General features: G+C 51.5%; 52 protein-coding genes and 4 pseudogenes (2 of these 56 only partly in view). 37 read left to right on the top strand and 19 right to left on the bottom strand.

Annotated features, from left to right (window positions below):
* The 17 genes and pseudogenes from B5D52_RS04025 to B5D52_RS03930 form a co-directional block, all read right to left on the bottom strand.
* On the bottom strand, window positions 1-359 hold the beginning of the coding sequence (locus tag B5D52_RS04025; protein ID WP_016147242.1) for a relaxase/mobilization nuclease domain-containing protein. It extends 1,255 nt beyond the left edge of the window; 359 of the gene's 1,614 nt are visible here — the first part of the coding sequence; its start codon is at window positions 357-359; the stop codon falls past the left edge of the window.
* Complete coding sequence (locus B5D52_RS04020; RefSeq protein ID WP_016147243.1) at window positions 331-732, bottom strand: plasmid mobilization protein; 402 nt, start codon at window positions 730-732, stop codon at window positions 331-333. The genes B5D52_RS04025 and B5D52_RS04020 overlap by 29 nt, the downstream gene beginning before the upstream one ends.
* A gap of 593 nt (window positions 733-1,325) precedes the next feature.
* Window positions 1,326-1,538 (bottom strand): helix-turn-helix domain-containing protein, encoded by a 213-nt coding sequence (locus tag B5D52_RS04010; RefSeq protein WP_002586615.1) that lies wholly within the window; start codon window positions 1,536-1,538, stop codon window positions 1,326-1,328.
* The gene (locus B5D52_RS04005; RefSeq protein WP_002586616.1) at window positions 1,531-1,953 is read right to left on the bottom strand and encodes a sigma-70 RNA polymerase sigma factor region 4 domain-containing protein; all 423 of its coding nucleotides are present in this window, start codon (window positions 1,951-1,953) and stop codon (window positions 1,531-1,533) included. The genes B5D52_RS04010 and B5D52_RS04005 overlap by 8 nt, the downstream gene beginning before the upstream one ends.
* A gap of 171 nt (window positions 1,954-2,124) precedes the next feature.
* Window positions 2,125-2,892 carry a class I SAM-dependent methyltransferase gene (locus B5D52_RS03995; protein WP_002586626.1) on the bottom strand — a complete coding sequence of 256 codons (768 nt, stop codon included), beginning with the start codon at window positions 2,890-2,892 and terminating at the stop codon, window positions 2,125-2,127.
* Between the two features lie 50 nt (window positions 2,893-2,942).
* A complete protein-coding gene (gene tet(W) / locus B5D52_RS03990; RefSeq protein WP_002586627.1) occupies window positions 2,943-4,862 on the bottom strand; it encodes a tetracycline resistance ribosomal protection protein Tet(W) in 1,920 nt (639 codons plus the stop codon).
* Between the two features lie 652 nt (window positions 4,863-5,514).
* Window positions 5,515-5,643: pseudogene (locus tag B5D52_RS03980) on the bottom strand (Maff2 family mobile element protein); the annotation flags it as partial.
* A 217-nt stretch (window positions 5,644-5,860) separates the two neighbouring features.
* A pseudogene (locus tag B5D52_RS03970) lies at window positions 5,861-6,676 on the bottom strand (VirD4-like conjugal transfer protein, CD1115 family); the annotation flags it as partial.
* 41 nt (window positions 6,677-6,717) lie between these two features.
* On the bottom strand, window positions 6,718-6,876 hold the full coding sequence (locus tag B5D52_RS03965; protein ID WP_009243220.1) for a transposon-encoded TnpW family protein: 159 nt from the start codon (window positions 6,874-6,876) through the stop codon (window positions 6,718-6,720).
* Window positions 6,877-7,018: 142 nt separating this feature from the next.
* Window positions 7,019-8,890 (bottom strand): AAA family ATPase, encoded by a 1,872-nt coding sequence (locus tag B5D52_RS03960; protein WP_016147245.1) that lies wholly within the window; start codon window positions 8,888-8,890, stop codon window positions 7,019-7,021.
* On the bottom strand, window positions 8,887-10,383 hold the full coding sequence (mobQ, locus tag B5D52_RS03955) for a MobQ family relaxase (RefSeq protein WP_016147246.1): 1,497 nt from the start codon (window positions 10,381-10,383) through the stop codon (window positions 8,887-8,889). The genes B5D52_RS03960 and mobQ overlap by 4 nt, the downstream gene beginning before the upstream one ends.
* Complete coding sequence (locus tag B5D52_RS03950; RefSeq protein ID WP_016147247.1) at window positions 10,349-10,708, bottom strand: DUF3847 domain-containing protein; 360 nt, start codon at window positions 10,706-10,708, stop codon at window positions 10,349-10,351. The genes mobQ and B5D52_RS03950 overlap by 35 nt, the downstream gene beginning before the upstream one ends.
* Before the next feature lie 44 nt (window positions 10,709-10,752).
* Window positions 10,753-10,938 carry a hypothetical protein gene (locus tag B5D52_RS03945; RefSeq protein WP_040332513.1) on the bottom strand — a complete coding sequence of 62 codons (186 nt, stop codon included), beginning with the start codon at window positions 10,936-10,938 and terminating at the stop codon, window positions 10,753-10,755.
* A 127-nt stretch (window positions 10,939-11,065) separates the two neighbouring features.
* On the bottom strand, window positions 11,066-11,560 hold the full coding sequence (gene lnu(C), locus B5D52_RS03940) for a lincosamide nucleotidyltransferase Lnu(C) (protein WP_016147248.1): 495 nt from the start codon (window positions 11,558-11,560) through the stop codon (window positions 11,066-11,068).
* 65 nt (window positions 11,561-11,625) lie between these two features.
* Window positions 11,626-11,817, bottom strand: a complete 192-nt coding sequence (locus B5D52_RS15870; protein WP_016147249.1) for a hypothetical protein — start codon at window positions 11,815-11,817, stop codon at window positions 11,626-11,628.
* Between the two features lie 136 nt (window positions 11,818-11,953).
* Complete coding sequence (locus tag B5D52_RS03935; protein ID WP_016147250.1) at window positions 11,954-12,298, bottom strand: TnpV protein; 345 nt, start codon at window positions 12,296-12,298, stop codon at window positions 11,954-11,956.
* Window positions 12,295-13,779: pseudogene (locus tag B5D52_RS03930) on the bottom strand (DUF4368 domain-containing protein); the annotation flags it as partial. The pseudogene B5D52_RS03930 and the gene B5D52_RS03935, both read right to left, overlap by 4 nt.
* A gap of 191 nt (window positions 13,780-13,970) precedes the next feature.
* Between B5D52_RS03930 and B5D52_RS03925 the strand changes: the two are divergent.
* The 20 genes from B5D52_RS03925 to B5D52_RS03820 all read left to right on the top strand — a co-directional run bounded on the left by B5D52_RS03925 (window position 13,971) and on the right by B5D52_RS03820 (window position 33,656).
* Window positions 13,971-14,792, top strand: coding sequence for a ParA family protein (locus tag B5D52_RS03925; RefSeq protein WP_016147252.1), 822 nt, complete (start codon window positions 13,971-13,973; stop codon window positions 14,790-14,792).
* A complete protein-coding gene (locus tag B5D52_RS03920) occupies window positions 14,749-15,675 on the top strand; it encodes a ParB/RepB/Spo0J family partition protein (RefSeq protein WP_002586529.1) in 927 nt (308 codons plus the stop codon). The genes B5D52_RS03925 and B5D52_RS03920 overlap by 44 nt, the downstream gene beginning before the upstream one ends.
* Window positions 15,676-15,688: 13 nt before the next feature.
* Window positions 15,689-15,964, top strand: a complete 276-nt coding sequence (locus B5D52_RS03915) for a DUF5720 family protein (protein WP_016147253.1) — start codon at window positions 15,689-15,691, stop codon at window positions 15,962-15,964.
* 287 nt (window positions 15,965-16,251) lie between these two features.
* A complete protein-coding gene (locus B5D52_RS03905; RefSeq protein WP_002586531.1) occupies window positions 16,252-17,130 on the top strand; it encodes a DUF6017 domain-containing protein in 879 nt (292 codons plus the stop codon).
* 49 nt (window positions 17,131-17,179) lie between these two features.
* Complete coding sequence (locus B5D52_RS03900) at window positions 17,180-17,926, top strand: BRO family protein (RefSeq protein ID WP_002586532.1); 747 nt, start codon at window positions 17,180-17,182, stop codon at window positions 17,924-17,926.
* Between the two features lie 89 nt (window positions 17,927-18,015).
* The gene (locus B5D52_RS03895; protein WP_002586533.1) at window positions 18,016-18,516 is read left to right on the top strand and encodes a PcfB family protein; all 501 of its coding nucleotides are present in this window, start codon (window positions 18,016-18,018) and stop codon (window positions 18,514-18,516) included.
* Entirely contained in the window at window positions 18,513-20,390 is a 1,878-nt protein-coding gene (locus B5D52_RS03890) for a VirD4-like conjugal transfer protein, CD1115 family (protein ID WP_002586534.1), read from the top strand. The genes B5D52_RS03895 and B5D52_RS03890 overlap by 4 nt, the downstream gene beginning before the upstream one ends.
* Before the next feature lie 212 nt (window positions 20,391-20,602).
* Window positions 20,603-20,821, top strand: coding sequence for a Maff2 family mobile element protein (locus tag B5D52_RS03880; protein ID WP_002578868.1), 219 nt, complete (start codon window positions 20,603-20,605; stop codon window positions 20,819-20,821).
* 66 nt (window positions 20,822-20,887) lie between these two features.
* Window positions 20,888-21,757, top strand: a complete 870-nt coding sequence (locus B5D52_RS03875) for a VirB6/TrbL-like conjugal transfer protein, CD1112 family (protein ID WP_016147254.1) — start codon at window positions 20,888-20,890, stop codon at window positions 21,755-21,757.
* Window positions 21,758-21,773: 16 nt separating this feature from the next.
* Window positions 21,774-22,241 (top strand): PrgI family protein, encoded by a 468-nt coding sequence (locus B5D52_RS03870; protein ID WP_016147255.1) that lies wholly within the window; start codon window positions 21,774-21,776, stop codon window positions 22,239-22,241.
* Entirely contained in the window at window positions 22,186-24,606 is a 2,421-nt protein-coding gene (locus B5D52_RS03865) for a VirB4-like conjugal transfer ATPase, CD1110 family (protein ID WP_016147256.1), read from the top strand. Before B5D52_RS03870 ends, B5D52_RS03865 begins: the two co-directional genes overlap by 56 nt.
* Window positions 24,587-24,955 carry a hypothetical protein gene (locus tag B5D52_RS03860; protein ID WP_002578873.1) on the top strand — a complete coding sequence of 123 codons (369 nt, stop codon included), beginning with the start codon at window positions 24,587-24,589 and terminating at the stop codon, window positions 24,953-24,955. The genes B5D52_RS03865 and B5D52_RS03860 overlap by 20 nt, the downstream gene beginning before the upstream one ends.
* Complete coding sequence (locus B5D52_RS03855) at window positions 24,948-26,681, top strand: C40 family peptidase (RefSeq protein WP_016147257.1); 1,734 nt, start codon at window positions 24,948-24,950, stop codon at window positions 26,679-26,681. The genes B5D52_RS03860 and B5D52_RS03855 overlap by 8 nt, the downstream gene beginning before the upstream one ends.
* 27 nt (window positions 26,682-26,708) lie before the next feature.
* The gene (locus tag B5D52_RS03850; protein WP_002586542.1) at window positions 26,709-26,951 is read left to right on the top strand and encodes a DUF4315 family protein; all 243 of its coding nucleotides are present in this window, start codon (window positions 26,709-26,711) and stop codon (window positions 26,949-26,951) included.
* A complete protein-coding gene (locus B5D52_RS03845; protein WP_016147258.1) occupies window positions 26,941-27,708 on the top strand; it encodes a DUF4366 domain-containing protein in 768 nt (255 codons plus the stop codon). The genes B5D52_RS03850 and B5D52_RS03845 overlap by 11 nt, the downstream gene beginning before the upstream one ends.
* Window positions 27,705-27,917, top strand: coding sequence for a hypothetical protein (locus B5D52_RS16480; protein ID WP_002586544.1), 213 nt, complete (start codon window positions 27,705-27,707; stop codon window positions 27,915-27,917). The genes B5D52_RS03845 and B5D52_RS16480 overlap by 4 nt, the downstream gene beginning before the upstream one ends.
* Window positions 27,898-30,015 carry a type IA DNA topoisomerase gene (locus tag B5D52_RS03835; protein ID WP_016147259.1) on the top strand — a complete coding sequence of 706 codons (2,118 nt, stop codon included), beginning with the start codon at window positions 27,898-27,900 and terminating at the stop codon, window positions 30,013-30,015. The genes B5D52_RS16480 and B5D52_RS03835 overlap by 20 nt, the downstream gene beginning before the upstream one ends.
* Window positions 30,012-30,293, top strand: a complete 282-nt coding sequence (locus B5D52_RS03830; RefSeq protein WP_002586546.1) for a hypothetical protein — start codon at window positions 30,012-30,014, stop codon at window positions 30,291-30,293. Before B5D52_RS03835 ends, B5D52_RS03830 begins: the two co-directional genes overlap by 4 nt.
* Before the next feature lie 2 nt (window positions 30,294-30,295).
* Entirely contained in the window at window positions 30,296-33,439 is a 3,144-nt protein-coding gene (locus tag B5D52_RS03825; RefSeq protein ID WP_072847968.1) for a YodL domain-containing protein, read from the top strand.
* Window position 33,440: 1 nt separating this feature from the next.
* Complete coding sequence (locus B5D52_RS03820) at window positions 33,441-33,656, top strand: transposon-transfer assisting family protein (RefSeq protein ID WP_002586548.1); 216 nt, start codon at window positions 33,441-33,443, stop codon at window positions 33,654-33,656.
* 577 nt (window positions 33,657-34,233) lie between these two features.
* Here the strand turns inward: B5D52_RS03820 and B5D52_RS16475 are convergent.
* The gene (locus tag B5D52_RS16475; RefSeq protein ID WP_173877572.1) at window positions 34,234-34,518 is read right to left on the bottom strand and encodes a hypothetical protein; all 285 of its coding nucleotides are present in this window, start codon (window positions 34,516-34,518) and stop codon (window positions 34,234-34,236) included.
* Here B5D52_RS16475 and B5D52_RS16470 point away from each other — a divergent pair.
* From B5D52_RS16470 to B5D52_RS03775, 10 genes and pseudogenes are all read left to right on the top strand, one after another.
* The gene (locus B5D52_RS16470; protein ID WP_330366610.1) at window positions 34,517-34,861 is read left to right on the top strand and encodes a TnpV protein; all 345 of its coding nucleotides are present in this window, start codon (window positions 34,517-34,519) and stop codon (window positions 34,859-34,861) included. The two genes, B5D52_RS16475 and B5D52_RS16470, sit on opposite strands and share 2 nt — an antisense overlap.
* A gap of 713 nt (window positions 34,862-35,574) precedes the next feature.
* Window positions 35,575-36,207: pseudogene (locus tag B5D52_RS16830) on the top strand (MutS N-terminal domain-containing protein); the annotation flags it as partial.
* A gap of 414 nt (window positions 36,208-36,621) precedes the next feature.
* Window positions 36,622-42,360, top strand: coding sequence for an SNF2-related protein (locus B5D52_RS03815; RefSeq protein WP_413813320.1), 5,739 nt, complete (start codon window positions 36,622-36,624; stop codon window positions 42,358-42,360).
* Between the two features lies 1 nt (window position 42,361).
* On the top strand, window positions 42,362-43,168 hold the full coding sequence (locus B5D52_RS03810) for a DUF3848 domain-containing protein (protein ID WP_016147262.1): 807 nt from the start codon (window positions 42,362-42,364) through the stop codon (window positions 43,166-43,168).
* Complete coding sequence (locus B5D52_RS03805) at window positions 43,165-43,509, top strand: plasmid mobilization protein (RefSeq protein WP_016147263.1); 345 nt, start codon at window positions 43,165-43,167, stop codon at window positions 43,507-43,509. Before B5D52_RS03810 ends, B5D52_RS03805 begins: the two co-directional genes overlap by 4 nt.
* A gap of 152 nt (window positions 43,510-43,661) precedes the next feature.
* A complete protein-coding gene (locus tag B5D52_RS03795; RefSeq protein ID WP_016147264.1) occupies window positions 43,662-43,967 on the top strand; it encodes a hypothetical protein in 306 nt (101 codons plus the stop codon).
* Window positions 43,964-44,275, top strand: coding sequence for a CD1845 family protein (locus tag B5D52_RS03790; protein WP_016147265.1), 312 nt, complete (start codon window positions 43,964-43,966; stop codon window positions 44,273-44,275). The genes B5D52_RS03795 and B5D52_RS03790 overlap by 4 nt, the downstream gene beginning before the upstream one ends.
* Before the next feature lie 105 nt (window positions 44,276-44,380).
* Window positions 44,381-45,421, top strand: coding sequence for a PDDEXK nuclease domain-containing protein (locus B5D52_RS03785; RefSeq protein ID WP_016147266.1), 1,041 nt, complete (start codon window positions 44,381-44,383; stop codon window positions 45,419-45,421).
* Entirely contained in the window at window positions 45,414-45,833 is a 420-nt protein-coding gene (locus B5D52_RS03780; protein ID WP_002586590.1) for a hypothetical protein, read from the top strand. The genes B5D52_RS03785 and B5D52_RS03780 overlap by 8 nt, the downstream gene beginning before the upstream one ends.
* Window positions 45,834-45,891: 58 nt before the next feature.
* Window positions 45,892-47,307 (top strand): relaxase/mobilization nuclease domain-containing protein, encoded by a 1,416-nt coding sequence (locus B5D52_RS03775; RefSeq protein ID WP_016147267.1) that lies wholly within the window; start codon window positions 45,892-45,894, stop codon window positions 47,305-47,307.
* A gap of 223 nt (window positions 47,308-47,530) precedes the next feature.
* On the opposite strand, the gene B5D52_RS03765 is transcribed toward B5D52_RS03775, so the two are convergent.
* Window positions 47,531-47,887, bottom strand: a complete 357-nt coding sequence (locus tag B5D52_RS03765; RefSeq protein ID WP_016147268.1) for a helix-turn-helix domain-containing protein — start codon at window positions 47,885-47,887, stop codon at window positions 47,531-47,533.
* A 264-nt stretch (window positions 47,888-48,151) separates the two neighbouring features.
* On the opposite strand from B5D52_RS03765, the gene B5D52_RS03760 reads away from it, so the two are divergent.
* From B5D52_RS03760 to B5D52_RS03730, 7 genes are all read left to right on the top strand, one after another.
* A complete protein-coding gene (locus B5D52_RS03760; RefSeq protein ID WP_016147269.1) occupies window positions 48,152-48,841 on the top strand; it encodes a response regulator transcription factor in 690 nt (229 codons plus the stop codon).
* Complete coding sequence (locus B5D52_RS03755) at window positions 48,838-49,869, top strand: sensor histidine kinase (RefSeq protein ID WP_016147270.1); 1,032 nt, start codon at window positions 48,838-48,840, stop codon at window positions 49,867-49,869. Before B5D52_RS03760 ends, B5D52_RS03755 begins: the two co-directional genes overlap by 4 nt.
* A 123-nt stretch (window positions 49,870-49,992) precedes the next feature.
* Window positions 49,993-50,253, top strand: coding sequence for a hypothetical protein (locus tag B5D52_RS03750; protein WP_016147271.1), 261 nt, complete (start codon window positions 49,993-49,995; stop codon window positions 50,251-50,253).
* A 101-nt stretch (window positions 50,254-50,354) separates the two neighbouring features.
* Window positions 50,355-53,012 (top strand): ABC transporter permease, encoded by a 2,658-nt coding sequence (locus B5D52_RS03745; RefSeq protein ID WP_016147272.1) that lies wholly within the window; start codon window positions 50,355-50,357, stop codon window positions 53,010-53,012.
* Window positions 53,013-53,140: 128 nt separating this feature from the next.
* Window positions 53,141-53,806 (top strand): ABC transporter ATP-binding protein, encoded by a 666-nt coding sequence (locus B5D52_RS03740; protein WP_016147273.1) that lies wholly within the window; start codon window positions 53,141-53,143, stop codon window positions 53,804-53,806.
* A gap of 13 nt (window positions 53,807-53,819) precedes the next feature.
* Window positions 53,820-56,237, top strand: a complete 2,418-nt coding sequence (locus B5D52_RS03735; RefSeq protein ID WP_016147274.1) for an ABC transporter permease — start codon at window positions 53,820-53,822, stop codon at window positions 56,235-56,237.
* Between the two features lie 442 nt (window positions 56,238-56,679).
* Window positions 56,680-57,671 carry the 5' portion of an MATE family efflux transporter gene (locus B5D52_RS03730; protein ID WP_016147275.1) on the top strand. 370 nt of this gene lie beyond the right edge of the window, so 992 of the gene's 1,362 nt are visible here — the first part of the coding sequence; it begins with the start codon at window positions 56,680-56,682; the stop codon falls past the right edge of the window.

Raw genomic sequence — 57,671 nt, 5'->3', positions numbered from 1 at the left:
AGGGCTTGGTGTCCGGGAAAATGCTCTTTGCAGTAGGCCAGCCCCAACGCCTGCGCCTGGTCTACGGTCAGGACATTGTCGGCTGCGTCCCGTGGGTCAAAGCTGATGATATAGTGGTGGCTCTTGATGTCCTCCCGTTTGCTGTTCTTGCCGTACCGCAGATTTGCCCGGATACATGACAGGGCAAAATCTTCGTCCCCGCAGTTCAATGTGTCCAGCCGGTAGTCCTGCCGGGGAATGAGCCGCCCGGCTTCGTCAAGGGTGGGCTTCATGGTAAACTCGTCATGCTCAAAGGTCAGATAGGCTTCGGCGGCTGCGTAGTCGGCATTTTTAGAGCTGATATGCTTGATCGTTGCCATAGGCTTCACCTATCACTTTCAGCACCTCGAATTTGAGGGCGGCAAGGTCGGAAACGGCGGTTCTCACTTCGCCGGACAGGGCATTGTAAGGTGCGCCGTATTCGTTCAGATACCGGGCGATCTGGTTTAGGTTGCTTCCGATTTTCCCGTACTGCGCCACAAGGGAAGATACGGCGGTGAGCATTTCCTCGCTGTGAGCAGTCACCCGGATAACAGGGGAAATCCGGCTGTAAAAAACGGCTTGCCGGATATACTCGGACTGGCTCATGGAGAGGGCGGCGCATTTGTCCTCAAAGGCTCTACGCTCGTCCTCGGTAAGCCGGGTTTTGACAACACATTTCCGCTTGGGGGTGTTGTAGGTCTTGCGTGTCATGGTGGCTCATCTCCTTTCGTTTGCTGCGGTTTGTCCTCTCACTGATAGGAGAAAAACAGGGTGTAAATCGGAACTGTTTTTGAAAAATCCAAAAAATATTTGCGGGGGATTTTTCGGCGGCGTAAGCCGCAAAAGGCGGGTTTGGGGTGGCAACCCCAACAAGTATCTGACCGGGGGACAAATGAGCGAAAAGCGAAATTTGGTACACTGGTCGATACTTGCTCTCCGTGACTGCAAACTTTCTCTCACTTCCGTCCGCCACTTTTTTGGAAAACTGCAACCACAAAAGTTTGTTTCTCTTTTTCTGCTACTACTAATCCTGTAAAGGGCATTCCTGCCCGCTTTCGCTAAAATGACACCGGACGCAGTGGTTTCTACCCGGTGTTGGAGAAATCCTTTCTCTTTGCCCTCTACTACGGGTAAATGCTCCAAATGCCAAACACCAGGGCAGAAAAATTCCCTCCTCGCTTACTACTACAACCGGCAGGGGGCAAAATGGCCGGGAGCGGAGCCGGACAACAAAAAAAGCAGTAAATCTTTTTCAAGACTTACTGCTTTCGCTGGCCGCGTCGGTGGCGGCTGGTATTCAGTTTTTATGACTTGTCCGGTGGTTCGTCAAGCCGGAACTTGAATTGACAGTCAATTAACCGCTGCTTTACATAGTCCTCCACCTCGGCGTTGACCTGCCCGTTCACTTTTGAGAAATAGCGGATATATCCGGCGTAGTGGAGCAGGACAGCGTTCACGGCTTCTGGGTCGCCCTCACGGGCTTTGAGGATTGTTTCATAGGGGAGAAGTCTACTCATACCGGCTCACCCCCATTTCTTCGCGTAGCCGCTGCAAGGCAAGCTGGATATGCCGCCCCGCTGTGCTGCGTGACCGGCCAATACACGCGCCGATCACGCGCTGCGGCTGGCGCAGAAAGTAATAGCGCAGGATTTCTTCCCGCGTCTGCTCCGGCAAAACAGAGATCGCGTCGGCAAGGGCGGCGTTGCAGAGCAGGACGGTCTGACCGCAGACGGTAAATGGGTATTCCTCGTCCGGCTCCGACGCGGCAAACTGGACAAACTTCTCGTTCATCAGATAGTCAAGGGAAACTTGCCGTTCCCATTGCCGTTTAAGCTTCAAAATCTTGTCCAAGGCGGCACAGCGGATAACAGTCTTGCAAAAGGCGTTGTACCTGCGCTGGATATATTCTTGATAGGCTATCTGGTCGGTCATGGAAATTCCCCTTTCTGAATAATAGTGCGGGGCGGTGGCACTTCTTGCTGTCGCCCCTTGATTGCCTACCAGCAAAGGCGGGCGGGGCTGTCAACGGCTGCGCATATGCGCCGTTCATCTTGACCGTTGACTGGCTCGGCTGGGTTTGCTATTTACCCGACAAACTTGAATTTATTTTAAGCTATCACGTTTTACCTTCTTAAGCCTTACTATCATTACCATAGGAATTTCTTTGTTGGTTTTAAAACATTCTTCATAAAATCCATCAATGACAAATCCAGCTCTAAAACAAAGGTTAAAAATATCTTGTATGGAACGATGATAATAAATCTGCTCTTTCGGTTGCCCTTCAATCGCTATATCATAGTAACTGTGCGGTGTCATATATTTTTCAGTCAACGTGACAAAACAAGGGTGTTGCGTTGCAAAGACAAAAATTCCGCTTTCCTGCAACAGTTCATAAACAGCCATAAGAAGTGGTTCAATATCCGTAATATCCATAATTGCCATATTAGAAACTGCTTTCGTAAAGGCTCGATTTCTTTTTAATTCTAATATACTTTTTCTATCGGTCGCATCCGCCACACAAAATTCAATTTGTTTTGCATATTGTGATTGCCGTCTTTTAGCCAATTCTATCATTTTTTTGCTGTAATCAAAAGCGACAACCGAAGCGCCTCTTTGTGCAAGATACGAAGAATAATTTCCATTGCCACACGCAATATCCAAAATGTAATCCGCAGGATTAGGAGATAGAAGTTCCGTTACTTTGGGACGCACTACCTCTCTGTGAAATTCATTAGATTCGTCACCCATTGCATTATCCCAAAATTGTGCGTTCTCCTCCCAGATTTTTTTACTTTCCTCTGTTCCCATGTTCTCTCCCACTCCCCAAATTTGCTTTTTTGCTTCCATTAAATCTTCCTTACTATATTCCATTGTTACCCTCCATAACTTCTGATTGTTGCCGTCTTGACGATTATGTATCTTTACATTACCTTCTGAAACATATGGCGCACCTTGTCCAGGCGGCTGTTTGGACGGCGGGGCTGGATGACCGGCTGACCGACAGCGGCCTGATATCCTTTCAGCTCTGTAAGGCATACGCTCCGCCCGTTGGTGTAAAAGGCCAGATCAGTACGGTATGCCTGTATACAGCGGGCGGGAATCTCGCCAGTAAAGACAACTTCATCCTTTTTTACCTGGGCCGTTTCGATGGTGGCACAGTATTTCGGTGCATCATGATAAGCCCTGGAAAGGTATTCCTGGGGCGCATAGAGGATGAAGGAGAGATAAGGTTCCAGCAGCTGCGTCCCCGATTCCTTCAATGCCTGTTCCAATACAATCGGGGCCAATGAGCGGAAGTCCGCCGGCGTGCTGACCGGACTGTAATAAAGCCCGTATTCAAAGCAAATCTTACAGTCCGTTACGTTCCAGCCGAACAAGCCCTGCTCCAGCCCGTAACGGATACCATCCCTGACAGCGTTTTGAAAACTCTGGTTCAAGTATCCCAGCGAAACCCGGCTCTCGTATTGTACACCGGAGCCAAGCGAGAGTGGTGTAACAGACAGTCCTATGGATGCCCAAAACGGGTTGGGCGGCACCTCGATATGGATGGTGTGGCTGGCTGCTTTGAGCGGCCGCTCCATATAAATGACGGAGGGTTCCTTTACCACTGTTTCAAGCTTGTATTTTTCCGACAGCAAAGCGGAAACAACCTCCAACTGCACCCGGCCCAAAAAAGAAAGAATGATCTCATGGGTGATGGAATCCACTTCGCAACGCAAAAGCGGGTCAGTATCCGCAAGTTGCGTAAGAGCGTCCAGCAGCCGTTCTCTTTGCGCTGCCGTTTTCGGCGCAATCGTCGTCCGCAGCATGGGGAGGGGGTCCTCGCGCCACCTTTTACGAGGGAGCCGGGTTTGGTCCCCTAATACATCGTTTAACCTCACGCTGTCGCTGGGAAGGATAACAATTTCACCCTGATAAGCGGTGTCTGTCCGAACAATTTCCCCTTTGGATGGAATACGCATCTCTGTGATTTTCAGCTTTTCTCTCCCGGCCAGGGCCACCGTATCCCGCAGGCGCAGCGTTCCGCTGTATAACCGTAGATAGACACGCCGCTGGCCGCAATCGGTGTACTCAACCTTGAAAACGCTGCCGCATAGGGCGGCGCCCCCCTGTTCCCCAATCGGTTGGAACAGCCCTGTCACCGCATCCATCAACGGTTGAATGCCAAGGCCATTTTTGGCGCTGCCATGATAGACTGGGAACAGGGAGGCGTCTTGAACCCGCTGCTGTTCCTCCCGCGCAAGTTTTTCCCGGCTGATTGGTTCTCCTGCGATATACTTTTCCAATAATTCATCGTTATTTTCGATGACCGCATCCCATGCTTCTATGTCGGTATTTTCCTCCAGGACTATTTCCGGGGACAGCGACACCGTCTGCTTGATGATAATATCGGCGGAGAGCTTATCCCGAACAGACTGAACCACGCTCTGCAAATCAACGCCAGCCTGGTCGATCTTGTTGATAAAGATAACGGTGGGAATGTTCATTTTCCGCAGGGCATGGAACAGAATACGGGTCTGGGCCTGCACGCCATCTTTAGCGGAGATCACCAAGATGGCCCCATCTAAAACAGCCAAAGAGCGGTACACCTCCGCCAAAAAATCCATGTGGCCGGGCGTATCCACAATGTTAACTTTACATCTGTGCCACTGGAAGGAAGTGACTGCCGCTTGAATGGTAATCCCACGCTGCCGCTCCAAAAACATGGTGTCCGTCCTCGTTGTCCCTTTTTCGACGCTCCCCGGTTCTGAAATGGCTCCGCTGGCATATAGCAGGCTCTCCGTCAAGGTCGTCTTTCCAGCGTCTACATGGGCAAGAATTCCAATATTGATTATTTTCATGTGATTGTCCTCCCTTTACAGCCCCAAAGGGCATAAAAATCCCCAGCAGTAAAATACTTTTACCACTGGGGATTATAAGTTGCGGACATACACATATACAGCATACACCTGTTTGTGATTGCTGTTTTTGGGGATATGTCAAAATTGATAAGGCAAAAGTATTCTTAAATTGGGTACAAAAAACTAAGCCCCTACAAAAGGAGCTATCATAATCCTTTGTTCCCACTATTTGATTATAGTTTTATTTAAGAATACCTTGCCGCATATTTTTTACTCCTTTTCTGGATTAAATCATTGTATCACATCAGTTTTAGGAAAGCAAGTACCTAAAAGAAATTTTTCTTCCCCTTATATGTAACAATCATACCGGCTTCCTAGCGTTCAGAATGTTTTCTGCTGTCTGCTGTGGTGTTTGGTTGGAATTGTCCAACCAAAAGCCGATCCGTGGTGTTGTCTGCATTTTACTAAATACAAATTCAATGTATACAGAAAGATATAAGGAGTGGGAGGGATTCCGCCGTAGTTGGCATTGTAGGAAAATCCAAAAGTTTAGATTTTCCCACAATGCTTATCTTTTGGTCTTTGGTTCGGAATAGTGTAGTGCTGGCGGTCTATCTCTTGTTTTCGGTTGCTTGCTTCCTTACCGTACATGAGCATTCGCGCCGGGGTTGTCATTGCCGTAACCTTCCAGCAGGTTGATGACACCCCAGATGCCGAGACCAGCGCCCAGAGCGATAACGAGAGTTTTCAGAACAGTGATAGCCTGAGTAAAAAATTCCATAAATTATAGTTAGCCGGAATCATTTGAAAAAGGTTGATTTAGTCATTCATAGGCATACAAAAGCCGGAGCAATCTGCCGCCCGGTTTCCGGGGGCCGATTCCGGCTGTCCTCCTTTTTTCATTATTTTTTGGTGATTGTCCGCTTTGTACGCCAATGGCCCCATCCGGGGCAGTTGCGGCGAATAGATACGATCACTCCTTTCACAGCGGAACAGATTTAAGCGCCCTCTGCGTCTACTTCGTACACATCGTAGACCTCATTGGGCTTGAGTTTCAGCCGGGTGGACAGGAACGCTTCAATGTCAAAAGCGTTCTTTTCGTCTGCGTCGGCTGTGTATTTGAAATTGGGGTGCTTGGTGATGTCGTACTTATCCGAAAGGAAAGGCCGCACACCGCGCAGCTGGAGGATGCACTTGCCGCCGTCCATAACAGCCAGCTCGTCCTGACTCATCAGCTCTTTCCCCAATTTTTGATAGTTGAGCGAGTGGGAAGTTTCCCGCCCACGGCTCTCACCGGTGTTGTAGGTGTCGATGGTCTCCTTGCCCAGTACGGCGGCCAACTCCTTGAGGGTGGTCGGCTCCTTGCCGCCCAGGAAGATAGAGGTATCCATGTTGCCGATGATGGTATCGGCGTTGTCCTTGTAGATGGCTTTCAGCTGGGACTGTGCCTGCAAGACCAAACAGGCGGAGATCTCACGGCTTCGGATGGTGGCAACCAGCTTTTCCAACCGGGGTATCTGACCGATGTTGGCACACTCGTCAATAAGGCAGCGCACATGGACCGGCAGCCGACCGCCATACACATCGTCAGCCTTTTCGCAGAGCAAATTGAAAAGCTGGGTGTAGCACATGGAGATTAGGAAGTTAAAGCTATCATCCGTATCGCTCATAATGAGGAACAATGCAGTCCGGCGATCTCCCAGGGTATCCAGTTCCAACTCATCGTAGGAAGTGACCTCCCGCAGCTCCGCAATGTCGAATACGGCAAGGCGCGCACCACAGGAAATCAGGATGGATTTTGCCGTTTTGCCAGAGACGAAAAGTCAAGGACTTTTTCATCAAATTCAAAAAGAAGTTACATTTTGCGGACTTCCTCACGAAGCAGACGCTTGATTTTGTCCTCCATCGTCTCTTTTGCGGTCTGGCTGAAATGCACACGGACGATATAGGTTGTCTTTCCGATCTGCTTTCTGACAGTCGGGCAAGGGGCGGTGTTGGTTGCGGTATTGTTCATTCAAAATCCTCCTGTAAATGAAAAATGCCCGGTGACTGTTCATCATCGAGCGGTGTCAGTATGAGGGAACAAGGCAAGGCGGCAACATTAAGGTATCTATAAAACCCTTGCCGTCTTTGCCACGCTTGCCGTGTTCCTGTTGTCAGTCTCGGAGATAGCAGACCCATGCTGTGCCATCTTTCTCGGTCACAAGTCTGTCCCCGATACGGCTCTTCGCCGTTCTCATGGTGCGTGAAGAAATCCCACGCTCATTGACTGCCTTTTCCAACTCTGCGCTCGGCATACGCTTTCCGTCCGCAAGCAGTTCCAGAATGAGCATTTGCGCCTGTGCGGTCTTGCTCTCGGTCTTGGCGGTGTCTGTCCCGGCAAGAAGCTCGTCAGCGGTAATGTCATAAGCCCCTATCCACTCAAAACCTTTCTCATCTCCCAGAGAAAAGGCAAGGGACTGTCCGGGCGGCGCAAGGGAGCTTTTCTCATGGATCAGCACCCTCGTTGTGGGGCTGTCCTTCAGCTTGCCGATAAAGAGCAGACTGCGGACTGCCGCCGTAATGTCGATAGACCCTAATCCCCGGTAGGTGATTTGCGTTCCTGCGGCTTTGTTGAGGTGTCCGATCAGCACGATAGCGCACCCGGTAGCCTGTGCAATGTCTCCCAGACTGCGGAATATCGGGCGCACCTCGTTTGCTCTGTTCATGTCCACATCTGCGCCCAGAAACGCCTGTACCGGGTCAATGATAACAAGCCTTGCGTTGTTCTCACGGATTGCCCTTGCTATGCGCTCATCGGCAAGGGTCAGAGGTGCGTCCCTGTCATCAATGACAAGCACTCGTTCAAGGTCTGCGTTCGCTTCCATCAGTCTGGGCTTGACGGTATCGCCCAGACCGTCCTCGGCGGTTTGATAGATGATGTTGAACGGCTCAAGGGTTTCCATACCGGGCAAGGGCTTTCGGTTGGTGCAAGCCGCCGCAAGACGCATGGCAAAGTAGGTCTTGCCCTCGCCGGGATTGCCCTGTATGATCGTCAGCTTTCCAAAGGGGATATACGGAAACCATAGCCAATCCACGCTCGTCAGCTCCACATCTGCCATACGGAGCATGGGGACAGGCTGGGCGGTGGGCAGCTCTCGCAGCGTGATTGTCTCGGCTATGAATTTGCGGCTGGGAATGTCCCCTTGCTGACGGAGAACATCGTTCCAGTCTTTTCTTGCCGGGACAAGGCGAATGACGGCGATCTCGCCGGGAATGTCCTGTGCCAGCCGGGTGCAGGCTTCACTTCCTGCGGTGTCGCTGTCAAGGCAGAGGAACACTTTTCGGGTGTCCTTGCGTTCAGAAAGAAAACGGTCAAGGGCTTTGCCCGAAACGCCGCCCAGGGCAAGATAATTTCTTGTCTGCCAATCCTGCGGATAAAGGCAGATAAAGGACAAAAGGTCAATCGGCGCTTCAAAAACAAAAAGCTGGTTGCCGTTTCCCTCATAGCGGAACGGATAGGACTTGTCAGACCCGGTAATATCCTGTCTGAATGTGTCTGCCGTTCCTCGCACATGGGCGTATCTCGGTGTGCCGTTTCGGTCTCTGCCGACAAACACAACATTGTGCCGCTTTGCGTCCTCGTAAATATCCCCGGAAAGAAGAAAAGCCTCAACAAGCGTTTTGTTGAGACCTCGGCTTTCGCAAAGATATTGAATTGCTCTGTCGGCTGTTCGGTTGTGCAAGGGCAAGTGGAACGCTGTGTGCGGTGCTGTGGTGGCTTCGGTCTGTCCCTCGCCGTTTTCGCCTGTCAACATCTGGACGGCTTCGGGAAAGGACTTGCCGTAAAACTCCATGACAAAATCAATGGGATAGCCGCCCTTGCTCTGGCTATGGCGAAACCACTTGTTTCCCCGGACGGTCAGGCTGTCATGTTCTTTCCAGCGGTATTCCCGTCCGCTTTTGATAAGCGTCTCTCCCTGTGTGCGGAGAAATTCTTCCAAACTGACGGTGTTTGCCCGGTCAATCTGCGCTTGGGTGTAATTCATCGTGATAGTTCCTCCTTTTTGTGTCGTGTTTGGGGTCGATTTTGGAGCTTTTGTTCCTCTGTGCGCTCGTTAAATCGGGCGGCAGTATCTACACATGACTTGACCTTCCAAAGGCGGTGTAAATCGTCTCTGACAGCCTTAAACTCGCCATAGGTGGTTTCGTGCGCCTGTTCCAGCTCGTCATACTCGTCGGACAGTTTTTTCATATCCACCTTGCCGTCCGGGAACTCCCCGATCAGCTTTCGTCTGGCGGCGTAGAACTGTTTCAGTTCCGTTTCATGCTCTGCCTTGTACTTGGCTCTGGGCTTCTCAAACTTGATTTTCTGCAAGCCGTCATAGACAGGCTTCAAGCTCTGGAAAGCAGCAGAGCTGTCATAGAGCCGCTTAATCGCTTTCATTCGAGCGGTCTGTTCGTCCAGCGTTTTCTTCAAGCTCTCTGTGGCAGCACTGTGTTCGCTGACACGGCGTTCCAAATCCTCAAGAGAGTAAATGCCGTTTGCCCGGAGATAATTGAAAGTCTCGTTCATCTCCTTTAGGTTGCTGACCTTGCCTTTCTGCGAATATGCCCCGGCTCTGCGGCTGGTGTAATAGGCGTTCAGCAGAGAAACAAGGTCGGGTGCCTGCGGCTTGGCAAGCTCCGCTTTTGCTTCGGCAATCCAATCAAACAGGAGAGTGATTTTCTTCTTGATGTCACGGATAACGGCATTGGTTGCTCTGATCCAGCGGTTGAACTCGCCCTTCTCGGTGCGTATGCCTTTCTTCTCCATTGCCCGGACGGTTGCGCCCTCATGAACGGTGGGAAGAAGCTCCACGCCCTGACGCTCATAGCTTCGGTGGTCGATACGAACGTCAAGCTCCTTTTCCGCAAACTTGGCATTGCATAGCTCCGCCCATGTCTGCCGCCAGTATTCCAGCGTTTCGGGACTGCCCCAGTCGGTAGTGGGAACGGCGTTGAAAACAAACTCGCCGTTCTGGTCTCGGATACGGTTGCCGTCCTCGTCCAGCTCATACACCCGGCGTTGCTTTAGCCCCCATTTGCCGTCCTGCTCGATGGGGCGGATAGGGCAAAGCACATGAAAATGCGGGTTTGGTATGCCGCCGTCCTCACGGTCTGGCTGGTGTACGGCGAAGTCAACCACCATGCCACGGCTCACAAAGTTCTCCAACAAAAATTGCCTTGCAAGAGCGATGTTTTCCTCAAGGGAAAATTCATTCTGCAAGGCAATGTCAAAGCTGTATGCAAGCTGGGCGTTCTTTCCACGCTCGGCTTTTTCCACGGCGTTCCATAGCGTCTGGCGGTCTGCGTATTCGGGCGGTGCATGGGACGGCAGGAGAATGTCAGAGCAGATCACGCCGCCCTTTCGGGTGTAGTCGCTGTACTCTCCGTAATACTCGCTATACAATCGCTCCCCGGCACGGTAGGCGGCAGAAGCAATAGCGGACTGTCCTGCGCTTCGCTTAGTCTGTGTGACACTCAGATGAAATAGCGCCATTGGCTTTCAACTCCTTTTCTCTGTTTGCTTGCTTGATGTGGGTAATCGCCATGTGACGGACGGCTCGCTGGACTTCGGACAGAGAAAAGATGTACTCCATCAGCTCTGTCATTTCGGTGCGTGTGAGATCTTTGACCTCCGGGGCAAGGCTCTCAATCGTGCCGCCCAGATTGCAAAGACGATGGGTGCGTTTCTGCCTTTCGCCTTTCTCCAGATATTTCTTTCTGTTCTCAAGACGGTTGAGCTTGTGCTTCTCCTGTGCAAGCTGCGTCTCAGCTCGTTCCTTTTCGGCTCGGAGCTGTTCAAGGGTTTTCGGTTTTGTCATTGTGCTTGACCTCCTTTTTTGATTTTGGGGATAAAAAAAGACCGTCAACTTTTCGCATAGTGCGACCAGTCAACGGTCAGTTTTTCGGTATTCAGTTTTTCAAACTTGCTGGCGACGAACAGCATTTTATGCTGTTTGCGGACGGCAAGTCCACAAGGGATAGCCGCTTTAGCGGCGCAAGGGGGTGTAGCCACCTTGACGGAACGAAGTGACGCAACATTCTCGGTCAAGCAGTTTTCTTCTGCTGACGGAGAATGAAGCTCCGCAGGACGCACGATACTCCCGATAGGAGAGTATAGAAGTGCGCCCTTTAGTTCCTAAAGGGATTTTATCAGTGCGACAAACTGAAATTTGTAGTTATCTATACTCATTTGGAATTTCGATATGAAATGTCTCACACAATAACTTCACATCATGCACATCATTCTCATCAAATTCGTATCCCAGATGGAACATTACTTGACTATATGGTTCAATACAGGAAACCTCTATCTCCTCAATTTTTCCTTTGCCCGAAAAAGTTTCTATCGGAAAACAATCCCCCTCATAAAGAATTTCACCTTCGCCCGTATATTCAAAACAATGCAAATCAACAATTCTGTTTTTCGCATCTTCCCATACAGTATGGTTCAATGTTGTATATTCCATCTTAATCTCATAAAAGTCATTAGCTTTCATCATCTCTATAAAGTTCTGATAATCTTTCTTTTCTACAAAAATATCAATATCGTTATGGGCTCTTGACTGATATCCAAGAAGAGCATCTACACCCCAGCCGCCATCAAGAAAGACTTTAATCTCCGCATCTATTGCAAATTGAAGAATCTGTTTTACATCTGTTATATTGACCATCTTATCATCTCCGCAAAATTCCGATTTTTCGTTCTCTGCGACTTCCCAATAAACTTGAATTTCACTTACTTAGATAATGGCAATGTCAATTTTCCTGATAATAAAAAATACAGCAGAAGTAAACCAACTATAATTAGAATACCGCCAACCACTTTAATGCCAATTCGATTAACCTTGTTATTTTTTATAATTTTATTTGCAAAAACCAATAGTAGCGCACCAACTACTATAATAAAAACAGATATTAACGGATACATGAGTTTTCTCCTTTCAAATTCCGATTTGTTGCTCAATTTCGTATTCAAATTATACCATAAAACTTGTGAACAATTCTACCGCAACTTTGGACTATATGAGAAAAGTCCGAACAGTTTTCTGCCCGGACTTCCTCGCTCAATTATAAATCAACTCTGCTTTCACAACTTCCTCTGCCTGCGCCTTGCAAGCGTTCATCTGCCGCACCCATTCCATTTGGTTTTCAGCTTTCAGTTGCTCGGTCACGCCGTTTTGCTCTGCCAGTGACCGCACGATCAGCTCCATGCGGTTTCGTGCCGCTTCTTCAATCTCGGCGCAATGTTCAAAGAGCTTGTCGGATAGCACCAGTTCATTGAACAGTATCGGGCGGTGCATTTCTAAATACGCCTTGCGAAGTCTGCCGTAGTGTCCGATGGGCTTGGTCTTGCGGATAATGATGTTCGGGATAAGATAATCGCCGTTCTGCCTGTAAGTGATATTCATGCTATCTGCGCTCCTTTCTGCGGCTCTCTCTGCGGTAAACTGCTGACAGGGACGAACACGCCCTTTGCAATGTCCTCTGCACGAATGGCGGCTTTCTTGGCTTCGATTTCTGCTTTTTTTCTCCCCTTGATTTTGTCCTCGTATCGCTTCTGCGCTCCGCTGGCTTTCCGCTTCAAGTAGTTCTGATGAAGCCTGTCCTTGCGTTCCTCACGCTTGCGGATTTCCTCTAATTCTTCCGGGGTCAGCTCCACTTCTCCAAACGCCGGGGGAACGAATCGCCCAACAAAATTGAAGTAAATCTCGACCTCCTGTGTGGTCTGTATACTGCCTTTGCGGTCACGCTCATGCACAAGGATTTTCTCGATAAACTCGTTGAGCATGGCAATGGTCAGCTTGTCGAAGTTCTCGTACTTGTCAATCAGAGCGATAAAACGATCAGCGTCCTTTTCGTGCTTCTCATAGCTCTTGACAGCCTTTTCCAGAGCAGAGATTTCGGCGGTAAGCTCGGACTGTTCCTTTTCGTATTGAGCGTCCAGAGTGGCGTATCTGCTGTCGGACAGCTTTCCTAAAATGTTGTCCTCATAGATTTTACAGAGCAGGACTTCCAGCTCGGACACTCTCTGCTTTGCGGTGGCAAGGCGTATCCGCTGTTTCTTAACCTCTGCTGTCTGCTGGCTGGACTGCGCTTCCTGCACCACACGGACAAACTCGGCTCGGTCATGCTTCGCATACTCGGCAATGGCTTTGAGCATTTCAGAGACAAGGGACAGTACCACATCTTCATTGATACGGTGCTGTGTCGTGCAGAGCTTTCCAACTGGGACTTTGCTGTATTGGGAACAGGTATATTGAGAAATACGCTTGCCGTTGTTGGTACGGTGGACATACATCTTGCCGCCGCAATCGGCACAATAAAGCAAGCCTGTGAGGGGAGCTGCTTCGCCCCAGCCGTCCGGGTAGCGTCTGACATTCCCACGGATTTTCTGCACAAGGTCAAAGGTCTGCTGGTCAATGATAGGCTCATGGGTATTCTCGAAAATTGTCCATTCGTCCTCCGGGACATAATGGCTTTTCTTGTCCTTGAAGTGCTTTCGGGTCTTGAAATTGATGGTGTGTCCCAGATATTCACGCTTTTCAAGAATGTTGCAGATGGTGGAAGAACCCCAGCCGTACACATCTTTGAAAGTCTTGTTTTTGTTCACGCCCTCGCCGTGTTGGGCAAGGTAAGCAGACGGAATAAGCACCTTTTCCGATTTCAGTTTGCTGGCGATCTGATACGGACCGTAGCCCTCAATCGTCATGGCAAAGATGCGCTTGACCACCTCTGCGGCTTCGGGGTCAACCAACCATTGGTCTCTTGCTTCGTTCCAGAGATAGCCGTAAATAACCGTGCCTGTGAGGTGCTTGCCGGACTTGCCTTTGGACTGGAAAGTGGAACGGATTTTACGGCTGGTGTCTCTGGCGTAATACTCGTTGAACAGAGGTTATTCGGGAAAGGGAAAGACAAACAAGCAGAAATCCAGTATTCATGCGGGTTTGCGGCGGGATGGCTCCCCAAAAGCTGAACACAAATAAGACAAGCAGCAATACAATCGCATATCGTTTCTCAGGGAGAATGTTGATTTATGTCACATTCTCCCTTTTTTTATTCCAGAAACGAGGTGATTGCAAAGTGAACACACAAATTATCACCATCGCCAACCAGAAAGGCGGCGTTGGTAAGACAACGACCTGTGCCAACCTGGGGATTGGATTGGCACAGGCTGGAAAGAAAGTGCTGCTGATTGATGGGGACCCGCAAGGCAGCCTGACCATCAGCCTGGGTCATCCCCAACCGGACAAGCTGCCCTTTACCCTGTCTGACGCTATGGGCCGTATTCTGATGGATGAACCACTCAAACCCGGCGAGGGCATCCTGCACCACCCGGAAGGCGTTGACCTGATGCCTGCGGACATCCAGCTTTCCGGCATGGAGGTTTCCCTGGTAAATGCCATGAGCCGTGAGACCATCCTGCGGCAGTATCTGGACACCGTAAAGGGACAGTATTCCCATATCCTGATTGATTGCCAGCCCTCCCTGGGGATGCTTACGGTCAATGCCCTGGCAGCCGCCAACAGAGTCATAATCCCCGTCCAGGCGGAATATCTGCCCGCCAAGGGTTTGGAACAGCTGCTCCAAACAGTAAATAAGGTAAAGAGGCAGATTAACCCCAAGCTCCAGATTGACGGCATCCTGCTGACGATGGTGGACAACCGCACCAACTTCGCCAAGGAGATCGCCGCCTTACTGCGGGAGACCTACGGCAGCAAAATCAAGGTGTTCGCCACCGAGATTCCCCATTCGGTCCGGGCAAAGGAAATCAGCGCCGAGGGCAAGAGCATTTTTGCCCATGACCCCAATGGCAAGGTGGCCGAGGGGTACAAAAATCTGACGCAGGAGGTGACGAAACTTGAAAAGCAGCGCGAAAAAAGTAGAGCTGGCATCGGTAGATGACCTGTTTTCCACCGAGGAAAGCCGTGCCGACGCACAGCGGGAACGGGTGCTGGAAATCCCGCTGTCTGAGCTGCACCCTTTTAAGAACCATCCGTTCAAAGTCAAGGATGATGAATCCATGATGGAAACTGCGGACAGTATCCGACAGTATGGTGTGCTGGTTCCGGCGATTGCAAGACCTGACCCGGAGGGCGGCTATGAACTGGTAGCCGGACACAGGCGGCACAGAGCCAGTGAACTGGCTGAGAAAGAAACCATGCCGGTCATTGTCCGGGATTTGGACGATGACGCTGCCACCATCATCATGGTGGACAGCAACTTGCAGCGTGAAAGCCTGCTACCCAGCGAAAGAGCTTTTGCCTACAAGATGAAACTGGAGGCTGTAAAACACCAAGGAGCCAGAACAGATTTAACTTCGGCCCAAGTTGGGCCGAAGTTGACTGCGGCAGAAAAAATCGCAGAGAACAGCCCGGATAGCAAGTCGCAGATTAAGCGATATATCCGTCTAACGGAGCTGATTCCCAAACTGCTGGATATGGTAGATGAAAAGAAAATCGCCTTTAATCCGGCCTATGAGCTGTCGTTCCTGAAAAAAGAGGAACAGGTGCAGCTTTTGGACGCGATGGACAGCGAACAGGCCACACCTTCTCTCTCCCAGGCTCAGCGGCTCAAGAAATTCAGCCAAGAGGGGCATTTATCCATTGATGTGATGCGGGCCATTATGGGCGAGGAAAAGAAAAGCGATCTGGACAAGGTGACATTCACCTCAGACACCCTGCGGAAGTATTTTCCCAAGAGCTATACTCCGGCAAGGATGCAGGAAACCATTATCAAGCTGTTGGAACAGTGGCAGAAAAAACGCCAACAGCAACATGAACGCTGAGAAAGGAGCGCCTATGAGGGATATTTCAGCCCGTGAGTTGAAAGGACACAACATTCTTGCCGTGGAGCGTTTTCAGGACAACACCCGCCGAATGATCGAGTTTTCTGTCCTGCGTTCCTGTGCCTACGGCAGTCCCGGTGATGAAACGCGGCTGTTTCTTACGGAGGACGGCTATCAGGCTGCCCTCCTGAGCCAGCAGCATCGGGAAATCAAAATCAAGCGGTATGCCCGTGTGATTGAGGGACATATCCTCGATTTTAAGCCGGACAAGCGCCGCCGCCACTCATAAACAAATCATTACTGCGAAAGGAAAGGATTGAAATGTGTACTGTAAAGGAAATCCGGGAAGCAATCCGGGAGGATTGCCATTCCCAGCATGATATGGAATCTATGGAGATTGACCGTGTTCTGCAAACTCTGCCATTCTCTCAGGGAAATGACCTGTTGGATAAACCGCCCATTCCCAAACGCCCCTACCGGCGCAGAAAAAGTGAACAAAACAGCTGACTGCCACAATTCTTTTTACAGGATTGTGGCTTTTTTCATATCCTGAGAAATTTGGAAGGAGTGAGGTCAATGGCCGTATTTCGCATTGAACGAACCAGAGATTATACCGTAATGAGCAATCACCATTTACGCAACGGGAAACTGTCCCTGAAAGCCAAGGGGCTGCTTTCCATGATGCTGTCCTTACCGGAGGACTGGAACTATACCACCAGAGGGCTTGCCGCCATCTGCAAAGAGGGCGTGGACGCTATCGGCGGCGCGCTGCGGGAGCTGGAAACTGCCGGGTACATTGTCCGTCATCAGCTACGAGATAGGCAGGGTCGGATCAGTGATACCGAGTATGTCATCTACGAACAGCCACAGCCGAAGAACCCGGATACGCCACAGCCGGATACGGCTTCACCAGATACGGGAAAACCGGATATGGACAAACCGGATACGGAAAAGCCCGCAGAATTAAATATAGAGAAATCAAATACTCAAAAATCAATTACTCATGGATCAAGTACCGATTCCATTCCCTTCCGGGAGAAAACGGCGGCAAGACCGCCGGAACGGAAAGGAAGGGATGCGATGTCTGTCTCCGAGATAGAAAGTTATCGGGATTTGATTTTAGAGAACATCGAGTATGACTACCTGTGCAGGGAGTTTGCCACCTATCGGGAGGATTTGGACGAGATCGTGGAGCTGATGGTGGAAACCGTCTGTGCCAGACGCAAAACCACCCGGATTGCAGGCAGCGACTTCCCCCATGAGGTGGTGCGCTCCCGTTTTTTGAAGCTGGACAGCGAACATATCCGGTTTGTCATGGACAGCTTGCAGAAAAACACCACCGAGGTCCGCAACATGAAGCAGTACCTGCTGACGGTGCTGTTTAACGCACCCACCACCATCAGCAACCACTACACTTCACAGGTTAATCATGATATGAACGCAGGCGGCTGGTAAGGCCGTCTTTTTTCATCCCACAACAACGACTTTTACAGGAGGTTACGCTATGAACCAGATGGAAATTTTCAAAAACCCGGAGTTTGGTTCTGTTCGGGTCATCGAAGAAAATGGCAAATACCTGTTCTGCGGTTTGGATGTTACTGCCGCACTCGGTTACAAAGATTCGGCTAAAGCACTGAAAGCGCACTGTACTTCCGATGGGTGGGCGTTTTACCCACTCATCGACAACGTGGGCAGAACCCAGCAAACCCGGTTTATTTCGGAAGGAAATCTATACCGCTTGATCGTTCACAGCAAACTGCCCTCTGCGGAACGATTTGAACGCTGGGTGTTTGATGAGGTGCTGCCCTCTATCCGCAAGCACGGGGCCTACATCACCAGAGAAAAGCTGTGGGAGGTTGCCACTTCCCCGGAAGCCATGATGAAACTCTGTTCCGACCTGCTGGCAGAACGGGAGGAAAATGCGGCGCTGCGGGAGGAAAACGCCATGCTGGAGGGCAAGGCAGCCTTTTATGACCTGTTCATTGACCTCAAGCACAGCACCAATCTCCGTACCACCGCCAAGGAACTGGTTGTGCCGGAGCGCCGGTTTGTCCGCTTCCTGCTGGAACAGCGGTTTGTGTACCGCGCCCCGTCCGGGAATGTACTGCCTTATGCAAAGCCCGCCAATGATGGCCTGTTCACCGTCAAGGACTACTGCAACCACGGGCATACCGGCTCCTATACGCTGGTAACGCCCCAGGGCAAGCTGTATTTTGCCCAGCTGCGGGACAGCATCCTGCTGATGATATGATTACCCGGTATCTTTTGCGGCGGCTGGTGGTCCCGCCTTAGTAAAATGCACCACCCCTGCAAATTTTCACAGGAAGGAGGCGTTACCCCATGCAGGAAGAAGTGGAAAACAGGACTTTGACGCTGGTAGTCAACGGCACAAAGTTCACCGGGCGGCTGTTTAAGGCCGCCATTTGTAAATACCTTGCCCACTGCAAGGAAAAGAAGCTGCAAAAGCAGAGAAGCCGGGACGCGCCTGTGAAGCCCCAGGGTAAGCAGACGGTCAAGCAGCTCATTGGTCAGAACCAAGGCGTTTCCAATATCGAAATCACCGATCCTTCCATCAAGGAATTTGAAAAGATTGCCCGGAAATACGGTGTGGATTATGCGGTAAAAAAAGACCGCAGTACCTCCCCGCCCAAGTACCTGATCTTTTTCAAGGCACGGGATGCGGATGCGCTGACCGCCGCTTTTACCGAGTACACCGGCAAAAAAGTGAAAAAAGCAGAGAAAACAGAACGTCCGTCTGTGCTGGCAAAGCTGAATCAGTTCAAAGAGCTGGTCAAAAATGCCGTGGTGGACCGCACCAGGCGAAAGGAGCTGGAACGATGAAAAAGCAGCTTGACATCAAAAAGCTCCTGATTTTGAACCTGCCCTATATCCTGATGGGCTTGTTTGCCACCAACTTCGGGGAAGCATGGCGGATGGCGCAGGGCGCGGACGCTTCTCAAAAGGCGCTCTCCCTGATTTCTGTCTTGCCGGTGGCGCTGGCAAGCTGGTGGCCCAGCCTGCACCCGTTGGACCTGTTGGTGGGAATCTGCTGCGGTGGTGGTCTGCGGCTGGCGGTATATCTGAAAAGCAAAAATGCGAAGAAATACCGCCACGGCATGGAGTATGGTTCCGCCCGCTGGGGAACACACGAGGACATCGCCCCTTATGTGGACCCGGTTTTCCAGAACAATGTGATTCTGACGAAAACCGAGAGCCTGACCATGAACAGCCGCCCCAAGGACCCCAAGACGGCGCGAAATAAAAATGTGCTGGTGATCGGCGGCTCCGGTTCCGGTAAAACACGGTTTTGGCTGAAACCCAACCTGATGCAGATGCACAGCTCCTATGTGGTGACAGACCCCAAAGGTACGATTTTGGTGGAGTGCGGCAAGATGCTCCAGCGCGGTACGCCGAAAATGCGTCCCAAGCTGGGCAAGGACCATCAGCCAATAAGGGACCGGCATGGCAATCCGGTTTATGAGACCGTAAAGGACAAAAACGGCAAAGTGGTCTATGAGCCGTATCGAATTAAGGTTCTCAATACCATCAACTTCAAGAAGTCCATGCACTATAATCCTTTTGCCTATCTGCACAGCGAAAAAGATATTTTGAAGCTGGTCACGACTTTAATAGCGAACACCAAGGGAGAAGGCAAAGCCGGGGACGATTTCTGGGTCAAGGCAGAAACGCTTTTGTACTGCGCCCTCATCGGATATATCCACTACGAGGCCCCGGTGGAAGAACAAAACTTTGCCACTCTCATCGAGTTCATCAACGCGATGGAAGTCCGGGAGGACGACGAGGAGTTCAAGAATCCGGTGGACCTGATGTTTGACGCACTGGAAGCGGAAAAGCCCAATCATTTTGCCGTCCGCCAATATAAAAAATACAAGCTGGCGGCTGGCAAAACTGCAAAATCAATCCTGATTTCCTGCGGTGCGCGCCTTGCCGTGTTCGATATTGCCGAGCTTCGGGAGGTCACTTCCTACGATGAGCTGGAGCTGGACACTCTGGGAGATCGGAAAACTGCCCTGTTCCTCATTATGAGCGATACGGACGATTCCTTTAACTTTCTGATTTCTATGTGCTACACCCAGCTGTTCAATCTGCTCTGCGAAAAAGCCGACGATGTGTACGGCGGGCGGCTGCCGGTCCATGTGCGCTGCCTTATCGACGAGTGCGCCAACATCGGCCAGATTCCCAAACTGGAAAAGCTGGTGGCCACCATCCGAAGCCGTGAGATCTCCGCCTGTCTGGTCTTGCAGGCGCAAAGCCAGCTGAAAGCCATCTACAAGGACAACGCCGATACCATCATCGGCAATATGGATACCTCCATTTTCCTGGGCGGCAAGGAGCCGACTACCCTCAAGGAGTTGGCCGCCGTGCTGGGCAAGGAAACCATTGACACCTACAACACCGGAGAGAGCCGTGGGCGGGAAACTTCCCACTCGTTCAACTATCAAAAATTGGGGAAAGAGCTGATGAGCCAGGACGAACTTGCCGTTATGGACGGCGGCAAGTGCATCCTCCAGCTGCGCGGTGTGCGTCCTTTCCTTTCGGATAAGTACGACATCACCAAGCACCCCAATTTCAAATACACAGCCGACGCAAGCGACAAGAACACTTTTGACATTGAAGCGTTCCTGTCCACCCGGCTGAAACTCAAGCCCAATGAGGTCTGCGACGTGTACGAAGTAGATACTCAGGGCGCTTAAATCTGTTCCGCTATGAAAGGAGTGGTCTTATCTATTCGCCGCAACTGCCCTTTTGGGGCCATTGGCGTACAAGGCGGACAATCACCAAAAAACAATGAAAAAAGGAGGACAGCCGGAATCACCCCCCGGAAACCGGGCGGCGGATTGTCCGGCTTTTGTATGCCTATGAACGACTGAAACTTTATCAAAACGATTCCGGCTAACAATGATTTATGGAATTTTTCAATGAAGCGATCAATGTGTTGCAGACCCTCGTGATTGCCCTTGGTGCTGGTCTTGGCGTATGGGGCGTTATCAACCTGCTGGAAGGTTACGGAAACGACAACCCTGGTGCAAAGAGCCAGGGTATGAAGCAGCTCATGGCGGGCGCTGGTGTGGCTGTGGTCGGCCTGATCCTCGTACCTCTGCTTTCCGGCCTGTTTGCCGTCTAAACTGTCCCTGAAAAATCCTTGCCCCTCCCGTAATAATCGGGAGGGGCTGAAAGGAGGTCACACTGTATGGATTTTCTGCTGGACGCGCTTACTGAGTGGCTCAAGGAAATGCTTGTAGGCGGCATTATGGGCAACCTGTCCGGGATGTTCGATTCTGTAAACCAGCAGGTCGGAGATATATCCGTGCAGGTTGGGCAAACGCCGCAGGGCTGGAACGGCGGCATTTTCAGCATGATCCAGAGCCTCTCCAACTCCATCATGGTTCCCATCGCCGGTGTGATTCTGGCGATTGTAATGACGCTGGAACTGATCCAGATGATTACCGACAAAAACAACCTGCATGATGTGGACACCTGGATGATTTTCAAATGGGTGTTCAAGTCAGCCGCAGCCATACTCCTTGTCACGAATACATGGAATATCGTCATGGGCGTGTTTGATATGGCGCAGAGTGTGGTGGCACAGGCATCCGGGATCATTTCTTCGGATGCAGCCATTGATATTTCCTCTGTCCTTACGGACATGGAACCTCGGCTGATGGAAATGGATTTGGGTCCGTTGTTCGGGCTTTGGTTCCAGAGTATGTTTATCGGCGTTACCATGTGGGCGCTGTATATCTGCATCTTCATCGTGATTTATGGCCGTATGATTGAAATTTACCTTGTGACATCCGTTGCGCCCATCCCTATGGCTGCCATGATGGGCAAGGAATGGGGCGGCATGGGCCAGAACTATCTGCGCTCCCTGTTGGCGCTGGGATTCCAGGCATTTCTCATCATTGTCTGTGTGGCGATTTATGCTGTACTGGTACAGGACATCGCTACCGAGGAAGATGTGATTATGGCGATTTGGAGCTGTGTGGGCTATACGGTTTTACTGTGTTTTACCCTCTTTAAGACCGGAAGCCTTGCAAAAGCTGTATTCCAGGCTCATTAAGAAGGAGGGAGTTTCTATGGCCTATGTACCTGTACCCAAAGACCTGACGAAAGTCAAAACCAAGGTTGCTTTCAACTTAACCAAGCGGCAGTTAGTCTGCTTCGGCGGAGGGGCGCTTTTGGGCGTACCGCTGTTCTTTCTGCTCCGTGGCTCTGCCGGAAACAGTACGGCAGCCCTGTGCATGATGTTCGTGATGCTGCCCTTCTTCCTGCTGGCGATGTATGAAAAGCATGGTCAGCCGTTGGAAAAGATTGTGGGCAATATCATCCGCGTCACGGTGATCCGCCCCAGGCAGCGCCCCTACCGCACCAATAACTTCTATGCCGTGTTGCAGCGGCAGGCAAATCTCGACGAGGAGGTGTCACACATTGTTTACGGCAATCAAAAACTGGCTGCACCGGCTGTTCGGAAAAAACGAGGAAAAAGCTGTGCAGCCGGTCAAAACAAAGAAAAAGCTGTCCCGCGCCGACAGAAAGCAGATTGAAGCTGCGATTGCCCGTGCCAACCGCACGGACAAAAAGGAAAAATCGGCGCAGGACAGTATCCCTTATGAACGAATGTGGCCGGACGGTATCTGCCGGGTATCAGACGGTCACTACACAAAAACCATTCAATTTCAGGACATCAACTATCAGCTTTCACAGAACGAGGATAAAACCGCGATTTTCGAGGGCTGGTGCGATTTCCTCAACTACTTCGACAGCTCGATTCAGTTTGAGCTGTCTTTTTTGAACCTTGCAGCATCGGAGGAAACCTTTGCCCGCGCCATCAACATCCCTCTCCAGGGGGACGATTTTGACAGCATCCGTATCGAGTACATGACCATGCTGCAAAACCAGCTGGCAAAGGGCAACAACGGCCTGATTAAAACCAAGTATCTCACCTTTGGTATTGACGCAGACAGCATCAAGGCGGCCAAGCCCCGTCTGGAGCGCATTGAGACCGACATTCTCAACAACTTCAAGCGGCTGGGCGTGGTGGCGGAAACGCTGGACGGAAAGGCGCGGCTTGCCCAGCTGCATGGTATCTTCCACATGGACGAGCAGCTGCCGTTCCGGTTTGAGTGGGACTGGCTCCCCATCAGCGGCCTGTCCACCAAGGACTTTATCGCACCCAGCTCCTTTGAGTTCCGCACCGGCAAGCAGTTCCGCATGGGTAAAAAGTACGGGGCGGTTTCTTTCGTGCAGATTCTCGCCCCGGAACTGAATGACCGGATGCTGGCTGATTTTCTGGATATGGAATCCAACCTGATTGTCAGCCTGCATATCCAGTCGGTGGATCAGATCAAGGCCATCAAGACGGTCAAGCGAAAAATCACCGATCTGGACCGCAGCAAAATTGAGGAACAGAAAAAGGCTGTCCGTGCCGGATATGACATGGACATCATTCCTTCCGACCTTGCCACTTATGGTGTTGAGGCCAAAAAGCTCTTGCAGGATTTGCAGAGCCGCAACGAGCGAATGTTCCTTGTGACATTTCTGGTGCTGAACACGGCGGATAACCCCCGCCAGCTGGACAACAATGTGTTCCAGGCCAGTTCCATTGCACAGAAATACAACTGCCAGCTGACAAGGCTGGACTTCCAGCAGGAGGAAGGGCTGATGAGCTGCCTGCCCCTGGGCATCAACCAGATTGAGATTCAGCGCGGACTGACCACCAGTTCCACGGCAATCTTTGTGCCGTTTACCACCCAGGAATTATTCCAGAACGGCAAAGAAGCTCTGTACTATGGCATCAACGCCCTGTCCAACAACCTTATCATGGTGGACCGCAAGCTGCTGAAAAACCCTAATGGGCTGATTCTCGGCACACCGGGTTCCGGTAAATCTTTCAGCGCCAAGCGTGAGATCGCCAACTGCTTCCTGCTGACTTCCGACGAGGTGGAAATCCTGGACCCGGAAGCGGAATATGCCCCTCTGGTGGTGCGTCTGCATGGGCAGGTTATCAAAATTTCGCCCACCTCCACCAACTATCTTAACCCAATGGACTTGAACCTGGACTACTCGGACGATGAAAGCCCGCTGTCACTCAAATCTGACTTCATTCTCAGCTTGTGCGAGCTGATCGTGGGCGGCAAGGAGGGCTTGCAGCCGGTGCAGAAAACCATCATCGACCGTTGTGTGCGGCTGGTCTATCAGGACTATCTCAACGACCCGCGCCCAGAGAATATGCCCATTCTGGAGGATTTGTATAATCTCTTGCGGGCGCAGGAGGAAAAAGAGGCACAGTACATCGCCACGGCGCTGGAAATCTATGTGACCGGCTCCCTCAATGTGTTCAATCACCGGACCAATGTAGACATCAACAACCGCATTGTCTGTTATGACATTAAGGAACTGGGCAAGCAGCTGAAGAAAATCGGGATGCTGGTGGTGCAGGACCAGGTGTGGAACCGCGTCACCATCAACCGCGCCGCCCACAAGTCCACCCGTTACTACATCGACGAGATGCACCTGCTGCTGAAAGAGGAACAGACCGCCGCCTATACGGTGGAGATTTGGAAGCGATTCCGTAAATGGGGCGGCATCCCGACCGGTATCACGCAGAACGTCAAAGACCTTTTGAGCAGCCGCGAGGTTGAGAACATCTTTGAAAACTCCGACTTCGTGTATATGCTCAACCAGGCGGGCGGAGACCGGCAGATTCTCGCCAAGCAGCTGGGTATTTCTACACACCAGCTATCTTATGTGACCCACTCCGGTGAGGGCGAAGGGCTTTTGTTCTACGGTTCCACGATCCTGCCGTTTGTGGACCACTTCCCCAAGAATACGGAACTGTACCGTATCATGACCACCAAACCGTTGGACTTAAAAAAGGAGGATGAACAGCATGACAAAGAAAGAAATTGAAAAAGGCGCAGGTCTGCTTCTGGCCGCTGTCAGCGGCTGTGAGCAGATGGTGGAACTGCTTCGCGCCGCCGTCCATTACTGCTATGAGCAGGAAAAGACAGCAAAAAATCTCACGCCCAAGGGCTATGCCGGATTTACCCGGATTCACCATATCTGGACAGAGGGCATACCGGATGTTCCCAAGCTGTTTATTGGCAGCCCAATTCAGGATCGGGACATGGCAAGAGGAACCCTGATGGCGCTTTTCCTGTCCACAACGGTTTTTCCGGCAGAAACCATTCAGATTCCAGTATATGCGGAAACCTGTGTGCTGCTGGATGACCTGATGGCGGGTGGCTGGTATGCGTAAGGAACCGCGCCTGCACTTTACAGACGAGGAACGCGCTGACCCGGCGCTGGAAAAGCCCATCCGTAAAGCAGACCGGGCCGCCGCCAAAGCAGACAGAGCGCAGGCGAAAATCCCCAAAAAGCAGGTGCGGCAAAAAACGGTGGACCCTAAGACCGGCAAAGTGACCACCAAACTGGTGCTGGAGGATAAGAAAAAGCCGCCCTCCAAGCTGTCCCAGGCGGTCCGGGATGCTCCGGGAGATGCGGCGCTGGGGAAACTTCACAAGGAAATCCGTAAAACGGAACAGGACAATGTGGGCGTGGAGAGCGCCCACAAGTCTGAGGAAGCTGTTGAAACCGGTGCGCGGCTGGTCCAGGAAGGCTACCGCAGTCACAAGCTGAAGCCATACCGCAAGGCGGCACAGGCGGAACAAAAGCTGGAAAAGGCCAATGTGAACGCCCTGTACCAGAAGTCTTTGCGGGAAAATCCCCAGCTTACCAGCAATCCGTTTTCACGCTGGCAGCAGAAACAGGCCATTAAAAAGGAATACGCCGCCGCCAAGCGCGCCGGTCAAGCTGCCGGAAACACCGCCAACACCGCAAAAAAGACCGGCAAAGCCGCCAAGACGGTCAAGGAAAAGGCACAGCAGGCCGGAGCATTTGTTATGCGTCACAAAAAAGGCTTCTTGCTTGTGGGCGCGATTTTTCTGCTCATCTGCCTGCTGCTCAATACCATGTCCTCCTGCTCCATGATGGCGCAGAGCATTGGTTCTGCCATTTCCGGTTCTACCTATCCGTCGGATGACCCGGAACTTGTTGCGGTGGAGGCCGATTACGCCGCCAAGGAAGCGGCGCTGCAAGCCGAGATCGACAACATTGAGAGCAGCTATCTGGGATATGACGAATACCGTTATGACCTGGATATGATCGGACATGACCCCCATGAGCTTGCGGCATACCTGTCTGCCGTGTTGCAGGGCTACACCCGACAGAGCGCACAGGCGGAGCTGGAGCGCGTATTCAACGCACAGTATCAGCTGACGCTTACCGAGGAAGTCGAGGTGCGCTACCGGACGGAAACCCGGACGGACAGCGAGGGCAACAGCTATACCGTTGAGGTTCCCTATAACTACTACATTTTGAATGTAACGCTTACCAGCAAACCCATTTCCTCCGTTGCCACGGAGCTTTTGACCCCGGACCAGCTGGAAATGTATCAGGTGTACCGGACCACCCTGGGCAACAAGCCGCTGATCTTCGGCGGCGGTTCCACAAATACCAGCGATTCCGAGAGTTTGGAGGGTGTGGAGTTTATCAACGGTACACGCCCCGGCAACCCGGAGCTGGTGGAACTGGCCAAACGTCAGGTGGGCAATGTGGGCGGGCAGCCCTACTGGAGCTGGTACGGCTTCAATTCCCGTGTGGAATGGTGCGCCTGCTTCGTGTCCTGGTGCTACGGCCAGATGGGTCTGTCTGAACCGCGCTTTGCAGGCTGCCAGTCCCAAGGGGTTCCCTGGTTCCAATCTCATGGACAATGGGGCGCGCGGGGCTATGACAATCTGGCCCCCGGCGATGCCATCTTCTTCGATTGGGACCTGGACGGCAGCGCCGACCATGTGGGCATCGTCATCGGCACAGACGGCAGCCGGGTCTATACCGTAGAGGGAAACAGCGGCGATGCCTGCAAAATCAGAAGTTACGATGTGAACTACGAGTGCATCAAGGGCTACGGCCTGATGAACTGGTGACAAATCTTTTGATAGGAGTGATTGATTATGGCTACGAAAATTGAACGCATTGACCGGGAAATTGCGAAAACCCGTGAGAAGATCGCAGAGTATCAGGAAAAGCTGAAAACGCTGGAAGCGCAGAAAACTGAAGCGGAAAATCTGGAGATCGTCCAGATGGTGCGCGCTATGCGTATGACCCCTGAGCAGTTAAGCGCCATGCTGTCCGGCGGCACGCACCCCGGTATGGCTGTCCATGACGAACGGGAGGACACCGCCCATGAAGAATAAGAGAATTTTTAAGACCCTTTCCGCCCTCTGCGCCGCACTGGTGCTGATGGGCGGTTTTTCTGTCACCGCTTTTGCCCAGGGAACGGAGCAGCCCCCGGCAGAGGATGCCACCAACGATGAAGATGTGGTGGTGGAGGAAACCGAGGACAGCCCTGCCCTGACCCCGGAGGGCAACGTTGCCCTGGTGGACGATTTCGGCGGCAACAAGCAGCTCATTACCGTCACCACCAAGGCGGGCAACTATTTTTATATCCTCATTGACCGGGCCAACGAGGACAAGGAAACCGCCGTCCATTTCTTAAATCAGGTGGACGAGGCCGACCTGATGGCGCTGATGGAGGACGGGCAATCCGCCGAGAAACCGCCCGCTGTCTGCAACTGCACGGAAAAATGTGAAGCCGGTGCAGTCAACACCAAATGCGAGGTGTGCAGTACGGACATGACCGGCTGTACCGGCAAGGAACCGGAGCCGGAAACACCGGAGGAACCTGCGAAGCCTGAGAAAAAAGAATCCGCAGGACTAAACCCGGCTGTCCTGCTGCTGGTGCTGGCTGTGATGGGCGGCGCTGCCTTTGCCTACTTCAAATTTATTAAGGGTAAAGCCAACCACAAAAACAGCAGCAATCCAGACGATTATGACTATGAGGACGGCGAGGAACTGCCGGACGAGGAAGACATCGAACTGGAGGACGAGGAATCGGACGAGCTGGACTCTGACAGGGGCGGCGGTGAAGAAAGTGAGGATGAGACCCCATGACCCGGTTTACCGACAGCCCCTATGAACGCATGATGACACGCAGGCCGGAGGGCGGGAAGGACACTTCCCGTCCTCTCTCTTTACCCAAAAGCCACCCCTGTTATGGCTGTGGGAATTATGGGCAGCCCTGCGTGGGAGTCTGCCATCGTGAGATGGAACGATGGCTCAAGAAAAGGAGGAAAACAAACCATGAAGCTGGTAATCGCTGAAAAACCGTCTGTTGCCCAAAGTCTGGCCACCGTGATCGGCGCGACTGTCCGCAAGGACGGCTATCTGGAAGGAAACGGCTGGCGGGTCAGCTGGTGCGTGGGGCATCTGGCTGGGTTGGCCGATGCCGATGTATATAACCCGGACTATGCCAAGTGGCGCTATGACGATCTGCCCATCCTACCGGAGCATTGGCAGATGGTGGTGGGCAAAGACAAAAAGAAACAGTTTGCTGTCCTGAAACAGCTGATGAACGCCCCGGACGTGACCGAGGTGGTAAACGCCTGCGATGCCGGACGCGAGGGTGAGTTAATTTTCCGCAGCGTCTATGAGCTGGCGGGATGCCAAAAACCCATGAAGCGGCTCTGGATTTCCTCAATGGAGGACTCCGCCATCCGGGAGGGCTTTGCGAACCTGCGCCCCGGTGCGGACTATGACGGTCTGCATCAGGCGGCCCTCTGCCGCGCCAAGGCAGACTGGCTGGTTGGTATCAACGCCACAAGACTGTTTTCGGTGCTGTACCACCGCACTTTGAATATTGGGCGCGTCATGTCCCCGACGCTGGCCCTCATCGTTCAGCGGGAAGCCGAGATCGACACCTTCAAGCCGGTTCCGTTTTACACGATAGTCCTGGAGCTACCTGAGTTTTCCGTTTCCGGGGAACGCATGGCGGATAAGGCTGCCGCCGAGCAGCTGAAAACTGCCTGTCAGGGTGCGGATGTGACGGTCAAAAAGGTGGAGCGCAAGGACAAATCCGAGAAGCCGCCCGCCCTCTATGACCTGACTACCCTCCAACGGGATGCCAACCGATTGTTGGGATATACGGCCCAGCAAACGCTTGATTATCTGCAAAACCTGTATGAAAAGAAGCTCTGCACCTATCCCCGCACAGACAGCCGCTATCTGACTTCGGATATGGCAGAGGGATTGCCGGTGCTGGTCAATCTGGTTGCCAACGCCATGCCGTTTCGCAAAGGGATCGCCATTTCCTGTGATGCCGGTGCGGTCATCAACGACAAAAAAGTGACCGACCACCATGCAGTGATCCCCACCCGCAATCTCCAAAACGCCGACCTGTCCAGTCTGCCGGTGGGTGAACGGATGATTTTGGAACTTGTAGCCTTGCGCCTGCTGTGCGCGGTGGCGGAACCGCATACTTACTCAGAAACTGCTGTCACCGTGGAGTGTGCCGGTGCGGAGTTTACCACCAAGGGCAAAACGGTGAAGCGCCCCGGCTGGCGGGCGCTGGACGCTGCCTACCGTGCTGCGCTGAAAAATGCGGAGCCGGACAAGGAAACCGAGGACAAGGCCCTGCCGGACGGAGGCCGTCTGCCAGAACTGTCCGAGGGTCAGACGCTGCACCTTTCCGGCGCTACCGTCAAGGAGGGCAAAACCAGCCCGCCCAAACACTTCACCGAGGATACGCTGCTTTCCGCGATGGAAACTGCCGGGAAAGACGATATGCCGGAGGATGCGGAGCGTCAGGGTTTAGGAACCCCGGCCACCCGCGCCGGGATTCTGGAAAAGCTGGTGTCCACCGGCTTTTTGGAGCGAAAAAAGAGTAAGAAAGCTGTGCAGCTCATGCCATCCAAAGATGCGGTGTCCCTGATTACCGTTCTGCCGGAACAGCTGCAATCGCCCCTGCTGACCGCTGAATGGGAACACCGTTTAAGCGAGATCGAGCGCGGCGAGCTGTCCCCGGAGGACTTCATGGGCGGGATCTGTGCCATGCTCCGGGAGTTGGTGAGAACCTATCAGGTCATCAAGGGGACTGAGTACCTGTTCACGCCGCCCCGCGAAGTGGTGGGCAAATGCCCCCGCTGCGGCGGTGATGTGGCGGAACTGCAAAAAGGGTTCTTCTGCCAGACAGAATCCTGCAAATTTGCCATCTGGAAAAACAACAAATGGTGGGCAGCCAAGAAAAAGCAGCCTACCAAGGCACTGGTGACAGCACTGCTCAAGGATGGCCGTACAAGGATCACCGGCTGCTATTCCGAAAAGACCGGCAAGACCTATGATGCCACAGTGGTTCTGGAGGACGATGGGCGGTACGCCAACTTCAAGCTGGAATTTGACCGGCAGAAAGGCGGTGCAAAATGAAGCTCTCCCTTTATGAACAGGAAACCATTCTCCTCTACAACCAGGCCGAGGACACCGCCGAAGTTTATACCCATGACCGGAAACTGATGGTGAAGCTGACCCGCCTTTCCCAAAAGCACCCGGAACAGGTTTGTAAAAAGGATAAGCACAATTTTACAGTTCCCAAACGCTGTGTGTCCGTCCGGGAGCCATACAGCGCCGAGCGCCGCAAGGCTGCCAGTGAACGGGCCAAGGCTGCCGGGTACAGGCCGCCCATCCCCAAATCGAAATCTGATTGACGATGGGCGCAAATGTATTTGAGACGGTCAAGCAGTCTGTCACCATTCGGGAAGCCGCAGAACGATATGGGATTGAGGTCAGACGGAACAGCATGGCCTGCTGCCCCTTTCACGATGACAAAAATCCCAGCATGAAGCTGAACGAGGAATATTTCTACTGTTTCGGCTGCGGAGCCACCGGCGATGTGATAGACCTGACCGCCCGGATCTACAACCTGTCCCCAAAGGAAGCCGCCGAGAAGCTGGCGCAGGATTTTGGCCTTATCTATGACAGTCAGGCCCCTCCCCGGCGGAACTATGTCCGGCAGAAAACCGAGGCGCAGAAGTTTCAGGAGAGCCGGGACCATGCCTTTCGGGTTTTGGCGGACTATTTCCATCTGCTCCGTAAGTGGGAAACGGGCTACACACCCAAAACACCGGTGGAACCCATGCACCCCCGTTTTTTAGAGGCGGTGCAGCAAAAGGATTATATCGGCTATCTGCTGGATTCTTTTCTGGAGGACAGCCCAGAGGAACAAAAGCTGTGGATCGCTGAACATCAATCAACAATCGCTAATTTAGAGAGGAGAGTGAACATCATGGCTGATAAGCCCACCAACCGGGAACGGTTGCAGGAAATCACGGCGGGTATCGAACAGGGCATCAAGGAGCTGTTCGAGAGCGAAAAGTATATACGCTATCTGTCCGTTATGTCCAAGTTCCACCGTTATTCGGTCAACAACACCATGCTCATCTATATGCAGAAGCCGGAAGCTACGCTGGTGGCCGGGTTCAACAAGTGGAAAAACCAGTTTGAGCGCCATGTGAAAAAGGGTGAGCATGGCATCACCATCATCGCCCCCACGCCCTACAAAAAGAAAATCGAGGAAATGAAGCGAGACCCGGACACCCATGCCCTCATTCTGGATGCAGACGGCAAGGCAGTTATGGAGGAAAAGGAAATCGAAATCCCCATGTTTCGCCCGGTCAAGGTGTTTGATGTGAGCCAGACGGACGGCAAGCCCCTGCCGGAACTGGCTTCTTCCCTGTCCGGGACGGTTCCGCACTATGAAGCGTTTCTGGAGGCAGTGCGGCGCTCTGCCTCGGTTCCCATCGAGTTTGAGGCGATGGCCGCCAACACGGACGGCTATTTTTCACCCGACCGCCAGCGCATCGCCATCCGGGAAGGCATGAGCGAGGTGCAGACCGTTTCTGCTACTGTTCACGAGGTTGCACACAGCAAGCTCCATGACCGGCAAAAGATACAGGAAACTTCCGCTGCCGGAGACAATGCTTCTGACCAGCCAAAACCCAAAGACCGCAACACAGAAGAAGTTGAAGCAGAAAGTATTTCCTATGCAGTCTGCCAGTATTTTGGCATCCAGACCGGCGAGAACAGTTTCGGTTATATCGCTTCCTGGAGCAAGGACAAGGACCTGAAAGAATTACGGGCCAGTCTGGAGACCATCAACAAGACTTCCTGCGAGCTGATTAACGACATCGAGCGCAACTACAAGGAAATCTGCAAGGAGCGCGGCATTGACCTGAACGCCCAGAAAAAAGAAACTGTTCCGGTGGTTCTGCCGCCAGCAAGAGAACAGGCAGAGTCCTTTGCCCGCGAATATGTCTTGTATGCACAGGCAATTCGTGTCGAAACCCTTTCAGAAACAGAGATTCAGGCGCAAATTACCCAATACACGGATAAAATCCTGCACCATGACATCGCGGATATGGTTCTCTTTTTGGAGGAACAGAAACAGGCAAAATGGGAACGGGACGAAGAAATGGAGATGGCTCTGGACAATGGCGCTGCCCCGGATGCCGATAACAGCAATTTTGTGGACCCGGAACATCTTTCCGCACAGCTTGCGTCTCTCTATCGCACAGAGTATCAGGAGATTTCCGCCAATGCGGAACATTCCCCGCAGGAACTGTCAGAACCCGCCGAGGCTCTGTTTCTTCTGAACGATGCCACCTATCTGCACATTCAGCCGTGCGATACCGGCTGGGACTATACCCTCTATGACAAAGAAACCATGAAAGAACTGGACGGCGGCCAGCTGGATACCCCGGAACTGTCCCGTTCCGCCGCTGTCCGGCAGATTTGTGAGGGGCTGGAACTGGAAAATCCGTCTGTTCAGGATGCCCCGCTGTCTATGATTGAGACCTTGCAGGATGCAGCCTGTCAGCAGATGCAGGAACAGGTCAGCCAGCAGACCGCAGAAACTGCCGACACCCAGCTGCCGGATGCTCAGGAACAGTCTTTGGATGAGTACCCCATGCCCGACAGCGAAGTATCTGTTTCGGATATGCAGGGATACGGCTACTTTTACGATGGGATGCTGCCTGTCACCAGAGAACGGGCGCTGGAACTGGACGCTGCCGGGTTGACCGTCTATATCCTCCATGAAGATAACACGGAAAGCATGGTGTTTGACACCGAGGAAATCATGGAGCATGGCGGACTTTTCGGCGTGGAACACGAGGAATGGGAGCAAAGTCCGGCGTTCCATGAAAAGGTGCTGGAACGGCAGGACCGGCAGCTGGAACGGGAGCAGGCGTTTCTCTCCCATGAGGGCAGCTGCTTTGCCATTTATCAGGTGAGCCGGGATGATCCGCAGAATGTGCGGTTTATGAATCTGGACTGGCTGCAATCGCACAATCTGGCCGTGGATCGAAACAATTATGACTTAATCTACACTGCCCCGCTGAACGGTTCCGGCAGCACTATGGAGCAGTTGGAAACGCTGTATGAACAGTTCAACCTGCAAAAGCCGGTGGATTTTCACAGCCCGTCCCTGAGCGTCAGTGACATTGTTGCCATCAAGCAGGACGGTAAGGTATCCTGTCATTACTGCGACAGCGTTGGTTTCACCGAGATTCCCGGATTCCTGCCGGACAATCCGCTGAAAAATGCGGAAATGATGCTGGAGGATGACTACGGCATGATCGACGGCATCATCAACAACGGCCCAAAAGAGCCGACCGTGGCGCAGCTGGAACAGCAGGCCCGCAGCGGCCAGCCTATTTCCCTCATGGATTTAGCGGAAGCTGTCCACCGGGAGGAACGGGACAAGAAAAAGTCCGTCATGGAGCAGCTGAAAAGCCAGCCCCGGACGGAACACAAAAAGACAGCGCCTAAAAAGAGCGCGGAAAGGGAGCTTTGATATGGGAAACTTTACTTTTGAAGAAATGAACCTGATGTGCATTTACAACACCGACAGCCGCACCGGACTGATGGAGGCTCTGACCGAGATGCGCGGCGAACTTTCGCCGGAGGAAACGGAACTGCGAGAATTGACGGACAGCGCCCTGATGAAGCTCCAGGCTATGAGCGATGCCGAGTTTGCCCAGCTGGAACTGTACCCGGATTTTGATGAATAAGCATTTCATAAACACCCAACGGGGCGGCGCAAAATGCCGCCCCATTTCCATTTAACACGAAGGGAGGACAACAACCATGCCATCCAAAACAGAATTTTACCGGCAGATGGCCGACCATGTGGCAACCCAGCTCACCGGCAGCTGGCAGGAGTGGGCGGGGTTTCTGACCACCGCTGCCCGCCTTTACAAGTATCCATTCCATGAACAGCTGCTGATCTATGCCCAACGCCCCGACGCTACCGCCTGTGCGGAGTATGATTTATGGAATGAAAAAATGGGCCGCTATGTGCGCCGTGGCTCCAAGGGTATCGCCCTGGTGGACGATTCCGGTGACAGGCCCCGGCTGCGCTATGTGTTTGACGTTTCTGACACCGGGACCCGCGAACATTCCCGCACTCCCTGGCTGTGGAAGATGAAGGAAGCGTATCAGGAGCCTGTGTCTGCCATGCTGGAGCGTAACTACGAGGTCAGCGGCGATAATCTTGCCCAGCAGCTGGAGGCAGTGGCTCACAAGCTGGCGGGCGAATACTGGAACGAGCATCGTCAGGACTTGCTCTATATCGTTGACGATTCCTTTTTAGAGGAATATGATGAATTTAACATCGAAGTACAGTTTAAGGCAGCCGCTACCGTCAGCATTTCCTACGCCCTGATGTCCCGCTGCGGATTGAAGCCGGAACGCTATTTTACCCACGAGGACTTTATGGCGATTTTCGACTTCAACACCCCGGCCACCATCGGTGCGCTGGGAACGGCGGTCAGCCAGATCAATCAACAGGTGCTGCGGCAGATCGGCGTTACCATCCGAAATTATGAGCGCGAACAACTCGCGGAAAGGAGCAATCACCATGAAGAATCCCATGAACTACATCCAGAACGGCGATTACCTGATTCCCGACCTGAAGCTGAGCGAACAGCCGACGAAGCCCCTGGGCAAGTACGGCAGGATGCGGAAAGCATACCTGAAGGAACACCGTCCCATCCTCTACAACCAGCTGCTGATGAGCGAGAAGCTGTACCCGCACCTCATCGAGATCGACGAGACCGCACAGAGCCGTCTGGAGCAGATGATGCCCCAGCTGGCGAAAGACGCGGGCGCGACGGAGCAGCTGAAAGCCAGCGACCCCATGAAGTGGGTGGGCCTGATGAACACCTGCAAGGCACAGGCCGAGGAGATTCTGATGGCGGAGCTTATTCACAGCTGAGTTTCTTCCTCTCCGAAAACGAACAAATCCGAATCATAGACGAAGCAGAGAATGTGAAAACATCCTCTGCTTTTTCTTTTGCCCAGGCGGATATTGACCATGTGCTGCGGCTGGGCGGCAACACGGACCGCCAGAGGGAGCGTGTGGTTGCAGCCTTTGAAAAGCAGAAAACCACCGCCGAAATCGCAGACATTCTGAAAAATCTGTATCACGGCGGCAACGGGATCGGCAGCGTCACCGCATGGTATGCCGAGGACGGCATCCATCTTTCCCACGGCAAAACAGCCCGTTACGACAAGTCCGCCCAGGTCATTTCCTGGGAGAGCGCCGCCGAGCGTATCGGCCAGCTTTTGCAGGATGGCCAGTTTGCCGCCAAGGTGGAGCTGACCGAGGCGGCAGGCTATGAACGCTCCCTCCTTGCGGAAAAGTTCTGGAATCTGTACCACGATTTCAGCGAGGAAGCCAGAGAAGCCGGGTATCTGCCCAGCCTCGCAGGTAATCCGGGTCGTGGTTTCCCGGAGGAATCCGCATGGCTTGCCGAACAGCTGAACCGCCCGGAGTTTCGCCAGACCCTTGCGGAAGAATACGCCGCCTTCTGGACGGCCTACCAGCAGGACCGGGAGTTGCTGCGCTTCCACTACCACAAACCGAGAGAGATTTGGGAAAACCTGAAAGACCTGTCCCTGCCCCGCACTGCCTTTACCTCTCAGCTGATGGAAGTACCTGCGGTCAAGCAGTTCATCACAGAGGACGAGATCGACGCAGCCATGACCAGAGGCAGCGGATTTGAAAGTGGTAAAGGCCGGATTTTCACCTTTTTCCAGAACCCCCATACGGACAAAGAAAAGGTGGATTTTCTCAAGAATGAGTACGGCACTGGCGGCCACTCTCACGCCCTGTCCGGCGCTGGGGGCAGCTGGGAAGATCACGATGGAAAAGGTCTGCACTACAAAAAGGATGGCTGCCCGGATGTGCATTTCACATGGGAGAAAGTCGCCAAGCGGATTACCGATCTGATTCAAAAGGGCCGCTATCTCACCGAACAGGAACAGGCGGAGTACGACAAAATCCAGGAAGAAAAGGCCCTGGCGGAAGAAGATGCCCTGCAAGCCCAGCAGCCGCCCCCGGAGATATGGGAATACAACGGGGTCAAGGAGCGTCACCCGGATGATATGGTTTTGTATCAAATGGGCGATTTCTTTGAGCTGTACGGCGAGGATGCCAAAACCGCCGCTGCGGAGCTGGGATTCAACCTTACAACCCGCGCTATCCCCGGCGGTGGCCGTGTGGAAATGTGCGGCTTTCCGGCAAACCGGCTGGAACAGGTTGTGGAACAGCTGCGGGATCGGCATGATGTGACCATTTCCGCTGTCCCGGAGGGCGGTAGGGAGCGTCAGGAATATTCCATGCCCTCCATCGACCATGAGGCGGAACAGGCCATCGACGCTCAGGAAGCGGAGTTTGGCGCAGACGGAATCAGAGTGTTCCAGGAGACCGAAGCAGCAGCCCCTACGATCCGGGAGTTGCATGAGAAATACAAGCCCATTGTACTTGCCGCCGTTATGGAGGATGTACCATACCGCAACGCCTGCGGTCACAGCGACCGCGAAAATGCTGTGATTGAGGGCAATGCCGCGATTCGTCGTGCCATCCTTGGCTCCAGTGATTTGGAGCTGATTCGGCTCTATTCCGATGTGCTGGTGTTCCGTCAGCGCCTGCACCGGGAAATTATTGACGAGACCTATCCACGGCTCCATGAAATGCTGCGTCCTCTCTCACAGGATGATATTGATGATGCCATCCGTGCATGGAATGGTGATATTCAGAGCAAACACGCTGTTGTCCGCTACATGGAAAAGCATGGACGGGAAAAAGATACCGCCGCATGGCTGGCTCAGGAATACAGCGGCAGTGACAGCAAGAGCCTGTTTGTGATCCGCGCCGGAAGTCCGGAGGGAATTGAGCTGCCCTGGCCCAAGGTGCAGCGCAGGATTGCCCAGCTCATCAAGGAGGATCGGTTCTACACCGAAGCGGAACAGGACCGGTTTGACAACATCGACCCCATCGCCATCCGGGAGGCGCTGGCCGAGCGCGGCATTGTGAATGGCGAGCTGGTGGACGAAGAAAAGCTGGACAATGACCCATTCATTCAGCGCGTGATGGCGGATGTGGAGCAGATTGCCGCTGAAGAACAGGAGCAGTCGAACCAACCGCTTTCCGATGCTGAGTATGCCCGTCACAACCTAATTCCCGGCGAGACCACCTTTGCATTGGATGGGCGCACTTTCCGGGTCAGCAAGCTGGAGCCGGATGTTGGCCGGGTGGAACTTCAAGATGTGACCTTTGCAAATGCGGTGGGATTCCCCATCTTCCGGGTGGAACCGATTTCAGTAATCCGTCAGCATTTGGAGCAGGAACCAGAGCCGCCCACGCCTACCACAGAGCCAGAAAAAACTCTGGATGAAGTGCTGGACGAACACCCCGTTTCCATTCAGGTAAACGGCGAGTGGCAGACCTTCCCCAATGTCAAAGCTGCCGAGGAAGCCTCTTATGAGGAATACAAGGCCAACCTGCGCCGCACCACTGAGAATTTCCTTATTACCGACGATCACCTGGGCGAAGGCGGTCCGAAAGCCAAGTTTCAGGCCAACATCACGGCAATCAAGCTGCTGAAATATTTGGAGGAAACCACCGGGCAGGCAACACCGGAACAGCAGAAAATCCTATCCCGGTATGTAGGCTGGGGCGGTCTTGCCGATGCCTTTGACCCGGAGAAACCCGCATGGGCTGCGGAATATGCTCAGCTGAAGGAGCTGCTGACCCGGTCGGAATACGCTGCCGCCAGAGGTTCCACTCTCAATGCCCATTACACCAGCCCTACGGTCATCAAAGCAATTTATGAAGCCGTAGGACGCATGGGATTTGAGACCGGCAACATTCTGGAGCCGTCCTGCGGTGTGGGCAATTTCTTCGGTATGCTGCCGGAGAAAATGCGAAACAGCCGTCTGTACGGCGTGGAGCTGGATTCCATCAGCGGGCGTATTGCAAAACAGCTCTATCCCAAGGCCGACATCACCGTGGCCGGGTTTGAAACCACCGACAGGCGGGATTTCTACGATCTGGCGGTGGGTAATGTTCCGTTTGGTCAGTATCAGGTTCGGGACAAAGCCTATGATAAGCTGAATTTTAACATCCACAACTACTTTTTTGCCAAGGCGCTGGACCAGGTGCGTCCGGGCGGCGTGGTGGCCTTTGTCACCAGCCGCTACACGATGGATGCCAAGGATTCCACTGTGCGCCGGTATCTTGCCCAGCGCGCCGAGCTGCTGGGAGCCATCCGTCTGCCCAATGACGCTTTCAAGAAAAACGCTGGTGCCGAGGTGGTTTCAGACATCATTTTCCTGCAAAAGCGTGACCATCCACTGGACATCGTACCGGAATGGACGCAGACCGGACAGACGCAGGATGGATTTGCCATTAACCGCTACTTCCTGGACCACCCGGAAATGGTGCTGGGCCGACAGGAACCGGAAAGCACCGCTCATGGCATGGACTACACCGTGAATCCCATCGAGGGGCTGGAGCTTGCCGATCAGCTGCATGATGCCGTGAAGTACATTCACGGCACTTACCAGGAGGCCGAGCTGCCAGAGCTGGGCGAGGGCGAAGCCATCGACACCTCTATCCCCGCCGACCCCAATGTGAAAAACTACTCCTACACCGTGGTGGACGGCGCTGTATATTTCCGTGAAAACAGCCGCATGGTACGGCCTGACCTGAATGCCACCGCCGAAGTCCGTGTGAAAGGGCTGGTGGGTCTGCGGGAATGTGTCCAGCAGCTCATTGACCTGCAAATGGACGCTGCCACACCGGACAGCGCCATCCGGGATAAACAGGCTGAACTGAACCGGCTCTATGACAGCTTTTCCGCAAAATATGGTCTTATCAATGACCGGGCGAACCGACTGGCCTTTGCCGATGATTCCAGCTACTATCTGCTCTGCGCGCTGGAAGTCATTGACGAGGACGGAAAGCTGGAGCGCAAGGCGGATATGTTCACCAAGTGTACCATCAAGCCACACAAGGCGGTGGAAACCGTGGATACCGCCAGTGAAGCCCTTGCCGTCTCCATCGCGGAGAAAGCCTGTGTGGATATGGCGTATATGTCGGAGCTGACTGGCAAGACCAGCGACGAACTGGCCGCCGAGCTGCAAGGCGTGATCTTCCGTGTGCCGGGACAGTTGGAGAAAGACGGCACACCACATTATGTGACTGCCGACGAATACCTGTCCGGCAATGTACGCCGTAAGCTGCGTCAGGCACAGCGGGCAGCACAGCAGGACCCGTCCTTTGCCGCCAATGTGGAAGCCCTTACCGCTGCCCAGCCCAAAGACCTGGACGCTTCGGAAATTGAGGTGCGTCTGGGCGCAACCTGGATCGACAAAGAGTACATCCAGCAGTTTATGTACGAGACCTTTGATACCCCGTTTTATATGCAGCGGAATATCCAGGTCAACTACACCCCGTTTACAGCAGAGTGGCAGATTACCGGCAAAAGCTCTGTAAGCCAGAACAATGTGGCAGCCTATACCACCTACGGAACCAGCCGCGCCAATGCCTACAAGATTTTGGAGGATTCCTTAAACCTGCGGGATGTCCGTATCTATGACACTGTGGAGGACGCGGACGGCAAAGAGCGCCGGGTGCTGAACGCCAAGGAGACCACCCTGGCAGCCCAAAAACAGCAGACCATCCGGGACGCTTTCAAAGACTGGATTTGGAAAGACCCGGAACGCCGTCAAGCTCTGGTACGCCAGTACAACGAGGAAATGAACTCCACCCGCCCCCGTGAGTATGACGGCAGCCATATTGTTTTTGGCGGCATGAACCCGTCCATTACCCTGCGGGAACATCAGCTGAACGCTATCGCCCATGTGATGTACGGCGGCAATACGCTGCTGGCACACGAGGTAGGCGCGGGCAAAACATTTGAAATGGTGGCTGCCGCTATGGAGAGTAAGCGTCTGGGGCTGTGCCAGAAATCCCTCTTTGTTGTGCCGAATCACCTGACCGAGCAGTGGGCTTCGGAGTTTCTGCGGCTCTATCCCTCCGCCAATATCCTTGTCACCACCAAAAAGGACTTTGAGACCCACAACCGCAAGAAGTTCTGTGCCCGGATTGCCACCGGTGACTATGACGCTATCATCATGGGCCATTCCCAGTTCGAGAAAATCCCCATCAGCCGAGAGCGTCAGGAACGGCTCCTTCAGGAGCAGATCGACGAGATCACCGAGGGCATTGCCGAGGTGAAGTACAGCGGCGGTGAGCGTTTCACGGTCAAGCAGTTGGAACGCACCAAGAAGTCCCTGGAAGCCCGGCTGGAGAAATTGCAGGCCGAGAGCCGCAAGGACGATGTGGTGACATTCGAGCAGCTGGGCGTTGATCGGCTGTTCGTGGATGAGGCACACAACTACAAAAACTTGTTTTTATACACCAAAATGCGGAATGTGGCAGGTCTCTCCACCAGCGATGCCCAAAAGTCCAGCGATATGTTTGCGAAGTGTCGCTATATGGACGAGATCACCGGCAACCGAGGGGTTATCTTTGCCACCGGCACTCCGGTCAGCAACTCCATGACTGAGCTTTACACCATGCAGCGGTATCTCCAGTATGACCGCCTGCAAGAACTGAACATGACCCATTTCGATTGCTGGGCCAGCCGTTTCGGAGAAACCGTCACGGCGCTAGAACTGGCTCCGGAAGGAACAGGCTACCGGGCAAGGACACGGTTTTCCAAGTTCTTTAACCTGCCGGAGCTGATGAACCTGTTCAAAGAGGTGGCGGACATCAAAACCGCCGACCAGCTGAACCTGCCCACCCCGGAGGTAGAATATCACAACATTGTGGCCCAGCCTACCGAACACCAGAAAGAGATGGTGAAAGCACTCTCCGAGCGCGCTTCCGAAGTACACAGAGGCAGTGTGGACCCGTCGGTAGATAATATGCTCAAAATCACCTCGGATGGTCGCAAGCTGGGACTGGACCAGCGTATCATCAACCAACTGCTCCCCGATGAACCGGGAACCAAGGTCAATCAGTGCGTGGACAACATCATGAAGATCTGGCAGGATGGGGACGCGGATAAATTGACCCAGCTGGTGTTCTGCGACATTTCCACGCCCCAGGCAGCCCCATCCAAAAAGGCAGCCAAACAGCTGGACAATCCGCTGCTTCACGGGTTGGAAGAAGCAATCCCACTGGATGAGCCGGAGCCTGCTTTTACCATCTATGAGGACATCCGCCAGAAGCTCATCGCCCAGGGGATGCCTGCCGAGCAGATCGCCTTTATCCACGAAGCCAATACAGAGGTACGGAAAAAGGAACTGTTCTCCAAGGTCCGCACCGGGCAGGTGCGTGTCCTATTAGGAAGCACTGCCAAAATGGGCGCTGGAACCAATGTGCAGGACCGCCTTGTGGCGCTCCATGATTTGGACTGCCCGTGGCGGCCCGGAGACCTTGCCCAGCGAAAAGGACGCATTGAGCGACAGGGCAACAAAAACCCCTTGGTCCATGTGTACCGCTATGTCACGGAGGGAACTTTTGACGCTTATCTCTGGCAGACGGTGGAGAACAAACAGAAATTCATCAGCCAGATTATGACCAGCAAAAGCCCGGTTCGTTCCTGCGATGATGTGGACGAAACGGCGCTTTCCTTTGCCGAGATTAAGGCCCTGTGTGCCGGAGACCCCCGTATCAAGGAGCGCATGGATTTGGATGTGGAGGTTGCCAAGCTGAAGCTGATGAAAGCCGACCACCAGAGCAAGCAGTACCGTCTGGAGGACCAGCTGCTCAAATACTTCCCGCAGGAAATTGAAACCAACAAGGGGTATATCCAGGGCTTTGAAGCCGATTTGGAAACACTGGCTGCCCACCCACACCCAGAGGACAGCTTTGCCGGTATGGAGATCCGGGGCGATGTGCTGACCGACAAAGAAAATGCCGGTGCAGCCCTGCTGGATGCCTGTAAGGAGGTCAAAACCTCCGATCCGGTGCAGATCGGCAGTTACCGGGGATTCACTATGTCGGTGGAATTTCAAGCGTGGAAACAGGAATATACGCTCCTGCTGAAAGGGCAAATGACCCATCGGGCAACCCTGGGTACAGACCCACGCGGCAACCTAACCCGTATCGACAATGCACTGGCGCAAATGCCCCAGCGTCTGGAAGCGGTCAAAAACCAGCTGGAGAACCTTTACCAGCAGCAGGCCGCAGCCAAGGAGGAAGTAGGAAAGCCTTTCCCCTTTGAGGACGATCTGCGGGTCAAGTCCGCCCGTCTGGTGGAACTGGACACGCTGCTGAACATTGACGGCAAAGGACAATCTACGCCGGAAACCGTAGTTGCCAAAAGCACGCGGCCTTCGGTGCTGGACAGCTTGAAGCGCCCGGTGCCGCCCCGCAGCCCTGAAAAGAAACCGAAACAACACGAGGAGGTACGATAACATGAATACCAACGATCTGAATACGGCTCTCTATGAAAAGATGACCGCTGAACAGGACAACTACCGGGACTGGCTGAAAAGCCAGCCCCCGGAGGAAATCCTGCACCATACCTATGAGTACACGGTCCGGGAGGACATCGTGATGGCGATGGAGCAGCTGGAACTGACCGACGCACAGGCCCAGGCGCTTTTGGATTCTCCCTCGCCGCTGGCAGATGTGTACCGCTATTTTGAAAAGCTGGAGACCGGCTACATGGATGTGATCCGGGACAGCATTGAAAACCGGGCGGATGATGTGTGCAGGGCGCAGGAAGAATTACGGACTGCCCCTCTCTACCCCCATTCTGCCGCCTATGCGTCCGAGCATGGAGAGATGGCACAATATAACCGTTCTTATCAGGCAAACAGCGCCTGCAAAGAAGCCATTGAACAGGCCATCAGCGCTCACTATGCAGAGAACCGGCTGGATACGGAGGCGGCGGTCAAAGATGTGCTGGAAAAGTTCGGGACGGAACGGGTACAGTTTATTCTTGCCAGCACCATCCAGCATAAAAACCACGATGGGCGTATCTCTCAGGACAATAAAGCCTGGGCAAAAACCATTCCCATGCCGGAGGACAGCGGCGCTTCCCGCCACTGTGCCTATCTGGTTGTGGATGGGGTCAATCCCGGTCTGACCGATCTGTTTATCAGGCAGGCCAGAAAAACTATGCAGGAACAGCAGAAAAGCTCTGTCCTGCAAAAACTCAGACAGGAACCGCCTGTCCGCAAGCCTGCCGCCCCGAAGAAACGGGAGCCGGAGCGATGAGCAGCCAAAAGCGCAAGCGGGATGTGCCGGTTCTGTTTTGGGTATCCGCTGATGAAATGGAGTTGATTCAACAGAAAATGGCGCAGTTTGGGACAAAAAACCTGAGCGCCTATCTGCGGAAAATGGCTGTGGACGGCTATGTGGTGCAGCTGGATTTGCCGGAACTGAAAGAACTGGTATCCCTGTTGAGCCGGAGCAGCAACAACTTAAACCAGCTGACACGCAAGGTACATGAGACTGGGCGGATTTATGATGCCGACCTGGAGGATATATCCCAGCGGCAGGAACAGTTATGGGACGGCGTTAAGGAGATACTGACCCGGCTCTCCAAACTTTCGTAACCGGGACAAATACCCCATCTGCGGAGGGAGGAACGGCGTTCTTTTCGCCGCGCCTTCCTCCGTTTTTTCTTTTGCCCGTATCCTTGCCTTTTGGCTGTACCGGCAGGATAATATGGATAGAAAACAGATTGCCGCAAAGGAGTTGAGAATAGATGAAAACCTTTGAAAAAGTGTTGGAGATATTTCGGGATTATCTGGACTGTGATCTGGAAGAAGAAGTCCTCCCTTGCAGGAATGGGTATCTCCGCGTAACATGGAATGGGGATTCCCGCTATTGTGTGGACGGACTTCTCAGCCGGACACCGGATGAGCTGTTTGAAGTGCTGCTTTCCGATTATAGCGGCTACGAGGTGATGAAGCGGACCAAAGGCCGCCGGGAAGTAACGGAAGAAGATGAAAGGCAGGCGGAACTTCTTTGCCAGAGCTTTCGGAAACAATGGGAGGAGGAAGAAACATGAGGGCGATCTGGTTCATTCTGAAACTGCTGTTGAAAATTTTAGCGGCTCCGGTGATTCTGGCGCTGACCCTGTTCGTTTGGATTTGTGTAGGGATCGTCTATGTCTCCGGTCTGGTGCTGGGGCTTATCAGCATGGTAATCGCCCTGCTGGGCGTGGCGGTTCTGCTGACCTGTTCCCTGCAAAACGGCATTATCCTGCTGGTGATGGCATTTCTTATCAGTCCGTTTGGTCTGCCAATGGCTGCTATCTGGCTGCTGGGCAAGGTACAGGACTTGAAGTTTGCCATTCAGGATTTGGTTTATGGATAAAATATGCCACTGATGTTATTTTACTTTCCCTAAAAAATAGGATATACTATATAAGAATATATTCTGCCGCCGAGTGCGGATAGTTTTAGATAAAGGAGGGCGTGTATGGAAAATCAATTAACGCCAAACAACTCCATGATTTTGGAAATCCGAGAGCTGCTGGAGAATGCCAGAAAAAATGTTGCACAACAGGTTAATACGCAGCTTTTGACAACCTATTGGAACATTGGCCGGATTATCGTGGAGTATGAACAGCAAAATCAGATTCGCGCAGATTATGGAAAACAAACATTAAGGGAACTTTCCAAAGAGCTGACACGGGAATTTGGAAAAGGTTTTTCTCGTTCTAATTTGCAAAATATGCGGGCATTTTATCTTGCTTATGAAAAATGCCAGACAGTGTCTGGCAAATTGTCCTGGTCTCATTACTGTGAACTTTTGAGTATTACGGATGAGAACAAACGCAGCTTTTACGAGAAAGAATCTATCAATTCGGGCTGGTCAGTTCGGGAGCTGAAACGGCAGATTGACAGCTCGCTGTATGAACGGCTGCTACTTTCCAGCGGAGATGTGAATAAAGAAAAGGTTCTCTCTCTGGCGCAGAAAGGGATTGAAATCAATCAGCCAGCTGACATCATCCGTGATCCCTATGTGTTTGAGTTTTTGGGTGTGCCGGAGAACAAACCCATATTGGAAAGCGATTTGGAAAAAGCTCTTGTCGTACAGATTGAAAAGTTTCTTTTGGAACTTGGACGGGGCTTCATGTTTGTTGGAACCCAGCAGCGCGTGACCCTGAACAATACCCACTACTATGTGGACATGGTATTTTACAACAAAATTCTCCGTGCTTATGTACTGATTGAACTGAAAACGAAAAAACTGACACCAGAGGCTGCCGGTCAGCTCAATATGTACTTAAACTACTATGCGGCAGAAGTCAACGACCCTGACGATAACCCGCCTATCGGTATTATCCTCTGTACGGAAAAAGACAGCATCGCGGCGGAATATGCCTTGGGCGGTCTGTCCAACAATATCTTCGCATCCCGGTATGTTCTCTATATGCCGGACAAGGAACAGCTGATTGCTCAGGTAGAGGCTGTCTTGAAAAACTGGCACGAAAAGAAAGATAACTGCCATGACTGAAAAAGAACTGATTGGAAAAGTACATTCAGCGGTCTATCATCAATGCCAGCGCCGTGGTTATGCGACTCCGGTAGATGTACTGATGGAGGTCGGTGTCTTACCAAAACAGAAATATGAGGACTGGCGGTTTGGGCGGGTTGATTATCTGGAACGGGTATGTACTGTCAATCTGCGCAAACTCTCATTCATCATGCACCAGATGCGGGTGTACGCACAGAAAACTGGCTTAAAACCCTCCTTCTGTTACTACAAGCAGTGGGGTGTAAAAAAGAAAAATGGGCAGGGACATAAGCCGGTGATTCCGCTGCGGTTCAGCAAAAGCGGAAATCTGGAAATTGAGAAATGGTATGCAACTCATTTTGTGGATACCAAACGGATTGCAGTCTTAAAAGCACAGCAGCCAAAAATTTAGATTAACCAAAGGACAGCTCACACAGCTGTCCTTTTCTTTTGGAAAGGAGGTTCCCTCTGTGGCAACCACACGCATCATGCCGCTGCATATCGGCAAGGGCCGCACCGAAAGTCAGGCAATCAGCGACATTATTGATTATGTGGCAAATCCGCAAAAGACCGACAACGGAAAACTAATTACCGGCTATGGCTGTGACAGCCGGACCGCCGATGCAGAGTTTCTGCTGGCAAAGCGGCAGTACATCGCCGCCACCGGGCGGGTGCGCGGTGCGGACGATGTGATCGCTTACCATGTGCGCCAATCGTTCAAACCCGGTGAGATTACCCCGGAGGAAGCCAACCGCCTGGGCGTGGAATTTGCCAAGCGGTTCACCAAGGGCAATCACGCCTTTGTGGTCTGCACTCACATAGACAAATCGCACATCCATAATCACATCATCTGGTCGGCGGTCAATACGGATTGTGACCGAAAATTCCGCAACTTTTGGGGCAGCACCAGAGCCGTCCGACGCTTGAGCGATACCATCTGTATCGAGAACGGATTGTCCATTGTGGAGGACCCGAAACCCCACGGAAAAAGCTACAACAAATGGCTGGGCGATCAGGCCAAGCCCTCCCATCGGGAGCAGCTGCGGGTGATGATTGACCGTGCGCTGGAGCAGAAACCGGCGGACTTTGATGCGCTGCTGAAGCTGCTTTCGGAAATGGGCTGTGAAGTATCCCGGCGCGGGAAAGCGATCCGGCTCAAAGCACCCGGCTGGAAGAATGTAGCCCGCATGGATGACAAGCTGGGGGCCGGGTACAGTGAAGCAGAAATCCGTGCGGTGCTGGCCGGAGAAAAACAGCATACACCTCGTAAAAAATCCACCGTGCAGCCGGAGCCGCCCAGGGTCAATCTGCTGGTGGACATTCAGGCAAAATTACAGGCTGGGAAAGGCTCTGGGTATGCACGCTGGGCCAAGGTTTTTAACCTGAAACAGATGGCGCAGACTGTAAATTTTCTTACCGAACATCAGCTGCTGGACTATGCGGAGTTGGCAGAAAAAGCGGCGGCAGCTACCGCCCACCACAACGAACTGTCGGCGCAGATCAAGGCGGCGGAGAAACGCATAGCGGAGATCGCCGTCCTGCGAACTCATATCATCAACTATGCCAAGACCCGCGAGACCTATGTAGCCTACCGGAAAGCTGGTTACTCCAAGAAATTCCGCGAGGAACATGAGCAGGAAATCCTGCTCCATCAGGCAGCCAAAAATGCCTTTGACGAGATGGGTGTGAAGAAGTTGCCCAAGGTTAAGGACTTGCAAGCTGAGTATGCCAAACTGCTGGAGGAAAAGAAGAAAACCTACGCCGAGTACCGGCGTTCCCGTGAAGAAATGCGGGAGCTTTTGACGGCCAAAGCGAATGTGGACCGGCTGCTGAAAATGGACGAGGAACAGAAAAAGGAACAGGAAAAAGACCACGGCCAGCGGTGAGCCGGTCATGGTCCAAAGCGTTCGCAGAACGCGCAGCCACAGAATGAATTTCTGTGTTCAAAGGGGTTTGGGGGCGCTGCCCTCAACAAGCAAAGCGGAGGGGAAAATCACGGCAGGATTTTTCCCTCTGCGGGCCGAGTGTATTAACACCGGCATTGCTTGCCACTTTCTTGCTGATACAAAAACAGCCAGCGAGAGAAACTTCCAAGTTTCACTCACTGGCCTATTCTTTTTCAAGTTTCTTAGAAATTTCCTTTAGTTCCTCCGCAAATCCACGAGTATGGCTCAACAAGGTTTCCCGCATCTCTGGCGGACAGTTCAGATAGAGCAGCTTCATCTCATTTTGCCCAGCTTCATCTGGTGTCAGCTCCGGCCTGATAAGAGAGTCGAGAGAAAAGTGCAGAACCTTCGCTAATGTTTTCATAATCAGGTAGGATGGATTTCTTCTGCCTTTCTCAATATCGGCAATTTCTTTAATTGAAATATGCGATTCATCTGCCAGTTGCTGCTGTGTGAAATTTTTTTCTTTTCGTGCAGCTCGAAGCATATCCCCCAATATGGTTAATTCATCAATCGGCATTATCATTCACCTCAATAATATTGTATCGTTCCGGATTCATTTAAGGAATAACCTTATATTGCCGGTAAATAGGTATGATTATGCCGATTTTTGATAGGGAGACAGCTTTATATACTTGTTGCAGGCAAAAGAATAAGGTATGATAAAGTGGTAAGTATCTTAATATGAGGAGAAAATGAAAAACTTTTTTGATTCTTAGGACATTTCTGCAACATTTCAGTTTTAAGATAAGTGATACAGACGAAAAAGAGAGGAAGTGAACGCATGAGAAAGATACTGATCGTGGAGGACGACATTCTCCTGAACCGGACGCTGGGATACAATCTGGCGTCTGATGGATATGAAATCACAGCGGCCTATAACCACAAGGACGCTGTTTCCCATTTGAAGGAAACCGAGTTTGATGTTGCGCTCCTGGACATCAATCTGCCGGATGGCAGCGGTCTTGACCTTTGCGAAGAAATCCGGGAGCGAGGCCAGCACACCTACATTATTTTCATCACTGCCAACGACAAGGAAAGCGATATGCTCAAAGGCTATGAAGCAGGCGGCGCGGACTATGTGACGAAGCCTTTTTCGGTGACAGTGCTGTGCAGGAAGGTGGCGGCGGTCTTTGCCAATCTGGAACTACGCACGCCCCGGCACGATCTGTTTGACGATGGCTTTCTGAAAATCGACTTTTCCGAGCAGCGGGCGTCCCTTGCCGGAGAGCCGCTGGACTTCACTCCAAAGGAATACCGCACCCTGTTCCTGTTCGTGAAGAACCCCCGGATTATCCTGACCAAGCGGCAGATTTTAGAGAAGCTGTGGGACATTGACGGAGATTTTGTGGACGAGCATACCCTGACCACCATCATTAGCCGTATCCGCAAAAAAATCGAAACAGACGAACATAAGTATATCAAGACAGCCTATGGCATGGGCTATCAGTGGATCGGCGGTGAGCAGGCATGAAGCTGGAAAATTTATCTGTCAAAAAGTTTCTGCGGCTCATTACGGTTGGCCTGCTGGCCACCTCTTTCCTGGTGCTGCTGGGCTTGTTTCTGGTTACGAAAAACCTGCGGGTGGTTTTGTACGGCGGGCTGCTGACCGCTGTGTTTCTGGTATGGGGCGGGATCTTCCTGCACTACTTTCAAAAGAAACTGACCCTGTTCACCGACAGCCTGTGCCGGACGCTGGACGACATGATGGACAGCGCCGCACGGCCGGAAATGGACTATGAAGCGGAAACGCTGCTGGCGAGGATCAGCCACCGCCTGGAACGGCTCTACAACATCATGCAGAAAGACCGGAACACGGTCGCAAAGGAAAAGGCCGATCTCCAATCTCTGCTGTCGGACATTTCCCACCAGACCAAGACCCCCATTGCCAATCTGAAAATGCTCAATGAAACCATGTTGACCCGTCCGATCTCGGAGGAACAGCGGCGGGAGTTTTTGCAGGCAACCGGCAGCCAGCTTGACAAGCTGGACTTTCTGATTCAGGCAATGGTGAAAACTTCCCGGCTGGAGGCCGGTGTGATTACACTGGAGAAAAAGGATGCTTTAATTGAGGAAACGCTGGTGAACGCCATCAACGGGATTCTGGCTCCGATGGAGAAGAAGAACATTGAACTGACCGTAGATTGCCCGGAAGGACTGACCATTTCCCATGACAGCCGCTGGACTTCCGAGGCTCTGTTCAATCTGCTGGACAATGCGGTGAAGTACACGCCTGCTGGCGGCAGCATCCATGTGTCCGTTCAGAATTGGGAAATGTACTGGAAAATTGATGTGACCGACACAGGCCGGGGCATCCCGGAACAGGAACAGGCCACGATCTTCAAGCGGTTTTACCGGGAAGAAGCGGTGCATGAGGTGGATGGCATCGGCATTGGCTTGTATCTGGCCCGTGAGATCATCACCATGCAGGGCGGGTATATTCTGGTGACTTCCGAAGTTGGAAAAGGTTCCACCTTTTCGGTGTTCCTGCCACAAGAGTAATCAAGCGGCGGCCTGTGCAGGCTGCCGCTTTTTTCAAAAAATTTTTATGCTATTTGGATTTTAGGACATTTCTGCAACATTTGGGAGGTAGGCTTTTCTCAAACGATGAGAGGAGAAAGTCACATGGCTATCACAAGAACATTGATTTTCAATGCGATTCTGCTCTGCCTGCCGCCTATAATTGTTCTGGGTGTTTTCAAGTTCTTCTTTGTCCAGCATATCCGATGGGCAGCTGGAATAGTGGCATTGATTGATGCTGCTGTCTTTCAGACACAGCTATTCTATTATGAGAGCATCTGGCTTGTGCTGTTCTTTTTGGTGATTCAACTGGCAATTACCGGCTTGCTTTCCGTTTGGCTTTACAAAAAATACGGCCAAACATGAATTGTCCTAAAATTGAAGCAATTCGCCGCTAAATTAGAGGGCGTTTAGGACATTTCTGCAACAATTCCGTTTTAGACTACGATGGAAAGGAGTTGGTGGGTATGACGTTACCTTTTGAAAACGATACCAGCCGAGTAGTAAAGAAGCTGGCAAAACAGGACATCAAGGCGAACAAACGCACTTCTATTTCTATTATGGTGGCGATTCTCATTGCGTCCACCTTTCTATGTGCCTTGTTTACCTTTGTTCAAAGTTATTGGAATCAAAGCATCCAGCAGGAAATCTATCAAGCTGGTGATTGGGATGCACAGCTTTTGGACATTCAGGCAGGACAACTGGCGGAAATCCAAGGGAACGACAATGTTCAGAAAATCATGGCGAAAGGAAATAATCAAACCGCGCAGTTGCCTGATGGAACAGAATTGCCGTTTTTACTGGTTCAAAACTGTGATGCCCAATATTGGGATTCCATGCACGAAAAAAACCTGATGATTCACGGGCGTGTGCCGCAGGCGCCCGGTGAAATCGTGGTAGGCAAGAGTTTTTTTGAACAAAATCCATCCTATCAGATTGGGGACACCGTTTCCGTGGTTTTGGGAGAACGAAAAGTCAGTTCGGAACCAGTCGATTTTCTGTCACCCACACAAAGCGGGGAAACATTTGAGAAAGTAGCAGAAGCTCAATACACTATTGTTGGCGAAATTGATATGACGGTTTCTTCTGCATATAACGGCTATCCGGCATACGGCTGGCTTGATCCCTCTGTGCTGCCTGGGGATACCGACCTTGTAGCATACCTTCAGGTCAAAAATCCCTCTGCGATCTTTGATACCATTCCTCAAATTGCACAGACGATTGAAATGAAAGCAGACGAATACGGCGACTATCCTTATCGCTATCACACGGCTCTGTTGGGGCTGTATGGAATCTATGAGCCGGGACATTTTTGGAACAGCGATTTGCCAAAGCTGTTTCTTGCTGTTGTCCTGGTCGCATTGGCCTCCATGACGGTGTTCTCTTATATTATCCGTGGTGCCTTTTCTATTTCTGCCAAGCGGAAAATGAAAGAACTTGGGATATTAAAGTCGATTGGTATGACTTCAAAACAGGTTCAACGGATGGTTTTTTATGAAGCCCGGCAATTAGCTTTTCTTCCAATTTTGCTCTCTGTGGGGCTGGGATACTTGTTTTCTTATGGTGTGCTTTCTGGTTATTCTGCGCTGGTAGGCGATGCAATGGAGCATCCGATTACTGTGTCCTTTTCGCCGTGGGTTGCGCTCGGTTCGATGGTGTTATCGTTCCTGACGGTTTTGCTGGCAGCTTCAGGCCCTGCAAAACAGGTGGGGAAGTTCCGGCCGATTGAAGCAGTGAAAGAAAGCTGGAATCTCACGACACTCAAAAAATCGAAAAAACATACTTTGCTGAAAAAATGGTTTGGTTTTATTGGAAAACTATCAGCAAACTCGATTGCTGCGAATCGAAAGCTGTTCCGTACTTGTACGGCTACGCTCTGCCTGTGTCTGGTATTGATGTTCAGCTTCCTGGCTGTTTTTGCAATTTCTGATGTGAACAATACCAAAGCGGAGCAGGATAATCACTTTGATGTGAATATCACAATGGAACCGGGTCAGCAGGTGGATCAGGCGCTGATTCAGGAATTAAAAGCACTTCCCCATGTCACAAATGAAGCCACTTATACAATGGCAAACTGCGCGATTTGGGTATCGGATGATGACCTGTCCAGCGAGTTTGTCACCTCCGGTGGATTTGGTACAAAGGCGGCTGGCGAGTATGTCGTAAATCGTGACGGGCAATACAGAATCCCCTGCGTGCTGATTGGACTGGAACAGGATTCCTATGATGCCTGCCTTGCAAAAGCAGGCATGGAGCCGTTGGAAAACGGGACGGCAATCGTAGTAAATTCTGTTGTAAAGAACCCCGATTCCAGAGGTTATGAAGCCAAAAAAGAAATGACCTCTTATCTCAATTTGGAAACGGGGCAGTCCTTGAATATCACAGAGAAGTTTTTAGACTCCATTCAAGGCAATTACACATTTGACCTGAATGTGGGTACGACGATCCAAGAATTGCCTGACATTGGATTGCACACGGCGTTCTATACGCTCCCCATCCTCGTTCCTATGGATGAGTATTACCGCATTATTGGGAATTTTTCGGAAGATCGGGCAGTCTACAACTACCGCACTTACATGAACCTTGCGATAGAAGATGGATTAGATGCCCAAATCCAAAAGGACGCGGATCAAATATGCAGCGCCTATTTAAGTTCCGATGACTTTTATACTTCAAGCAAAACAGAACGGGCAATCACCCGCGATCAGCTGACGAACGCTACCATGCTTGTCGTGTATAGCCTGACCGCACTCTTTGGAATCGTCGGAATTTCCTCTGCAACATCAGCGATTCTGAACAGCTTGTACCAAAGGCGGAAAGACTTTGCCATGCTGCGCTCTGTGGGCCTGGATAAGAAAGGGCTTCACCGTCTGCTGTCCATTGAGGGGTTTTTGCTTGCGTCTAAGCCAATTTTGTTCGGCCTGCCGGTTCTGCTCTTTATCATTGGCGCTGTGTTGTGGATGCAGGATGTCACTTTTGGTGAGTTTTTGGGAGTTTTCTCCCTGTGGGGGCTGCTGGCATTTATTGTCCTCACCCTTCTGCTTATCAGTGGGATTTATGCCTTTGCGTCCCGACAGATTCGGAAAGACATTGTGGTTGAAGTCCTAAAGGACGAAACTGTGTAATTACCCAAAATGGAAATATCTCAAAATTGAAGCAATTCAGTCCAAAACCAAAGGGCGTTTAGGACATTTCTGCAACAATTCAGTTTTAGACTACATTCATATTGAAAATATAGAAAGGCGGTATTCTTATGAGTATCTTGCAGACAACTGATCTGAAAAAATATTACGGCACTGAGCCGAACATTACCCGCGCCCTGGACGGCGTGACCTTCTCCGTGGAGGAAGGCGAGTTTGTGGCGGTGGTCGGCACCTCCGGCTCCGGCAAATCCACCCTGCTGCACATGATGGGCGGCCTGGACACCCCCACTTCCGGCAGTGTGGTGGTTCGGGATAAAGAACTGGCGAAGATGAACGATGAGCAGCTTACCATCTTCCGCCGCCGCAACATCGGCTTTGTGTTCCAGAACTACAATCTGGTGCCGATCCTGAATGTGTATGAGAACATCGTCCTGCCCGTGGAACTGGATGGCGACACCGTGGATCAGAAATTCATGGATGAAGTCGTAAAGATGCTGGGCCTTCAGGACAAACTCCAGAATATGCCCAACAACCTTTCCGGCGGCCAGCAGCAGCGTGTGGCGATTGCCCGCGCCCTGGTATCCAAACCGGCTATTGTCCTGGCCGATGAACCCACTGGCAACCTGGACAGTAAGACCAGCGCCGATGTGCTGGGCTTGCTCCAGCGCACCAGCCGGGAGTTTAACCAGACGCTTGTGATGATTACCCATAACAACGAGATTGCCCAGCTTGCCGACCGTATTGTGCGCATTGAGGACGGAAAAATCAAGGCGTAAGGAGGTGGCGGATATGACATTACCATTTGAAAATGATACGCGCAGAATAATACATGGTCTTGCGAAAGCTGATCTGAAAACACACAAATTAAAAACATTTTTAACTGCAATCATTATTATTCTGGCTACCTGCCTGATGGCAACTATTTTTTCGGTTTTGGTGAATGATGCGTTGGATCAAGCGAATCAGGCTCCATACCATGCTATGTATCGGGCAGTAAACGAAGATACCAAAACCACACTTCAATCGGATAAAGATTTTGAAGCCGTAGGCATCTACAAATCTTTTGGAAATCAGGTTGACCGTGATGGCCGTACCGATCTGGCATATATGGACGAGCAGACGCTGGCCTTTATGGGGTTCCGGCTTGTAGATGGCGTAATCCCGGACAGTGAAAATGAGGTGCTTGTGTCCGAAACCTACTTAAAGAATCGTGCTTTGTCGGTAGGAGATACTTTCCGGTTTGCTTATGTTGACAGCTTGACCAATGAAGAAAGAGAAGAAGAATTTACTGTATGTGGTACGATTCAAAACAAGGAACAAGAACGTGGAGAGCAGTTTTATGTTGTAACATCAAACAGTTTCCGAATGAAATATGCCCAACAATACAGTCAAATAACTTCGGATTTCAGCACAGAAACCGCTGCCACGGTTGATGTACTTGTTTTACTCAATTCGGATTATTCCAGTACAGGTTCCGATACCCAAAAAGACTTTTTGAAAAGCAAAGGCGAGTCTGCGGGCATCCCCAGCTTTGATGTTATTATAAATGAGAGTTACATTGATGGAGTTTACTTTGATGGAACTGTGATCGCTGCTGTCATCTTTTTCACCATATTCCTGATGTTTGCCAGCAGCTTTGTGATATACAGCATTTTTTATATTTCCATCGTAAATTCCATGCCAATGTATGCCCAACTGATCTCATTGGGCACAACACAAAAGCAACTGCGCCGATTCTTAAATACGCAAGGCAATATGTTGGCAGTGAGATTTATACCGCTTGGAGCATTGATTTCTATTTTGCTCATTGTCTTAATCTCTGGAGTACAATGGCTTCTGTATGATGCTCTCATTACTTTATTTGCGATCCTGCTGATTTATGTCGTTATTAAATTTGCACTGAGGAAACCCGCAAAACTTTTGGCAAATGCTTCACCCATTGAAGCTATGAAATTCAGGGATGGGGAAACCGCTGGTTCTCACAAGGCACTAAAGCAAATCACCCCTGATTCTTTAGCAAAAAGCAATCTGCACACAAATCGGAAGAAAAATCGAATGTCAATTATTTCGCTAAGTATCAGTGGAACATTGATGATCGCATTAGCCATTCTTGTGTCCTCTATCAATCTTCCGGCAATGATACGGCAAAGCTATCCTATGGATGAAGATTTTCAAATTGGCATCCAAATGGACAATTTCTACGAACGCTTCCCGACAATTATTCAGAACAATCCATTATCCGGTGAACTGATGGGACAAATCACAGATATTCCTGGTGTCCAGAAAATCGTTCTCGACGAGTGTGTTATAGGCCGTTTGGTTGAATCGGCTGTAAATTATACCTCGCCCGAAGATAACTTGGAACTGCTGAATAGCTTGTCACCAGAACTGATTGCCAATGTCAGCGAAATCGCAAGTGGAACTGTTAGCTATGATGATTTAGGTACGAATGAAATTGTAATCAATAAATACCGCACAGATCGAAGTGAACTCAACTATGGCGATTTGCAAGTTGGAGATTCTTTGACATTCCGTTTTGAAGTCGGTGGACAGATCATAGAAGAAACGTTTACTGTTGCAGGTATTGCCTATTTTCCTTCGACGGGATTATTCTATTGCACTCAAGAAGCAATCGAGCAGATTTCCCCGTATAATAATACAACACACATCTCTATCTTTTGTGATAAAAACTATACGGAGCCTGTAAAGGACAGACTGGCATCTCTTATCAGCGGAAATCCAAATCTGCGGCTCAAAGTATATTCGGAAGAATATTCTATGATTGCAGGGTTTATCAATGTGACAATGAGTAGCCTGTATGCTGTATCTGCCTTTGTCGTGATATTTGGATTGCTCAATATGATAAATATGCTGATTAACAGCGCCATCATCCGCAAGCGGGAGTTTGCTTTGCTACAAGCTGTCGGGATGACAAACCGGCAGCTGCGAAAAATGCTCTACCGGGAGGGTATGAGTGTCAGCATCAAGTCGGCACTATTGGCAGCGGCTTTTGGTATTACGATTGGTGGACTTCTGTGCTATTTGGCAAATAAGGTGATGGCTCTGAAATTCGTTATCTTCGCCATTGATCCATTACCTGTTCTCTTGTTTGCTGCTGTACTGATTGGGTTACAGATTCTTGTCAGCTATTGCATCTGTCGTTCAATCGAAAAAACAAGTCTGATTGAAAATCTGAGGGCGGAATAAACACTGACTTTCAAGAAGAAAATTGGTCGGGACAGAAAATTTCTGTTCCGGCCATTCTTTTTGCTATTTTGGCATATTCAATTTTTCCACAGTTTGATTGACAATTAACAGTGATTTAGCTATACTAAAAATGATTCGTTATGTAACGAGAGGTGAGTACGATGTTGTTCGGAAAATTTTGTATTGACTTCGGCTCCACACAAGTTTATACCACAAAACATTGTGCGGAGCCTTTTCGGAAAGTTGATCTATAAAATGAAAAGGTCAAGGCAGAGTGGACTGCCTTTGGTTTTTATACCCTTTTTATCAGATCAACAATAGATAATTGATTGTTTAGGCCACAGACGATGTTTTGTTTGTGGCCTTTTGTTATGCTTATATAAGTGACTATGCAAAGGGCGCACGATGTAGTGTGTCCCTTTTTCTTTTTGGAGGAATAGATATGACTGAAGAACATAGTTTGTTGACCGGGAGTGTGCCGAAAAAACTGGCCTCTTTCGCTTTCCCATTACTTTCAGCAAATCTACTGCAATCGTTTTACAATGTAGTAGATATGCTTGTGGTCGGCCAAATTGTAGGTGATACAGGTCTTGCGGCCATTGGCAATGCCTCTAAACTGTGTTATATCATCAATTCAATTTGTATTGGTATGACGATGGGGGGAGCAGTGTTAATTGCTCAGTATAAAGGGGCAGACGATAAAAGAGGGCAGGCAGAATCCTTTCAAATGTTGGCTCTACTCTCTCTGGTATCCTCTTTGCTTGTGACGGTTGTGAGTTTGGCAACCTACCAGCCACTATTCAAAATGGTAAACGTTCCAGCAGACGCATATCCAGAAGCCTGCAACTATATGAAAATCTTTTGCTGTGGAACGGTATTTGTCTTTGGATATAATGCTGTCTGCTCTGTACTGAAAGGGTTGGGGGATTCCAAATCCCCCCTCTACTTTGTAGGAGTTGCTACCATTATCAATATCATTTTAGACATTGTTTTGGTAGGTCCGTTAGGAATAGGAACAGCAGGAGCAGCTTACGCAACGATTACCGCACAGGGAATTTCCTTTGTGATTTCCCTATTCTATTTGAAGCGACACAGGATATTTTTATCTATGGAGGATCACAGAAAGTTTACGCTTCAATGGGATAAGCTAATCGCCATAGTAAAAGTCGGCCTACCTACAGCGATCCAGATGGTCGTAGTCAACACCGCCTATCTGCTTGTTACGGGAATGCTTAATCAATTTGGAACTGCAGTGTCCGCTGGATCAAATGTAGGTTTACAAATCAATACCTTTGCTGGTATGCCCTGTTGGGCTATTGGACAGGCAGTAACGGCAATGGTAGGCCAGTGTATGGGGGCTGGACAAATCGACCGTGCCCGAAAGGTAGTGAAAATTAGTTTGGTGATGAATGTTGCCGTAACATTCGTTGTCGT

It is taken from the genome of Butyricicoccus pullicaecorum DSM 23266 (assembly GCF_900167005.1).
GTDB classification, from domain to species: domain Bacteria; phylum Bacillota; class Clostridia; order Oscillospirales; family Butyricicoccaceae; genus Butyricicoccus; species Butyricicoccus pullicaecorum.
Note: the sequence above shows the minus strand (reverse complement) of the source record. Positions and strands in the feature narration are given on the sequence as shown.

Excerpts from the sequence above, each read along its gene's own strand:
- B5D52_RS03760 (WP_016147269.1), top strand. The coding sequence starts at position 48,152 with ATGAGAAAGATACTGATCGTGGAGGACGACATTCTCCTGAACCGGACG.
- B5D52_RS03750 (WP_016147271.1), top strand. The coding sequence starts at position 49,993 with ATGGCTATCACAAGAACATTGATTTTCAATGCGATTCTGCTCTGCCTG.
- B5D52_RS03960 (WP_016147245.1), bottom strand. The coding sequence starts at position 8,890 with ATGAATTACACCCAAGCGCAGATTGACCGGGCAAACACCGTCAGTTTG.
- B5D52_RS03950 (WP_016147247.1), bottom strand. The coding sequence starts at position 10,708 with ATGACAAAACCGAAAACCCTTGAACAGCTCCGAGCCGAAAAGGAACGA.
- B5D52_RS03745 (WP_016147272.1), top strand. The coding sequence starts at position 50,355 with ATGACGTTACCTTTTGAAAACGATACCAGCCGAGTAGTAAAGAAGCTG.
- B5D52_RS03735 (WP_016147274.1), top strand. The coding sequence starts at position 53,820 with ATGACATTACCATTTGAAAATGATACGCGCAGAATAATACATGGTCTT.
- B5D52_RS16470 (WP_330366610.1), top strand. The coding sequence starts at position 34,517 with ATGAACTACATCCAGAACGGCGATTACCTGATTCCCGACCTGAAGCTG.
- B5D52_RS03965 (WP_009243220.1), bottom strand. The coding sequence starts at position 6,876 with ATGAACAATACCGCAACCAACACCGCCCCTTGCCCGACTGTCAGAAAG.
- B5D52_RS03850 (WP_002586542.1), top strand. The coding sequence starts at position 26,709 with ATGGCTACGAAAATTGAACGCATTGACCGGGAAATTGCGAAAACCCGT.
- B5D52_RS03855 (WP_016147257.1), top strand. The coding sequence starts at position 24,948 with ATGCGTAAGGAACCGCGCCTGCACTTTACAGACGAGGAACGCGCTGAC.
- B5D52_RS03740 (WP_016147273.1), top strand. The coding sequence starts at position 53,141 with ATGAGTATCTTGCAGACAACTGATCTGAAAAAATATTACGGCACTGAG.
- B5D52_RS03780 (WP_002586590.1), top strand. The coding sequence starts at position 45,414 with ATGACTGAAAAAGAACTGATTGGAAAAGTACATTCAGCGGTCTATCAT.
- B5D52_RS03890 (WP_002586534.1), top strand. The coding sequence starts at position 18,513 with ATGAAAAAGCAGCTTGACATCAAAAAGCTCCTGATTTTGAACCTGCCC.
- B5D52_RS03905 (WP_002586531.1), top strand. The coding sequence starts at position 16,252 with ATGGCCGTATTTCGCATTGAACGAACCAGAGATTATACCGTAATGAGC.
- B5D52_RS03845 (WP_016147258.1), top strand. The coding sequence starts at position 26,941 with ATGAAGAATAAGAGAATTTTTAAGACCCTTTCCGCCCTCTGCGCCGCA.
- B5D52_RS16475 (WP_173877572.1), bottom strand. The coding sequence starts at position 34,518 with ATGGGATTCTTCATGGTGATTGCTCCTTTCCGCGAGTTGTTCGCGCTC.
- B5D52_RS04005 (WP_002586616.1), bottom strand. The coding sequence starts at position 1,953 with ATGACCGACCAGATAGCCTATCAAGAATATATCCAGCGCAGGTACAAC.
- B5D52_RS03870 (WP_016147255.1), top strand. The coding sequence starts at position 21,774 with ATGGCCTATGTACCTGTACCCAAAGACCTGACGAAAGTCAAAACCAAG.
- B5D52_RS03860 (WP_002578873.1), top strand. The coding sequence starts at position 24,587 with ATGACAAAGAAAGAAATTGAAAAAGGCGCAGGTCTGCTTCTGGCCGCT.
- mobQ (WP_016147246.1), bottom strand. The coding sequence starts at position 10,383 with ATGGCGCTATTTCATCTGAGTGTCACACAGACTAAGCGAAGCGCAGGA.
- B5D52_RS03805 (WP_016147263.1), top strand. The coding sequence starts at position 43,165 with ATGAGCAGCCAAAAGCGCAAGCGGGATGTGCCGGTTCTGTTTTGGGTA.
- B5D52_RS03815 (WP_413813320.1), top strand. The coding sequence starts at position 36,622 with ATGCTGCGTCCTCTCTCACAGGATGATATTGATGATGCCATCCGTGCA.
- B5D52_RS03995 (WP_002586626.1), bottom strand. The coding sequence starts at position 2,892 with ATGGAATATAGTAAGGAAGATTTAATGGAAGCAAAAAAGCAAATTTGG.
- B5D52_RS03875 (WP_016147254.1), top strand. The coding sequence starts at position 20,888 with ATGGATTTTCTGCTGGACGCGCTTACTGAGTGGCTCAAGGAAATGCTT.
- B5D52_RS15870 (WP_016147249.1), bottom strand. The coding sequence starts at position 11,817 with ATGTATCCGTTAATATCTGTTTTTATTATAGTAGTTGGTGCGCTACTA.
- B5D52_RS03755 (WP_016147270.1), top strand. The coding sequence starts at position 48,838 with ATGAAGCTGGAAAATTTATCTGTCAAAAAGTTTCTGCGGCTCATTACG.
- B5D52_RS03900 (WP_002586532.1), top strand. The coding sequence starts at position 17,180 with ATGAACCAGATGGAAATTTTCAAAAACCCGGAGTTTGGTTCTGTTCGG.
- B5D52_RS03830 (WP_002586546.1), top strand. The coding sequence starts at position 30,012 with ATGAAGCTCTCCCTTTATGAACAGGAAACCATTCTCCTCTACAACCAG.
- B5D52_RS03765 (WP_016147268.1), bottom strand. The coding sequence starts at position 47,887 with ATGCCGATTGATGAATTAACCATATTGGGGGATATGCTTCGAGCTGCA.
- B5D52_RS04010 (WP_002586615.1), bottom strand. The coding sequence starts at position 1,538 with ATGAGTAGACTTCTCCCCTATGAAACAATCCTCAAAGCCCGTGAGGGC.
- B5D52_RS03785 (WP_016147266.1), top strand. The coding sequence starts at position 44,381 with ATGGAAAATCAATTAACGCCAAACAACTCCATGATTTTGGAAATCCGA.
- B5D52_RS16480 (WP_002586544.1), top strand. The coding sequence starts at position 27,705 with ATGACCCGGTTTACCGACAGCCCCTATGAACGCATGATGACACGCAGG.
- B5D52_RS03810 (WP_016147262.1), top strand. The coding sequence starts at position 42,362 with ATGAATACCAACGATCTGAATACGGCTCTCTATGAAAAGATGACCGCT.
- B5D52_RS03790 (WP_016147265.1), top strand. The coding sequence starts at position 43,964 with ATGAGGGCGATCTGGTTCATTCTGAAACTGCTGTTGAAAATTTTAGCG.
- B5D52_RS03820 (WP_002586548.1), top strand. The coding sequence starts at position 33,441 with ATGGGAAACTTTACTTTTGAAGAAATGAACCTGATGTGCATTTACAAC.
- B5D52_RS04020 (WP_016147243.1), bottom strand. The coding sequence starts at position 732 with ATGACACGCAAGACCTACAACACCCCCAAGCGGAAATGTGTTGTCAAA.
- B5D52_RS03935 (WP_016147250.1), bottom strand. The coding sequence starts at position 12,298 with ATGAATATCACTTACAGGCAGAACGGCGATTATCTTATCCCGAACATC.
- B5D52_RS03825 (WP_072847968.1), top strand. The coding sequence starts at position 30,296 with ATGGGCGCAAATGTATTTGAGACGGTCAAGCAGTCTGTCACCATTCGG.
- B5D52_RS03895 (WP_002586533.1), top strand. The coding sequence starts at position 18,016 with ATGCAGGAAGAAGTGGAAAACAGGACTTTGACGCTGGTAGTCAACGGC.
- B5D52_RS03795 (WP_016147264.1), top strand. The coding sequence starts at position 43,662 with ATGAAAACCTTTGAAAAAGTGTTGGAGATATTTCGGGATTATCTGGAC.
- B5D52_RS03880 (WP_002578868.1), top strand. The coding sequence starts at position 20,603 with ATGGAATTTTTCAATGAAGCGATCAATGTGTTGCAGACCCTCGTGATT.
- B5D52_RS03835 (WP_016147259.1), top strand. The coding sequence starts at position 27,898 with ATGAAGCTGGTAATCGCTGAAAAACCGTCTGTTGCCCAAAGTCTGGCC.
- B5D52_RS03915 (WP_016147253.1), top strand. The coding sequence starts at position 15,689 with ATGAGGGATATTTCAGCCCGTGAGTTGAAAGGACACAACATTCTTGCC.